The organism is Paenibacillus cremeus, assembly GCF_007786445.1.
Lineage (GTDB): Bacteria > Bacillota > Bacilli > Paenibacillales > NBRC-103111 > Paenibacillus_G > Paenibacillus_G cremeus.
The window spans coordinates 1-57,319 of sequence record NZ_VNJI01000021.1; the positions used below are offsets into that span (position 1 = coordinate 1).

At 54.5% G+C, this 57,319-nt stretch carries 53 protein-coding genes, 1 rRNA gene and 4 pseudogenes (1 of these 58 cut by a window edge); 17 read left to right on the plus strand and 41 right to left on the minus strand.

Translation table 11 applies throughout. From position 1 onward, the window contains the following. Positions 1-121 (minus strand): 16S ribosomal RNA (locus FPZ49_RS17250); the annotation flags it as partial. Between the two features lie 517 nt (positions 122-638). On the opposite strand from FPZ49_RS17250, the gene FPZ49_RS17255 reads away from it, so the two are divergent. The 3 genes from FPZ49_RS17255 to FPZ49_RS17265 all read left to right on the plus strand — a co-directional run bounded on the left by FPZ49_RS17255 (position 639) and on the right by FPZ49_RS17265 (position 3,154). Continuing rightward, the gene (locus FPZ49_RS17255) at positions 639-1,550 is read left to right on the plus strand and encodes an acetamidase/formamidase family protein (protein ID WP_144849147.1); all 912 of its coding nucleotides are present in this window, start codon (positions 639-641) and stop codon (positions 1,548-1,550) included. Positions 1,551-1,646: 96 nt separating this feature from the next. Then, the gene (locus tag FPZ49_RS17260) at positions 1,647-2,321 is read left to right on the plus strand and encodes a futalosine hydrolase (RefSeq protein ID WP_261381460.1); all 675 of its coding nucleotides are present in this window, start codon (positions 1,647-1,649) and stop codon (positions 2,319-2,321) included. Between the two features lie 2 nt (positions 2,322-2,323). Beyond that, positions 2,324-3,154 (plus strand): 1,4-dihydroxy-6-naphthoate synthase, encoded by an 831-nt coding sequence (locus FPZ49_RS17265; RefSeq protein ID WP_144849417.1) that lies wholly within the window; start codon positions 2,324-2,326, stop codon positions 3,152-3,154. Positions 3,155-3,422: 268 nt separating this feature from the next. On the opposite strand, the gene FPZ49_RS17270 is transcribed toward FPZ49_RS17265, so the two are convergent. The 20 genes and pseudogenes from FPZ49_RS17270 to FPZ49_RS17370 form a co-directional block, all read right to left on the minus strand. Further along, a complete protein-coding gene (locus tag FPZ49_RS17270) occupies positions 3,423-4,367 on the minus strand; it encodes a C40 family peptidase (protein ID WP_144849153.1) in 945 nt (314 codons plus the stop codon). Next, positions 4,364-5,467 (minus strand): dipeptide epimerase, encoded by a 1,104-nt coding sequence (locus tag FPZ49_RS17275; protein ID WP_144849156.1) that lies wholly within the window; start codon positions 5,465-5,467, stop codon positions 4,364-4,366. Before FPZ49_RS17275 ends, FPZ49_RS17270 begins: the two co-directional genes overlap by 4 nt. A gap of 50 nt (positions 5,468-5,517) precedes the next feature. Next, a complete protein-coding gene (locus tag FPZ49_RS17280) occupies positions 5,518-6,447 on the minus strand; it encodes a S66 peptidase family protein (protein WP_144849159.1) in 930 nt (309 codons plus the stop codon). An 84-nt stretch (positions 6,448-6,531) separates the two neighbouring features. Further along, on the minus strand, positions 6,532-8,160 hold the full coding sequence (locus FPZ49_RS17285) for a peptide ABC transporter substrate-binding protein (protein ID WP_144849162.1): 1,629 nt from the start codon (positions 8,158-8,160) through the stop codon (positions 6,532-6,534). 32 nt (positions 8,161-8,192) lie between these two features. Then, positions 8,193-9,218, minus strand: coding sequence for an ABC transporter ATP-binding protein (locus tag FPZ49_RS17290; protein WP_144849164.1), 1,026 nt, complete (start codon positions 9,216-9,218; stop codon positions 8,193-8,195). A 5-nt stretch (positions 9,219-9,223) separates the two neighbouring features. Beyond that, a complete protein-coding gene (locus tag FPZ49_RS17295; protein ID WP_144849167.1) occupies positions 9,224-10,141 on the minus strand; it encodes an ABC transporter permease in 918 nt (305 codons plus the stop codon). 2 nt (positions 10,142-10,143) lie between these two features. Then, on the minus strand, positions 10,144-11,076 hold the full coding sequence (locus FPZ49_RS17300) for an ABC transporter permease (RefSeq protein ID WP_144849170.1): 933 nt from the start codon (positions 11,074-11,076) through the stop codon (positions 10,144-10,146). 15 nt (positions 11,077-11,091) lie between these two features. Next, entirely contained in the window at positions 11,092-11,916 is an 825-nt protein-coding gene (locus FPZ49_RS17305; RefSeq protein ID WP_144849173.1) for a M55 family metallopeptidase, read from the minus strand. Positions 11,917-12,048: 132 nt separating this feature from the next. Then, positions 12,049-12,405, minus strand: a complete 357-nt coding sequence (locus tag FPZ49_RS17310) for a DUF3870 domain-containing protein (protein ID WP_144849419.1) — start codon at positions 12,403-12,405, stop codon at positions 12,049-12,051. A 217-nt stretch (positions 12,406-12,622) separates the two neighbouring features. Then, positions 12,623-13,798, minus strand: a complete 1,176-nt coding sequence (locus FPZ49_RS17315) for a serine hydrolase domain-containing protein (RefSeq protein ID WP_186445880.1) — start codon at positions 13,796-13,798, stop codon at positions 12,623-12,625. Between the two features lie 135 nt (positions 13,799-13,933). After that, positions 13,934-14,527 (minus strand): Uma2 family endonuclease, encoded by a 594-nt coding sequence (locus FPZ49_RS17320; RefSeq protein ID WP_144849179.1) that lies wholly within the window; start codon positions 14,525-14,527, stop codon positions 13,934-13,936. Positions 14,528-14,782: 255 nt separating this feature from the next. Beyond that, a pseudogene (locus FPZ49_RS36805) lies at positions 14,783-15,721 on the minus strand (Rpn family recombination-promoting nuclease/putative transposase). A 135-nt stretch (positions 15,722-15,856) separates the two neighbouring features. Then, positions 15,857-16,327 (minus strand): acyl-CoA thioesterase, encoded by a 471-nt coding sequence (locus tag FPZ49_RS17335; RefSeq protein ID WP_144849188.1) that lies wholly within the window; start codon positions 16,325-16,327, stop codon positions 15,857-15,859. A 42-nt stretch (positions 16,328-16,369) separates the two neighbouring features. After that, positions 16,370-17,917 carry an acyl-CoA carboxylase subunit beta gene (locus tag FPZ49_RS17340; RefSeq protein ID WP_144849191.1) on the minus strand — a complete coding sequence of 516 codons (1,548 nt, stop codon included), beginning with the start codon at positions 17,915-17,917 and terminating at the stop codon, positions 16,370-16,372. A gap of 6 nt (positions 17,918-17,923) precedes the next feature. Further along, complete coding sequence (locus FPZ49_RS17345) at positions 17,924-18,706, minus strand: enoyl-CoA hydratase (RefSeq protein ID WP_144849194.1); 783 nt, start codon at positions 18,704-18,706, stop codon at positions 17,924-17,926. A gap of 12 nt (positions 18,707-18,718) precedes the next feature. Beyond that, the gene (locus FPZ49_RS17350) at positions 18,719-19,858 is read right to left on the minus strand and encodes an acyl-CoA dehydrogenase (RefSeq protein ID WP_144849196.1); all 1,140 of its coding nucleotides are present in this window, start codon (positions 19,856-19,858) and stop codon (positions 18,719-18,721) included. Between the two features lie 15 nt (positions 19,859-19,873). Beyond that, positions 19,874-20,230, minus strand: a complete 357-nt coding sequence (locus tag FPZ49_RS17355) for an AtuA-related protein (RefSeq protein ID WP_144849199.1) — start codon at positions 20,228-20,230, stop codon at positions 19,874-19,876. Between the two features lie 3 nt (positions 20,231-20,233). Continuing rightward, the gene (locus tag FPZ49_RS17360) at positions 20,234-21,598 is read right to left on the minus strand and encodes an acyclic terpene utilization AtuA family protein (protein ID WP_144849202.1); all 1,365 of its coding nucleotides are present in this window, start codon (positions 21,596-21,598) and stop codon (positions 20,234-20,236) included. Positions 21,599-21,772: 174 nt separating this feature from the next. Continuing rightward, entirely contained in the window at positions 21,773-22,201 is a 429-nt protein-coding gene (locus tag FPZ49_RS17365) for a HEAT repeat domain-containing protein (protein ID WP_144849204.1), read from the minus strand. A 40-nt stretch (positions 22,202-22,241) separates the two neighbouring features. After that, positions 22,242-22,424, minus strand: coding sequence for a DUF3934 family protein (locus FPZ49_RS17370; protein WP_144849208.1), 183 nt, complete (start codon positions 22,422-22,424; stop codon positions 22,242-22,244). Positions 22,425-22,518: 94 nt separating this feature from the next. Here FPZ49_RS17370 and FPZ49_RS17375 point away from each other — a divergent pair, with 94 nt between their 5' ends. Beyond that, complete coding sequence (locus tag FPZ49_RS17375; protein ID WP_144849211.1) at positions 22,519-23,658, plus strand: MBL fold metallo-hydrolase; 1,140 nt, start codon at positions 22,519-22,521, stop codon at positions 23,656-23,658. 53 nt (positions 23,659-23,711) lie between these two features. On the opposite strand, the gene FPZ49_RS36810 is transcribed toward FPZ49_RS17375, so the two are convergent. From FPZ49_RS36810 to FPZ49_RS17395, 5 genes are all read right to left on the minus strand, one after another. Continuing rightward, positions 23,712-23,846, minus strand: a complete 135-nt coding sequence (locus FPZ49_RS36810) for a hypothetical protein (RefSeq protein WP_261381461.1) — start codon at positions 23,844-23,846, stop codon at positions 23,712-23,714. 98 nt (positions 23,847-23,944) lie between these two features. Then, complete coding sequence (locus tag FPZ49_RS17380) at positions 23,945-24,808, minus strand: patatin-like phospholipase family protein (RefSeq protein ID WP_144849214.1); 864 nt, start codon at positions 24,806-24,808, stop codon at positions 23,945-23,947. A 458-nt stretch (positions 24,809-25,266) separates the two neighbouring features. Then, a complete protein-coding gene (locus tag FPZ49_RS17385) occupies positions 25,267-25,608 on the minus strand; it encodes a retropepsin-like aspartic protease (protein WP_261381462.1) in 342 nt (113 codons plus the stop codon). A gap of 30 nt (positions 25,609-25,638) precedes the next feature. Next, positions 25,639-25,896, minus strand: a complete 258-nt coding sequence (locus FPZ49_RS17390; protein ID WP_144849217.1) for a hypothetical protein — start codon at positions 25,894-25,896, stop codon at positions 25,639-25,641. A gap of 98 nt (positions 25,897-25,994) precedes the next feature. Beyond that, on the minus strand, positions 25,995-27,041 hold the full coding sequence (locus tag FPZ49_RS17395; RefSeq protein ID WP_144849220.1) for a LacI family DNA-binding transcriptional regulator: 1,047 nt from the start codon (positions 27,039-27,041) through the stop codon (positions 25,995-25,997). A 151-nt stretch (positions 27,042-27,192) separates the two neighbouring features. Between FPZ49_RS17395 and FPZ49_RS17400 the strand changes: the two genes are divergently transcribed. Beyond that, positions 27,193-28,590 (plus strand): FAD-dependent oxidoreductase, encoded by a 1,398-nt coding sequence (locus tag FPZ49_RS17400; protein WP_144849223.1) that lies wholly within the window; start codon positions 27,193-27,195, stop codon positions 28,588-28,590. Positions 28,591-28,603: 13 nt separating this feature from the next. Continuing rightward, positions 28,604-29,221 (plus strand): SGNH/GDSL hydrolase family protein, encoded by a 618-nt coding sequence (locus tag FPZ49_RS17405; RefSeq protein WP_186445882.1) that lies wholly within the window; start codon positions 28,604-28,606, stop codon positions 29,219-29,221. A 371-nt stretch (positions 29,222-29,592) separates the two neighbouring features. Here FPZ49_RS17405 and FPZ49_RS17410 read toward each other — a convergent pair whose 3' ends face one another. Further along, entirely contained in the window at positions 29,593-30,075 is a 483-nt protein-coding gene (locus FPZ49_RS17410; protein ID WP_144849229.1) for a hypothetical protein, read from the minus strand. A gap of 27 nt (positions 30,076-30,102) precedes the next feature. Between FPZ49_RS17410 and FPZ49_RS36815 the strand changes: the two genes are divergently transcribed. From FPZ49_RS36815 to FPZ49_RS17445, 8 genes are all read left to right on the plus strand, one after another. Next, on the plus strand, positions 30,103-30,237 hold the full coding sequence (locus tag FPZ49_RS36815; protein WP_261381463.1) for a hypothetical protein: 135 nt from the start codon (positions 30,103-30,105) through the stop codon (positions 30,235-30,237). Positions 30,238-30,329: 92 nt separating this feature from the next. Next, positions 30,330-32,129 (plus strand): cache domain-containing sensor histidine kinase, encoded by a 1,800-nt coding sequence (locus FPZ49_RS17415; protein ID WP_144849232.1) that lies wholly within the window; start codon positions 30,330-30,332, stop codon positions 32,127-32,129. Beyond that, entirely contained in the window at positions 32,122-33,675 is a 1,554-nt protein-coding gene (locus FPZ49_RS17420) for a response regulator (protein WP_144849235.1), read from the plus strand. The genes FPZ49_RS17415 and FPZ49_RS17420 overlap by 8 nt, the downstream gene beginning before the upstream one ends. 132 nt (positions 33,676-33,807) lie before the next feature. Next, on the plus strand, positions 33,808-35,124 hold the full coding sequence (locus tag FPZ49_RS17425; RefSeq protein WP_144849238.1) for an ABC transporter substrate-binding protein: 1,317 nt from the start codon (positions 33,808-33,810) through the stop codon (positions 35,122-35,124). 181 nt (positions 35,125-35,305) lie between these two features. Continuing rightward, entirely contained in the window at positions 35,306-36,211 is a 906-nt protein-coding gene (locus tag FPZ49_RS17430) for a carbohydrate ABC transporter permease (RefSeq protein WP_144849241.1), read from the plus strand. A gap of 1 nt (position 36,212) precedes the next feature. Beyond that, positions 36,213-37,055 carry a carbohydrate ABC transporter permease gene (locus FPZ49_RS17435; RefSeq protein ID WP_391563830.1) on the plus strand — a complete coding sequence of 281 codons (843 nt, stop codon included), beginning with the start codon at positions 36,213-36,215 and terminating at the stop codon, positions 37,053-37,055. A gap of 293 nt (positions 37,056-37,348) precedes the next feature. Next, positions 37,349-38,917: an SWIM zinc finger family protein gene (locus FPZ49_RS17440; protein ID WP_144849244.1), complete on the plus strand. Its 1,569-nt coding sequence runs from the start codon at positions 37,349-37,351 to the stop codon at positions 38,915-38,917. Then, on the plus strand, positions 38,914-41,832 hold the full coding sequence (locus FPZ49_RS17445) for a DEAD/DEAH box helicase (RefSeq protein ID WP_144849247.1): 2,919 nt from the start codon (positions 38,914-38,916) through the stop codon (positions 41,830-41,832). Before FPZ49_RS17440 ends, FPZ49_RS17445 begins: the two co-directional genes overlap by 4 nt. Positions 41,833-41,892: 60 nt before the next feature. On the opposite strand, the gene FPZ49_RS17450 is transcribed toward FPZ49_RS17445, so the two are convergent. The 3 genes and pseudogenes from FPZ49_RS17450 to FPZ49_RS17460 all read right to left on the minus strand — a co-directional run bounded on the left by FPZ49_RS17450 (position 41,893) and on the right by FPZ49_RS17460 (position 44,753). Continuing rightward, positions 41,893-42,492, minus strand: a complete 600-nt coding sequence (locus tag FPZ49_RS17450) for a response regulator transcription factor (protein WP_144849250.1) — start codon at positions 42,490-42,492, stop codon at positions 41,893-41,895. Next, positions 42,489-43,632, minus strand: a pseudogene (locus FPZ49_RS17455) (sensor histidine kinase). The gene FPZ49_RS17450 and the pseudogene FPZ49_RS17455 overlap by 4 nt, the downstream one beginning before the upstream one ends. Before the next feature lie 59 nt (positions 43,633-43,691). After that, positions 43,692-44,753 (minus strand): fatty acid desaturase, encoded by a 1,062-nt coding sequence (locus FPZ49_RS17460; protein ID WP_144849256.1) that lies wholly within the window; start codon positions 44,751-44,753, stop codon positions 43,692-43,694. Positions 44,754-45,016: 263 nt separating this feature from the next. Between FPZ49_RS17460 and FPZ49_RS17465 the strand changes: the two genes are divergently transcribed. Beyond that, on the plus strand, positions 45,017-46,846 hold the full coding sequence (locus FPZ49_RS17465; protein ID WP_261381468.1) for a bifunctional metallophosphatase/5'-nucleotidase: 1,830 nt from the start codon (positions 45,017-45,019) through the stop codon (positions 46,844-46,846). Positions 46,847-46,906: 60 nt separating this feature from the next. Here FPZ49_RS17465 and FPZ49_RS17470 read toward each other — a convergent pair whose 3' ends face one another. The 3 genes and pseudogenes from FPZ49_RS17470 to FPZ49_RS17480 form a co-directional block, all read right to left on the minus strand. Continuing rightward, positions 46,907-47,347, minus strand: coding sequence for an ATP-binding protein (locus FPZ49_RS17470; RefSeq protein ID WP_144849259.1), 441 nt, complete (start codon positions 47,345-47,347; stop codon positions 46,907-46,909). A gap of 2 nt (positions 47,348-47,349) precedes the next feature. Beyond that, positions 47,350-48,087: a tRNA(His) guanylyltransferase Thg1 family protein gene (locus FPZ49_RS17475; protein ID WP_144849262.1), complete on the minus strand. Its 738-nt coding sequence runs from the start codon at positions 48,085-48,087 to the stop codon at positions 47,350-47,352. Between the two features lie 40 nt (positions 48,088-48,127). Next, positions 48,128-48,343: pseudogene (locus FPZ49_RS17480) on the minus strand (RtcB family protein); the annotation flags it as partial. Between FPZ49_RS17480 and FPZ49_RS17485 the strand changes: the two are divergent. Further along, on the plus strand, positions 48,295-48,567 hold the full coding sequence (locus tag FPZ49_RS17485) for a hypothetical protein (RefSeq protein WP_222429922.1): 273 nt from the start codon (positions 48,295-48,297) through the stop codon (positions 48,565-48,567). The pseudogene FPZ49_RS17480 and the gene FPZ49_RS17485 overlap by 49 nt on opposite strands. 304 nt (positions 48,568-48,871) lie before the next feature. On the opposite strand, the gene FPZ49_RS17490 is transcribed toward FPZ49_RS17485, so the two are convergent. From FPZ49_RS17490 to FPZ49_RS17525, 8 genes and pseudogenes are all read right to left on the minus strand, one after another. Continuing rightward, a complete protein-coding gene (locus FPZ49_RS17490; RefSeq protein ID WP_144849265.1) occupies positions 48,872-49,621 on the minus strand; it encodes an HAD family hydrolase in 750 nt (249 codons plus the stop codon). Positions 49,622-49,743: 122 nt separating this feature from the next. Further along, positions 49,744-50,367 carry a class I SAM-dependent methyltransferase gene (locus tag FPZ49_RS17495; protein ID WP_144849268.1) on the minus strand — a complete coding sequence of 208 codons (624 nt, stop codon included), beginning with the start codon at positions 50,365-50,367 and terminating at the stop codon, positions 49,744-49,746. 186 nt (positions 50,368-50,553) lie between these two features. Beyond that, positions 50,554-51,072, minus strand: a pseudogene (locus FPZ49_RS17500) (AAA family ATPase); the annotation flags it as partial. A 21-nt stretch (positions 51,073-51,093) separates the two neighbouring features. Continuing rightward, positions 51,094-52,533, minus strand: a complete 1,440-nt coding sequence (locus FPZ49_RS17505) for a nicotinate phosphoribosyltransferase (RefSeq protein ID WP_186445884.1) — start codon at positions 52,531-52,533, stop codon at positions 51,094-51,096. Between the two features lie 12 nt (positions 52,534-52,545). Next, the gene (locus FPZ49_RS17510; RefSeq protein ID WP_144849273.1) at positions 52,546-53,079 is read right to left on the minus strand and encodes a cysteine hydrolase family protein; all 534 of its coding nucleotides are present in this window, start codon (positions 53,077-53,079) and stop codon (positions 52,546-52,548) included. A 58-nt stretch (positions 53,080-53,137) separates the two neighbouring features. Continuing rightward, the gene (locus tag FPZ49_RS17515) at positions 53,138-53,911 is read right to left on the minus strand and encodes an NUDIX domain-containing protein (protein WP_144849276.1); all 774 of its coding nucleotides are present in this window, start codon (positions 53,909-53,911) and stop codon (positions 53,138-53,140) included. Positions 53,912-54,027: 116 nt separating this feature from the next. Further along, the gene (locus FPZ49_RS17520; protein WP_144849279.1) at positions 54,028-55,260 is read right to left on the minus strand and encodes an MFS transporter; all 1,233 of its coding nucleotides are present in this window, start codon (positions 55,258-55,260) and stop codon (positions 54,028-54,030) included. Between the two features lie 148 nt (positions 55,261-55,408). Further along, the gene (locus FPZ49_RS17525) at positions 55,409-56,809 is read right to left on the minus strand and encodes an MATE family efflux transporter (RefSeq protein WP_391563831.1); all 1,401 of its coding nucleotides are present in this window, start codon (positions 56,807-56,809) and stop codon (positions 55,409-55,411) included. 198 nt (positions 56,810-57,007) lie between these two features. Between FPZ49_RS17525 and FPZ49_RS17530 the strand changes: the two genes are divergently transcribed. Continuing rightward, positions 57,008-57,319: the 5' portion of a CBO0543 family protein gene (locus FPZ49_RS17530; protein WP_144849282.1), read on the plus strand. It continues 147 nt past the right edge of the window; the window shows 312 of its 459 coding nt (coding positions 1-312); it begins with the start codon at positions 57,008-57,010; its stop codon lies off the right edge, out of view.

Genomic DNA, 57,319 nt, shown 5'->3' on the forward strand with positions numbered 1-57,319 from the left:
GGCAGGTTGCCTACGTGTTACTCACCCGTCCGCCGCTAGGGTCCGAAGACCCTCGCTCGACTTGCATGTATTAGGCACGCCGCCAGCGTTCGTCCTGAGCCAGGATCAAACTCTCCATTAAAGAAAAGCTGATTAAAGCTCAAAATTTACTGCTAGCGAGAATTTGCATTCTCTTATTTATTGCACTCACTCGTTGTTCAGTTTTCAAAGGGCAATTGCTTGATTGTTTCTCAGCCGTTTCATGGCCGAGTCACAATGTATCATAACTCGTGATCGTTTTGCAACTGTTTTTTTATTCCAATCTGAGGAACGAATCCTTTAGTCTAGAACGTTTATTTAGTTACTACTAACTTGAGTCACGGCTATTTAATTTAGCATATTGTCTTCTTTTTTGCAAGCCTCATTTTCCCTCGAGTTGAGAGTTGAATCTGCAGTCCAGAAGCACTAGCTAACCCTGCGCAACACCGAAGTGTTAACCGGGAAATGTAATGTACCACATCCAAAATAAAAACGCAAGAGCATCATAGCAATTTTTATTAATAGAGTATGGGTGGAATTTTCTTAAAAAAATCGTATATCATATTGAAGTTTGATACATTTAAGGATGTAGAAGATAAATTGATATAGGAGGCTAGCCGATGACTGTACATCATTTTCAGCCAAACCACTATTATAATACGATAGGCCAGCATGAGCCGGTGCTCAAGATTTGCGATGGGGATACCGTAGTGACGACAACGGTCGATGCTCGGGGCTGGGACCAAACGGGGGAAAGCGCTGCGCAGCGAGGGAACCCGATGACAGGGCCGTTCTATGTGGAAGAGGCAATGCCCGGCGATACGCTGGCTGTACATTTCGACTCGATCACGCCCAACCGGGTGTGGGGGTGGACCTCCAACATCCTGGCTCCAAACGTAGTGGATCCGGATACCGCTGCGAAACTGCCTCCCTCGGAAATAGTGCGCTGGACGGTCGATGTGCCGGAGGGTGTTGCTTTCTTGGAAAAGCCCACGCCTAAGCTGGCGAATTTGAAGCTGCCTTTGCGTCCTTTTTTGGGCTGTTTTGGAGTGGCTCCTTCGAAGGGTCAGGCGATATCAACGGCCACCAGCGGTGAGCATGGCGGAAATATGGACTACAACGGGCTTGTAAGCGGGGTTACGGTGTATTTTCCTGTGTCTGCGGAAGGCGCGCTGTTCCACCTTGGAGACGGGCATGCGCTGCAAGGAGATGGCGAGATTGTCGGCACCGGAATCGAAATCTCGATGGACGTCCGTTTTACCGTGAAGCTGCTGAAAGGAAAAAAAATCGGCTGGCCGAGGGGCGAGTCGGATACGCATGTGTTTTGCATCGGCAATGCACGCCCTCTGGATCAAGCGCTCCAGCATGCCACGACCGAGATGCTTTCGATGCTTCAAGAGGACTACGGGCTGACTGCGTCGGAAGCAAGCCACCTCATGGGACAGGCGGTTAAGTATGACGTGGCCAATGTTTTTAATCCGGCTTATAGCGTAGTCTGTAAAATGCCGAAATCGGTTCTTGCCTCATTATAAGAAAGCATTCGTGGCGGGCGGGCGTTCGAAAAGTTGTTCCCCGGTCGCGCAAAGTACTATAATAAAATAAGTACCCAACATAAGGAGAGTATGACTATGACAACGAACTCTGGCAGCGCGAGCGGGCGAGTCCTCGTCGTGACGGCGGTCGACGCCGAGAAGGACGCCGTGCAGCGCGGGCTGGGCCCTGACAGCCGATTCGACGTGCTAGCGGGAGGCGTCGGCCCGGTCGCTGCGGCGGTCAGCACGGCGACCGCCTTGGCTACGACCAAGAGTGGCTACGACTTGGTCGTGAGCGCGGGCATCGGCGGCGGGTTCGCGGGTCGGGCGGGCATTGGCTCGCTGGTGGTAGCCAGCGAGATCATTGCCGCCGACCTGGGGGCTCTGACGCCGGAGGGGTTCGCCAGCGTGGACGAGCTCGGCTTCGGCTCTGCCCGTGTCCCGGTCGATCTGGACCGGGCGGGGCGGGCCGTAGAAGCGCTGCGAGCTGCCGGGCTGCCGGTTTGTTTGGGCCCGGTGCTCACGCTGTCGACGGTGACAGGCACGGCCGACACCGCCACAGAGCTGGCACAGCGGGTTCCTGGAGCGGCCGCTGAGGCGATGGAGGGCTTTGGCGTAGCCGAGGCCGCCCGTAAGCACGGCCTGCCTGTCCTGGAGCTGCGCGCCATCTCCAACCCCGTCGGACCACGGGACCGGGCTGCCTGGCGCATAGGAGAAGCACTGGCGGCGTTAGAGGCTGCCATCAAGGTTTTGAAGGAGGCTTTACGATGACGATGAGAATTGCGTTTTCACCTTGTCCCAATGATACGTTTGTGTTTCATGCCTGGGTGCATGGCTTGATTCCCGGCGCACCTGAACTTGATGTTACTTACGCGGACATCGACATTACCAATAAGCTAGCAGCAGGAACGGACGGGCCCGATGTGCTCAAAATCTCTTACGCCGCCTTGCCGTGGGTGCTTTCGGAGTACGCGCTGATTCCCTGCGGAGGGGCGCTTGGCCGGGGCTGCGGGCCCCTTGTATTGACCAAGGGCGGAGGCAGTAGTCCGTCGGTGCTCTCCGGCCGGAGAGTCGCCGTACCAAGCGACCGGTCGACCGCGTATTTGCTGTTCCGTTTGTGGGCCGCAGCGAATGTTCCTGGCGGCGTGGGCGAAATCGTGGTTATGCCATTCCATGAGATCATGCCAGCCGTGCGTGATGGACAAATCGACGCCGGCCTGGTTATTCATGAGGCGCGCTTCACTTATCCTTCCTACGGGCTGTCGCTGATGACCGATTTGGGAAGCTGGTGGGAGACAGATACCGGCCTCCCGATTCCTCTGGGAGCCATCATTGCTCGCCGATCGCTGGATCTTCAAGCCATCGCCGCCTGGACCAAGGCATCCGTCGACTACGCATGGGCGCACCCTGAGGCATCCAAGGAATATGTCCAATGCCACGCACAGGAAATGGACCCGAAGGTGACGCAAGCGCACATCGACCTGTACGTGAACCAGTTCACCGCCGATTTAGGCGAGAGCGGGTATGCGGCGGTTGAAACGCTGCTTCGTCGTGCCGCTCAAGAGGGACTCATTCCTGAGTTTGACCTGGCGCTGCTTCGTTAGGTTTAGCAAAGCCCGAATGATGGCACTGCGTGCGATCGTTCGGGCTTTTTGCTGCATTTTTTGAGGAGGGGACGAGCCCATGACCATTTATAATAAGCTGATCCGTGATCGCATTCCGGCCATTTTGGAGCTAAAAGATCTGGCATTCGATGTGCGGACAAGCGTCTGTTTTTGATGGAGGTTCGGGATCACGGCTAACTGTTACTCCGCATAAGAAAAGCCCTCACGGGCAAGCGCTGGAAAGCACTCGCTCGTGAAGGGGTAAATCTTAGCCCCAATAACGTCTCGACACACAATGCTCGTGCGCCAAGCGGTAGCTGCTCAGATCGATCAGCTCGATGTTTTTGATGGACTCCGGAGAGTGAATCATCTGGTTATCCCCTGCATAAATGCCGACATGGTGCACCGAGCCCTTGCCCTCGTCGTGGGCGAAAAACACCAAATCACCCGGCTCCAGCCGGTCTCGTTCGATCAGCTTGCCCTGCTTCGCTTGATCCGAGGCGTCTCTTGGGATCAGGATCCCAAAGTAGCGGTGCATATTGTAAGCAAACCCGGAGCAATCGTAGCCGAAGGAGGACATGCCGCCCCAAAGGTACGGCAAATTCAGGAAGCGCTTGGCCTGCTCCACAATGCCGCGACCAATGTCGCCGCCTTCCATGGCACCGATTGATGCCAGCTCGCCTTCAATTAAGCGAACCTCGCCCGCCTTCATGAAGCCGCTTCCTTCCGGTGTCTGCACCTTTACCCAGCGCCCAGACGTATCCGATTCCAGCACCGGCAGCGAGGTCAAAAAGCTCAGCTCGAGCAGCGGTTCGGACAGCTCCCCATCACGATACAGCCACGCCTTATCCGACACAACTTCCGCTCTGGCAGAACCTGCAGGTGCTATAGAAGCTTCCTCTACCAATTGGCACCGAGGCACCCATCCTGGATAGCCGAGCGCCTCCTTGCGGGTTCCCTGCTGAGGGATCAGCACCTTCACCCATTCCCCCTGCTCCTTCGCTACCAGCACGGTCGTACCGTACAAAACCTGCGTCTGCACCCGGTTCGCTTCGCTTAAATCGAGCCGATCATCCACCGTCATGCGCTTCAGCCATTCCCGAATGCCTACCGGATGCTGCAAGGCCAGTTCATCGAGCGGACGGGGCGATTCCGGCTTTGTCCACACCGTGGCGACGGAGACGGCTACCTGCCTACGCTTCAGGTCGCTCATGCTCCGGCACCTACGCTTTGGCTGTGCTCGACATCGCTAATGCCAAGGCCCGCCTCCTGCGGGAAGGTCATGACTCTGCCGTTATACTGTACGCCGCCGGTTACTATATCGCTCAGCATCATCAGCGGAGCGTCAAAGTCGAATCGGGTGATGTTCTTTTTGCTGGCCGCAAAATGGGCCGCCGCCGTCACAGCGACGCGGGATTCGATCATCGTGCCCATCATGCACTCGACGCCGAATTCCTCTGCGATATGATTAATGATGTTAGCTTTATAAATGCCGCCGGATTTCATCAGCTTGATGTTGATCAGATCGGCTGCGCGGCGCTTCAGCACCTCAAACGCTTGAGCGGGCGAAAACACGCTCTCATCGGCCATAATCGGCGTTTCCACGCTGTCGGTCACCGTCTTTAGTCCTTCGATGTCATACGCTTTGACCGGCTGCTCGACCAGCTCGATGTCCAGTCCCAAATCCTCCATGCGGCGGATCGTGCGGATTGCATCCTTCACCTGCCAGCCCTGGTTGGCATCGACGCGAATGCGGATATCGTTGCCAATACAGCTGCGAATTTCCCGAATTCGTGCGATGTCCTCGGACACGTCGTCTTTGCCGACCTTGATTTTCAGCACATTAAAGCCTTCCTGCACATAACGGATCGCGTCTTCTCCCATTTCCTTAGGCGAATTGACGCTGACGGTGAAATCCGTCTCGATCTGATCCTTATAGCCGCCGAGGAACTGATACAATGGCAGGCCGCAATACTGCGCGACCAGGTCGTAGATGGCCATATCCACCGCCGCCTTCGCACTGCTGCTGCCAATCATCGAATGATGAATCGCCTGCAAAATTTGCTCGTAAGCCAGCAAGCTTTTGCCGACCAGCAGCGGGGTGAATGTATGCACGATGGCCGACTGAATGCTATCCAAGCTGTCACCCGTAATCACAATCGTAGCAGGCGCTTCGCCCCAGCCGACCCGGCCGTCGTCCGCCTGAATGCGAACCAACACGGACTCTGCATTGTAAACGGTGCGCAGGGCGGTTTTGAACGGCTTTTTGAGCGGGGTGGATTGTCTCATTACTTCGACGCATTTAATATTCATGCTGTTAAGCCTCCTCCAAGTTTGGCGCTGCGTTGTTCGCTCGTTGCGACTTACGCCTCTACACCGGGTTCCGTGCAGACCAGCGACTTCTCATACGTGCTCATCGTTGCTTCGATGCCCACCGGCACCGCAATATTCGGGGAGCAGTGGCCGATCTTAAATCCGGACAGCGTCGGCTTCCCGGCGGAAACCACATGATCTTGGATAATTTGCTCCAAGGTGAGCGATTCTTTCCGTGTGTTCGGCACACAGTTGTTAAAATCGCAGAGCAGAATGCCCGCTGCATCGGCGAATTTTCCGGCGAGCCGCAGCTGGTTCAACATCCGGTCTAATCGGTAAGGCTCTTCATCGATATCTTCCATAAACAGGAGCTTGCCCTTCGTATCCAGCTCATACGGCGTCCCTAAGGTGCTGACTAGCAAGGAGATGTTTCCTCCCACCAGCGGTCCGGTCGCTTCGCCTTCCACTACTGTTTGCAGGGGTGAGATTTCCTCCGTATAGCTGAGCACCGCCGGGCGGAGCAGCGTTTCGTAATTTTGCACGGTGAGCGGGTTCGTATCATGAGTCAAATCGATCATCATCGGTCCGTGAAAGGTCACCAGACCCGTCAGCTTCCCAATCGCCGCATGCAAAAAGGTAATGTCGCTGTAGCCCCAAAAAATTTTCGGATTGGCCCTAATGACCTCATAATCGAGCCGGTCTGCGATGCGGCCGGTTCCATAGCCACCGCGCGCGCAAATGATCGCTTGGATCTCCGGATCGGCGAACATAGCGTTCAATTCCCCGGCCCGCTGCTCATCCGTTCCCGATAAGTAGCCGTACCGCTCCGATAAGGTGTCTCCGATCTTGACTCGCAGCCCCAGTCGTTCCAGGCACGAGGCGGCCGCCACCATCTGGCCCCTGTCGCCCCAGCTCGCCGGAGCCGTAATCCCTACCGTATCCCCCGGGCTTAACCGCCGAGGCTTTATCCGCTCACTCATCACCGCAGCTCCCTCCCTGCATTCCCTAAAAAAAGGGGGAGAAGCACCCTTAGCAGGCGCACTCCCTCCGTTGTCCAAGCTAGCTTATTTGAAGCTCGCCCACTTAAAGTCGATGAAGCCAAAGCCGTGTCTGACGACGCCTTCCACTTTGTCGCTTTGCAGATAGGCCGAGTTGTAGTAGTACAGCGGCAGGATCGGAGCTTCATCCATCAAAATCTTTTCCGCGTCATGCATCATTTTGAAGCGCTTTGCATCGTCCGGTTCATTATATGCGTCTTTAATCAATTTATCGTACTGCGGATTAACCCAGCCTGTCCGGCTGAACGGGTTGGTCGATTGGTAGCCGTCCAAGAAGTTGATCGGATCGGCAAAATCCGGCAGGAACGACGAGCGGGACAATTGCAGTTGCAAGCCCTTCTGCTCGGCGGTCAGCACTTTGCCTTCTTTGTTCGCCAGCTTCACATCAACGCCCAGGTTGTCTTTCAGCATCGCTTGGAGCGCTTGGGCGATTTTTTGGCTGACATCGTTCGTGTTGTACGTCAGGGTTACTTCAGGCAGGGTCTTGTAGCCTGCTTCCTGCATGCCTTTTTCCAGCAGCTTCTTCGCATCAGCCGCGTCAAACTTGATCAAGCTGCCGCCCACGGTGCGGAAATCGCCGCCGGCAGGATCTTTCAGGCCAGGGGAAACGTACGCGTCCGCCGGTTTATGCTTTTGCTTCAGCACCAGGTCCACCAGCTTCTGTCTGTCAACCGCTTCTACAAACGCCTTACGAATGTTGACGTTGTTGAACGGCGCCATTTTTACATTAAAGCGATAAAAAGCAGTACCGGCTGCATCTTCCACCTTCACCTTGTTCTCGGCAAACAGCTTGTCGCTCATATCCGCCGGAATCGACGAGGTCGTATCGAGCTCGCCAGTAGTGAAGAGCTGGTACGCGGTATTGGTGTCGTTGATCATCTTGAAGTTGACGCCGGCTAGCTTCACGTTCGCCGCATCCCAGTATTGATCGTTCTTCACCATTTTGAGCTCGGCGTCATGCTTCCACTCGGTAATTTTAAACGGCCCGTTGCTGACGATGGTCGCAGCTTCGCCAGCCCACTTAGGATTGGCCTCAACAGACGCTTTGTTTAACGGGAAGAACGCCGGGCTGGATACCATGCCGATCAGCCAAGCCGATGGCTGGGCCAAGGTCACTTCCAGCGTTTTGTCGTCCAGCGCTTTGACCTTCACACCGTCCGCCGTTCCTTTGCCGGAGTTGAATGCTTCCGCGCCTTCAATCGGGAAGGCCAGGAAGGCCGCATCGGATGCGGTCTTCGGATCGAGCAGACGCTTCCAAGCGTACTCAAAGTCACCTGCTTTTACTGGATCGCCATTGGTCCACTTAATTCCGTCGCGCAGCGTGAACGTATACTTTTTGCCGTCGGGTGACACCTTCCACTCCTTCGCCATCGCCGGCTCCGGCTGCTGGTTTTTACCCAAGCGGGTCAAGCCTTCAAACGCGTTATTCAGCACGTCGTAGGACACTTGGTCAAAGCCCTTCGGAGGATCGAGGGATGTTGGTTCCTTCAGGTTGTTGTACTGGAGAATCTTGGCCTTGGTATCCTTCGCCGCTTCCGTCTGGGACGGGCTGTTCGCGGAATCTTTGCTGCATCCGGCTAAGGCAGTGCCGAAAATCAGGGCGCAGCTGATGAGTAGTGCTGAAGCTTTTTTCATGTGCACGGTTCCCCTTCTCATGTGAAAATAATTTAGATTGCTTGGCGAGCTCTCGGATCTTGCAGCCAGCAGGCGACCGCATGCTTGTCGGATAGCGGCGTAGGCTCCGGATCGTACGCTCCGCAGACGTCCATCGCATACTCACAGCGGGCGGCAAATGCACAGCCCTTCGGAGGCGAGAACAAATCCGGAGGCGTGCCCGGTATCGGCGTCAGCGGCAGGGTGGTATCGGTGTCCAGACGCGGCACGGAAGCCAGCAGGCCCTTGGTGTACGGATGCTGCGGGCTGTAGAACAGCTCCTGCACCGTCCCGGTTTCCACCACTTTGCCGGCATACATGACGTTGACGCGATCGGCAATCTTGGCCACCACGCCCAGGTCATGGGTAATGATGATGATGGAGACGCCGGTTTTCTTCTGCAGCATGCGGAACAGTTCAATGATTTGCGCTTGGATGGTGACATCGAGCGCCGTGGTCGGCTCGTCCGCGATGAGAATTGAAGGGCTGCATACGGCGGCGATGGCAATCATCATCCGCTGGCGCATGCCTCCGCTAAACTCATGCAAATACTGCTTCATTCGCAGCTCCGGCTGGGAAATTCCGACTAAACCCAGCATTTCGATCGCTTGCTTGCGGGCTTTTTCCCGCGATATTTTCTGATGACGGATGATGCCCTCCATAATCTGCTCCCCAATGGAGATGGTAGGATTCAAGGCGGTCATCGCATCTTGGAAAATCATAGAAATCTCCGATCCTCGCAGCTCTCGGAGCTGCTTCTCGGTCAGCTGGGTCAGCTCCTTGCCCTTAAAGCGAATGCTGCCCCTCGGGATCTTTGAGGTGCGTTCAGGTAAGAGACGCATAATGCTGCGTGCCGTCACGCTCTTGCCGCAGCCGGATTCGCCGACGATCGCCAGTGTCTCGCCCTTGTTCAGTTGGAAGCTGACACCCCGAACGGCTTGAACCACTCCGCCATGGGTCTTAAAGGAGACGTGGAGATCCTCCACCTCTAGAAGCACGTCGGAAGCGTTCGCTGGTTGCCCCGTTGCTTTTGCTGTCATCGCTGCTACCTCCTCTGCCTCGGATTAAAAGCGTCCTGCAGCCCATCACCTACCAAATTGAAGGCAAGCATCGTCAGGGAAATGAAGAACGCCGGATAAAACAGCCGCCACCATTGACCGGATAGAATAGTCGACAGCGCGTCATTAGCCATCACGCCCCAGCTCGCCATCGGCGGTTGAATGCCGAGTCCGAGGAAGCTGAGAAACGCTTCGGCGAAGATCGCCGACGGGACGGAAAACGTCACTTGAACGATAATGATGCCGACCGCATTCGGCAGCAGGTGCTTGCGAATGATGTAGCCTGCGCCTGCTCCGAGCGTGCGTGCCGCCAGCACATACTCGGAGGTTTTAAGCGTCAGCACCTGACCGCGGACGATCCGGGCCATGCCGAGCCAGCCAGTTGCGCTAAGCGCAACGATAATCGTCATCAGCCCCGGGCCCATGACCACCATCAGCAGGATGACGACGAGCAGATGAGGCACACCGTACAAAATATCGACGAAGCGCATCATAATGTTGTCGACTCTGCCGCCAAAATAGCCGGCGATGCCGCCGAACACAATCCCAATCAGAAAATCAATCAGCGCCGCCATCAGCCCGATAAATAGTGAGATGCGGGCTCCGTACAAAATGCGGGCATACACGTCGCGCCCAAGATCATCCGTGCCGAACCAATGCGCCGCCGACGGCTTTTGATTGGCATCCAGCAGCACCTGCTTGGAGTAGCTTTGATCGGTGAGCAGCGGTCCGAATATCGCGAGCAGCGCGAGGACGATAATAATGATCAAGCCGAGCATAGCTAGCTTGTTTTTCAGCAGCCTCAGCCACGCTTCCTGCCAGAACGACAGACGCGGACGGACAATCGCTTCCTGCGCCTTGTTGTTCTTGGACATCGGGACGAATAAAGAATCCGGTACATTCATCGTTAGGCCCCCTTCCCGTGCAGCTTGATTCGAGGGTCAATAAGGCCATAAGCGATATCCACCAAAAACATCATAAAAATCAAGAGTGCGCTGTAAAATACGGTCGTTCCCATAATGAGCGAGTAATCGCGGTTGTTAATGCCGTCAACGAAATATTTGCCCATGCCCGGGATCGCGAAAATCTTTTCAATAACAAAGCTCCCCGTCAGCACGTTCGCCACTAAAGCTCCGAGCAGCGTAATGACCGGCAGCAGCGCATTGCGAAGCGCATGCTTGATCACGATCGTAGCCGGCGAGAGGCCTTTGGCCCGGGCGGTCTCGATGTAGTCTGCCGTCAGCACTTCCAGCATATTGGCCCGCGTCATCCGCGCAATAATCGCCAGAGGCCCGGTCGAAAGCGCCAGCGCCGGTAAAATAACATGCTTCCAGCTGCCCCAGGTTGCTACCGGAAGCAGCTTCCATTCGACGGCCACATACTTGATCAGCAGTGTCGCTACGATAAAGTTAGGCACTGCAATGCCGATGACGGCAAAGATCATGGCAAAATAATCGATTATTCCGTTTTGGCGGAGCGCCGCAACCGTCCCTAGCGCAATCCCTGCGATGACGGCAAATCCGATGGCTACCATCCCAAGCTGGAAGGACACCGGAAATCCGCGTTCGATCATGGAGTTGACGCTATCCGGGAAATGCCCGATGGACGGACCCAGGTCAAGCGTGAGCAGCGATTTCAAATACATCACATACTGCACGGACAGCGGTTTATCCAAGTTGTAAAACTCCATCATATTTTGCACGGCTGTCCGGTTGGAGGAGCGGCCGTCTTTTTCAAAGGGCGACCCCGGCACCGTATGCATCAGAAAAAACGTTACTGTAATGATGAGCCACAGCGTGACAATCATGGAGGCGAATCTGCGAAGTATATATTGTGCCATGCTATCACCCGTTTCTTAACAAAATTGAGCTTTCATCGCCAGCTCCGTCATTACGATCATGGCTTGATACGCTTCCACGATTGATTGGGCCTGGAATGAAACCGTAGGGCTGTGCTCGTCGATCGTCGTTCCCGGCATCAAATGCGCCCATTCGGCTTGTCCGTAATTGGCGAATTCGATGGTGAGCAGCGGACGGTCCGGAGGCACGAGCGGCTTCACTTTTTCGCGGTTCGCCAGCGCTTCCCTCGTCTTCTCGCGCAGCAGCTGCCCGCTTTTCTCCGGTGTCAGGCTGAGCGCGGCGGTGCGGGAAACCCGCTTTTTGACAATGGCGGTCGTCACCCCCGGGATCAGCTCCTCCGCTTCGAGCGCGGTCTCGTCGTCGCCCGCCACTAGGAGGACCGGCACGCCGTAATAGCCGGCTACATAAGCGTTAAATCCCAGCTCACCGATGGGCTTTTCATTGATGTACATATTGCGCACGCCGAAAATCATCGTATGGCTCAGCACGCCTTTTCGCGCCGCCCGGGTATGGTAGCCCAGGAACGCCGCGCCCGCGAACGAGCTGTCCAGCCCCTGCACCATCGAAAACGGTTTCACGTCCCCTGAGATGAGTTGTGCCTCCGGATGAAGCCTCTCAATGAGCAGGTTGTTCATTTTCGAATGGCTGTCGTTGACGATGACTTCGCTGCAGCCTTCGGCCAACGCGGTGCCAATCACGTGATTGGCTTCATCGGTCATGATCTGCTGCCCGCGCGCGTAGTTATACTCTTTGGAATCGACAAACGTTTTATCCACCAGCCCCGTAATCCCTTCCATGTCCACGGAGATATACAGTTTCAAGCGATCGCCCCCTTCCTGGGTATAATAGAAACAGAAAAAAGCCCAGCAAACAGCCTCAGGATGTCCTTATCCCGATTACCGTCTGCTGGGTTTTATTTACGTGTATGTTGCCATACGGATAAATAAAGCAGCTTACACCACTGTGCCGGAAGCCTGCAATCCTGGCTCGTCCCGGCTGCTCAGTGCTAGTTTATATTTTTTCAGCGCGTCCTTGTAGGCCACGATCAGTGCTTTCTGCGAGGACCCGTGGTATCTGCGCCGGACTTCCTCTGCGATCGCCTCGAAGGCATACATGTTATGGCCGATAAAAATGGATCGAACGAACTCCGATGTGATTGGGATCGTTGAAGAGCACCCGGCATCGACAATCTTGTGATTCGTCGTGTCCACCACCAGTCCGATAAAAAACGCGTTATACTGCTGTGTGATCGGATTGTTCACGGAAGCTTGCGCGTCGCCGATGACATAAATCGTATCTTTGTCGTACAGCATGCTATTGCATCCTCCTTGCTGCAACTTTTACGGGAGCGTATATCGACCATAAAAGTTGTCAACTGTAGTATTCTGTTCCCATTCCGTACGGGATGTAGAAAGGATCGCTTCCTACGACCGCCAGATGCCAGTACACTAAAGATGTAATGTAATCTAGTCTAACATCGCTATTATAAGGTTGTAAAGGCTATGTAAGGGCAATCGAATGAGAGAGTTAACTGCGATTGTCCTTGAGGAAGGTGTCGTGCAGGAGCCGCGCCAGGTCTTCCTCCGCCTTAAAGTACACGCCTTGCTGCGATTTGGTTTGGTGAAGCCCGTTCATGAACAGAATGATGCCCCACCGCTGCTGCTTATGAAAAAACATGTCGCTCAGTAATCCATACGCATCGCCCGAATGACCGATCAGCCGCTGCCCTGGGATCAGATCCTCGGTAATCAGAAACTGAAGACCGCTGTTCCGAAAAAATCCCTCTCTACGATACCCTGACCAATGCGCTGCATGCATGAGATCGACGGTTTCCGGCTTCAAGATTCGTGCTCCGTTACGCTCCCCCCTATTCGCATGGGCTTCGAGGAACCGGGCCAAATCCTGCACAGTCGTGCGAAGTCCGCCTTGCGGACTGAACAGCGCGCCGTTCACACCCGGCACATAATCGCTGTAATCGATCGGCTCGGACCTTTGGCCTTGAAAATCATCTAGTTGAGCGATATAGCGATTTTCCTTCTCGTTGAATTGGTACAGGGTGGCGACGTCGTCGAGATCCTTAATGTCGTTGATATTAAAGCTGGTATCTTTCATGCCGAGCGGTTCGAAAATATGTCTGCGGCAGTACAGGTCAAAGCGTTCGCCCGTTAGTTTCTCCACGATCGTTGCCAAAATGACGGCACCCAGATTCGTGTATTCAAAGCCTCCCGGATCCCCCGGCTGTCCATCGCCCCAGAGCTTGTCGGTGTAATAGGCCCCATTGGGCAACAAAATATCGGTCAGCCGCAGCCTAGGCGGATTTTCGTTGCGAGAGTCGACCACAAACCGGACATATTCGTCTTGAAGGCTCGAGGTATGTGTCATGAGATGCTTGAGTGTGATCGGCAGCTGCGGATGCTTCGGATTACGAACCGGAAAGCCTAGGTATTGACCGATGTCTGATTCTAATGCGCATAGCCCCTGCTCTACAAGCCGCATAATCGCTGTGGCGACGACGGTTTTGGAAATGGATGCGATCCGAAACACCGTCCGCTCCGTCACAGGTATGCGTCTATCCAGGTTCGCCCAGCCATAGCCGCCGCTCCAGATCTGGCGCCCATCTCGCATGACGGAGGCCGCGAGTCCGACGATCCGGTGCTTGTCCAGCAGCTCTTGGATGCGTTCATCTAGCTGATGTAAGGTCAAGATGAGCCCTCTTTTACATTCTTTTAATATTGCTTTAATTATAATAGAGTCTGTCCGCACTGGGTAGCATTTTTTTGCCGTAAAACGGTCCATTTTATGGAAAACAAATAAAGCCCTCTCCATGTTTTGGAAGGGCTATGGGTTAGTCGTTGGTAGGGGATGACGGGATATTAGCCTAGTATCCCCTGTAATCCGATCCGAAGCTCTGGGAAAACGAAAATGCAGTTCACTCTCTTTTCCGAACACCTCTCGTTTGGCGTACACGCCTTTCTCCAGCCCATACACCTCAATCGTTTGATTCACCGGGTCAACAATCCAGTACTCCTCTACACCGTATCGCTGATAGATTTTAAACTTTTCGTTTCGATCCTTGATCGCTGTTGATGGGGACAGGACCTCAATTACCAGTTTGGGTGCGCCCTTGCAGCCTTTCTCATCAAGCTGGGAGGGATTACAAATGACCGAAATATCTGGCTGGCAGACCGTATCGGGGTTATCATACTCTTCGCTTTCACTGAGTCGAAGCTCAAAAGGCGCCACGAAGGCTTCACATGAGCTGCCTTTTAGGTAAGTATGTAACTCCACTAGCAGATTAACTACAGCACGCTGATGTCCGGTCGATGGAGCAGCTGTCATGTTGAAGGCAAGTCCATCAATAAGCTCCAATCGTCCCTCCCAATCCAGCGTATCACGGTACTTGTATCGCTTGGCCGGTTCCGGCATACACATGGCTTCGTTCCCCCACTCTCATGGAAAAATTCTACTATTTATATCAGACCATAAATTAGTTTTACCCACAGTTAAACGGAATCCATAGCTTCTAGAGCAAAAACGCCTTGGCCATTGCTGTCGTGGCCGCCGCTACTTCCTCTGCCGATAGACGACATCGTCCATGGCTGTACGTGTAAAATTACGACAGTGGAATTTTTGGGGGAGGAGGGAAAACAAAACAGGCCACCGGATCCGGCAGCCTGTCGTCTAAGTCTATTCCATAAGCTTCTCAATTTCCTCTACAGAGCGGCCATAAAACTCGGCAATGAAGGAAATGTCCATTTTTTTCTCAAGCATCATTTTGATGGTCCTCACCATTGCTCTCTTCTCGCCTTTCTCTATACCTAGCTCAATACCTTTCTCAATACCTCTAGCCTCACTATCCGCGATCAGACTATTACGTTCCAGTAACGAATGCTCGCGCGCTTCGTACAACCGGTACGTCTCTTCGTCACTGCTCAGCTTCAGCAGCAGGTCCTCGGTTTTCTTGATTTGCGGGTCCATCTTCATCAGCTCCTTCAATAGAGCATCCGGTAGCTTTTCATCCAGATACATCAGCCACCGGTGCAGCGAATTGTTCAGATCCTTCTCCATCCGCTCAAACTTGGGCATCTCCAGAAAATGCACTTCAAAAGCGTCAGTGAGCAGTAAGCTCTTATCTCTATCATCATACAAATGGAAGGTCGTTTAAAACGGCTCACGATCCTTAAACAGGAGAAAATCAAGCAAATTGATCGTGACCGTTCGCTTCAGCTTGCTGTAGTCGTCCCCTTGTGTGATCGACCCGATATACATTTTACTCATATAAAAAAGCGAGCGCCTGGCCATATTACGGTAATCCGTCAGCTGCATCTCGATATCGTATAGCACATGATCGTCCGTTTCCGCCGAAATATCGAGTCGTCCGGTCTTGTCGTCGATCATCTTTTTGGTTAACTGCTTGCTTTCTTTCACCTTCAGTTGTCGGATGCGCTTCTCGCCCTCCAGCCCCAGAATCGCATTCAGCAAGCTGATTAAGCTTTCCTTCGATTGTTCCTCCCCGAACAGCTTCTGAAAAATGAAGTCGTTCTTCGGCTTCATCCTCCGCTTCATCGGGCTTCCCTTCACAGATCGTACTTCTTCCAGTATACCCTCTCCTTTACAGGTTTGCATGTAGAAGCAGCTCTTTTCCGTCCCGGATCAAGCGCAAAAAAGCACACCTTCCGCGGGTACGGAAAGGATGTGCTTCATCCATTGGCAACATGATATCAAATGGAATCGGGTGATTCAATAAGTACGGGCCGGCCACTATCCGCCTAAGCTTGCGCCCTCATATTTGGCGATAGCCTCTCTTACCACATCAGGCAGGGGGATGCTCTTTTCGCTCGCTTTGTCGATATAAACCATCGCACCGCGGCCTACCGCTTTGAGCTGGCCGGTGGAGCTTTCCGTGAGGGCATACTCCAAGTCAAACGAGGAGCGGCCTAGCTTGGCTACGCGAACGTATAGCATCAGCGGCTCCTTTTTTAGCACCTGCGCTAAAAACTGGCACTCGAGATCCGCGGTGACGGAAACGGTTCGGGCGTTGAACAGGACATCCGACAGCCCGAGCTGCTCGAGATAGTCGACGCGGCCCTGCTCGTAATAGATGAAGTAGCTCACGTTGTTGAGGTGCCCCGCCATGTCTGTTTCACAATAGCGAACCTTGATGGGGATGGAAAAATGAAACTTCGCCAGCCACCCCTGCGCATCCGGCTGAATGTACGGTATTGCTCGCATCGTTGGTTGGCCTCCTTTGGTTGGCTGCTGCTACCACCCGCCTCACACCGGATACACCGGATGCTTGCGCTCGGAGAAGACGACGCGCTTGGAGGCGTAGGCCTCAAAGCGCCGGATCAATTCGCTCCGCAGGGCATTCGGCGCTACGATGCCGTCGATGACCATATCGGAGGCGAGATGGTACAGGTCAATGTCCTTGCGATACTCCTCGCGCTTACTCGCGATGAACCCGGCCCGATCTGACTCGGGCAGCTCGGCGATTTTGCCCGCGTACACCGCGTTGATCGCCGCTTCCGGGCCCATCACGGCGATTTGCGCCGAGGGCAGCGCCAGGCAGCAGTCCGGCTCGAACGCCGGTCCGGCCATCGCGTACAAGCCCGCACCGTACGCCTTGCGGACGATGACGGAGATCTTCGGCACGGTCGCTTCGGACACGGCCGAGATCATTTTGGCGCCGTGGCGGATGATGCCCGCCTGCTCGACCCGGGTGCCGACCATGAAGCCCGGCACATCGGCCAAAAACAGCAGCGGGATGTGAAACGCATCGCACAAGCAAATGAACTTGGCGGCCTTGTCCGCCGAATCGTGGAACAGGATGCCGCCCTTCACCCGCGGCTGGTTTGCGATGATGCCCACCGGCTTGCCGTCCAATCGCGCCAATCCGGTGATGAGCTCACGGGCGAACAGCTGCTTCACGTCAAACCACGAGTCCTCGTCCACAATCCGCTCGATGAGGTCGTACATATCAAACGAGGTGTACTGGTCCGCAGGAATAATCTCCTCCAGCGTCTGTTCCAGCGCTACAGGCGGCCTCGACTTTCGCACGGGCGGTTTTTCGGTATAGTTGGCCGGAAAATAAGCCAAGTAATCCCTCGCCTGCTCAATCGCGGCTTCCTCACTGGAAGCGAGCACATCGCCGCAGCCGGAGACGGAGCAGTGCATTTTGGCGCCGCCGAGCTGCTCCAGGGTCGCTTTTTCCCCGGTCACGATCTCGACAATCCGCGGGGAGCCGAGATACATCGACCCGTTCCCCTCCACCATGATCACCAAATCGCAAAAAGCCGGAATATACGCGCCCCCAGCGGCCGACGGACCGAACAAAATGCACACCTGCGGCACCTTCCCCGACAGCTTCACTTGGTTGTAAAAAATACGTCCCGCTCCGCGGCGTCCCGGATACATCTCGACCTGATCGGTAATCCGCGCACCGGCGGAATCGACAAGATAAAGAAGCGGCACCTGCAGCTTGTCGGCGGTTTCCTGCATGCGAAGCATTTTTTCGACCGTCCGGGCGCCCCAGGAGCCGGCTTTGACCGTGGAGTCGTTCGCGATGACACACACGGTTTGGCCGTGGATTCGACCGATGGCGGTGACGACGCCGTCCGCGGGCAGGTCCGGCTCGGCGCAGTTGGCGAACAGCGCGTCCTCCAGCGCGAAGCCCGGATCGAACAGCAGCTCCAGCCGGTCGCGGACGAACAGCTTACCTTGCTCGGCATTTTTCTCGTGGTATTTGGCGGCGCCGCCCTTCTTGATCCGCTCGATCCGCTCCTCCAGCCGGTTCTCCTGCGATTCGCCAAATTCGCTAGTCATGTTTAGCTACTCCCCCTTGAAGTTCGGGTCGCGTTTCTCTCGAAAGGCTTGCAGCCCCTCCAGTCGATCCTTCGTTGGGATGGTGACTTTATAGGCCTGCCGCTCGATTCCAAGTCCAGCGCTTAGACGCTCGCTCAAGCCTTGATTGATCGCCAGCTTGGCCTGAGCGACCGCAATCGGAGCATTGCGGGCGATGCGCCCCGCCACCTCGAGCGCTTGATCCAGCACAGAACGACCGGCCGGGGCCACCTGCTCCACGAGTCCGATCTGCAGCGCCTCCTCTGCCTCCACTCGCCTGGCGGTAAAAATCAGCTCCTTCGCCCGCCCTACACCAATCAACCTCGGCAAACGTTGCGTCCCGCCAGCCCCCGGGATGATGCCTAGGGCCGTCTCTGTCAGGCCCACCTTCGCCGTCTCGGCCATGATGCGAAGATCGCAGGCCAGCGCCAGCTCCAGCCCACCGCCGAAGGCTGCGCCGTTGATCGCAGCGATGACCGGCATCGGGAGCGCCTCCACGGCATTCACCGTCGCGCGAATAAGCGCTACAGCCTCGCGCACCTCCGACTCGTTCATCGTAAAGCGCTCCTTCAAATCCGCCCCCGCGCAGAACGACGACCCCGCTCCCGTGATCACCACACAACGCACCGACGCATCGGCACGGCACTCGGCAAGCGACGCTTGAAGCTCCGACAGCAGCTGCATGCTGAGCGCATTGGCTGCCTGCGGCCGGTTCAAGGCGATCACCGCCACTCCTTGCTCGTTCACGGAGCGCAAAACCAGCTGATCCATCTTTTTCACCTTTTACCCTAGGATTTGACTTGCGATGACCATACGCTGCACCTCCGAGGTGCCTTCCCCGATCTCCAGCAGCTTGGCGTCCCGCATGAAGCGCTCCACCTCGTACTCCCGCATATAGCCGTACCCGCCGTGAATTTGCACCGCCTGATCGCACACCCGCACGCACATTTCCGAAGCGAACAATTTGGCCATCGCCGCTTCTTTTTTGAACGAGCGACCCTGATCCTTGAGCCATGCCGCCTTATACACCATGGTTCGGGCCACTTCAATATTCATCGCCATATCCGCCAGCTTGAACTGAATGGCCTGAAAAGCGGACAGCGCACGCCCAAACTGCTTGCGCTGCTTGGCGTAGCGGAGCGATTTTTCATAGGCGCCCTGCGCAATCCCGACCGCCATTGCACCGATGCCGATGCGGCCTCCGTCCAGCACCGCCAAAAACTGCTTATACCCTTGACCCTCGGTTCCCAGAAGGTTTTCTTGGGGCACGCGCACTTGATCCATCACCAGCTCGGTCGTGTTGGAGGCGTGGAGTCCCATTTTTTCATAATGGTCGAGCACGCTAAAACCAGGCGCCGCCGTCGGCACGATAAACGCGCTGATGCCGTTCGTCCCTTTGGACCGGTCGGTGACGGCCGTGAGCACCAGATTATGCGCGTAGCTGGCGTTGGTAATAAAGCATTTGGAGCCGGTGATGACCCACTCCTCCCCGTCCAGCACTGCCGTCGTGCGGGTCCCTCCCGCGTCCGAACCGGCCTCCGGCTCGGTCAGCCCGAAGGCGCCCAAATACTCGCCACGGCACAACGGAGCTAGGTAGCTGATCTTCTGCGCCTCCGTCCCGAAGAGATGCAGAGGCGCGCCGCCCAGCGAAATATGCGCGGAGTACGTAATGCCGGTGGATGCGCAGACGCGGCTCAGCTCCTCCACCACGATCGCGAAGCTGACGGTATCCGCACCGCCACCTCCGTAGGCCTCCGGGAACGGCAGCCCCATAAGCTCCAGCTTGGCCAGCTGGTCGAAAATATCCCTCGGAAACGCCCCCGTCCGATCCCGCTCGATCGCGCCAGGCGCCACCTCATGCACGGCAAAATCACGAATTAAGTCGCGGATCATCGACTGCTCTTGCGTATAATCGAACTGCATCGCTCCACCGCCTTTCTACGTGGCACTTGGTGATTTAGAGGCAGGCATCAACTCATCCTCCAATTCGATTTCAAGCCGCATCAGCGCGGATGCATAGCATTTGCCTAAGTTATCCAGCCTCAGGGTGGCTGAACCGCCGCCGCCGAGCGCCCCACGGCACACCAAATTCATCGCCAAGAGCCCCGGCACCTCATACCGCGTCACTTCCCCCAGCACCATCCCGGCAAAATGAGCCTTCACCCGCTCCACCGTCACTTCCTGAAGCAGCACCTGGTACAGCGCCTCGCTAGGGGCAAAAACCGCGATGTTGACCGTGTTCCCCTTGTCGCCTGAGCGCGCCTGCACAATATGCCGAAGCTGAACCCGACCCATAGGCTACACCTCCAAAACGCTCACTTGAACCCCGCTTTCCACGATCTCGCGCGGCACGAGAGTCGACCACATGCCCAGCAGCTCGCGCGGCTTCAGCATGCCTAAGAATCCGCCCAACGCCGGAGGGCCACTTAGCATTAAGGGCGGGAACAAGCGTCCAAGCTTCGCAGCCTCCTGCTGGCTCTCCGTCCGTACCGCGATCCGCAAAAACACCTCATTCAGCTCTTCCCCCGGCGGCTCTGCGAGCGGCCCATGCAGTGAATTATAGCCGAGGAAATCCGTCTGAATGTCCTGCACCTGCAGTCCCGCCCTTGCAATCTGCTTCCGAATAATGCGGTCGGCCGTCTGCGCCTTGGCCAAGGCGTCGGGCCAGGCGTAGCCGCAGATGGCCTGCCCGAGCCAGCCGTCGGCATAGCCCATGACCACCTTGAGCTGGTCAGGACGCTTCATCCCGCGTGCGCCGGTTACGCGCACGCGGTTCTCGCCGGCGTCCTCCAGGCGCACGGCCGTCACGTCCAGCACGACATCCGGCGTCCGATACGCCGACGGATCATGGATCTCGTACAGCAGCTGCTCCTTGACCGTGTTAACGGAAACAAGACCGCCGGTGCCTTCCGTTTTTGTCAGGAAAAATTCGCCGTCGGCTCGCATTTCCGCCACCGGAAAGCCGATCCGGTCCAGCTCCTCTACAGACTGCCAATCCCCGCTAAAGTTGCCGCCGGTCACCTGCCCGGAGCACTCCATCAGATGCCCCATCAGAATGCCTTGCGCCAGCTCATCCCAATCCTCTTGACCCCACCCGAATTCATACACCAGCGGAGCCAGGAACAGCGCGGAATCCGTTGTCCTCCCGGTGACGATTACATCGGCCCCTTGCCTCAGCGCCTCGACTACGGGAGCGCTTCCGAGATACGCGTTAGCGAACACCATGCGATCCATGACCGTTTCCACGTCTCTGCCGTCTTCCATATGCTGAAGGGTGACCCCTTGCTGCTTCCACGCTTCCAATTGGCTTCGAACGTCATCGCCCGTGACCACCGCTACCTTTAAGCCTTCGATACCAAGCTGCCGGGCAACCCGCAGTACCTCTTGCTGGGCCCCCAGCGGGTTCATGCCTCCGGCATTCGTTAAAATTTTCATGCCCTTGGCCTTCACGATCGGAAGCAGCTCTCTCATCGTACGTGTGATGTCCGCTGTATATCCCTTGGCGGGGTCCCGCTGCCGGTCCTTTTGCAAAATCGCCAGCGTCAATTCCGCCAAACAGTCAAAGACGAGATACTGGACGTTGCCGTGCTTCGCCGTTTCGATGGCAGGCTCCAGGGCGTCCCCATAAAATCCTTGTCCTGCTCCTATGCGAATCGTCTTCATGCCATCCCCCTCCCGCTGCTGAGGCTATCTGTATTAACATATGAGTTTGGCTCACGGGTTTATTACTTGGCTGAAGGAGGAAGCGTGTTCCAGCCTCTGAAACGGCATGGCAAAAAAGCCCGCCTGAGGACTTTACTGATCCTCAAGCGGGCTAATCTGCTAACGATGAACTTTCTACTTCCTAGTCAAAGAAGCCCATGTGCTTTCGAGCCACGACTCAAACTGGTCACCCTTGTCGCCTTCGTACGCGTCATAAATATCTAGTCGCATCTTCTGCAGCTTCTCTTTGAACTCGGCAAACGTATGTTCATCGGGCAAGCTTTTTTTGATCCGCACCAGCACTTTGTTAACGCCCTTAATTAACTCGCCTTTTTTTCTCGCCGGCAGCTGAATATCCTCGCCCAAAGCTCGGAGCTTGCGAAACGCCGCCTCTTGAATCGGATACACTGTATCGTTCATCAGACGATGCTTAAGCACATCAATCGTTTGCGGGGTGTTCCACTTCCCCAGCTCCTCAACCGCGGTCAAGCGCTCTCTCCAGCTCGACGTCCGGTTGGCGGCCGTTTTTAGCTGCTCATAATTATCAGGCAGTTCATGATTCATTTACTTGATCCCATCCCTTGTTTAAAATAATCCATGGCATTTATCCCTCGGACTTATTGCTTTTCGCACTGCTGGCAGTCGACGCCGCATCTGTTTGTTTGGTTCCTTTGCTTTTATACGGCTTGGGGGCGTTCTTAGCCCGGTTGGCACTGGCTTGCCAGCGGTTCCACCCCTTTTTGTCGGTTCCTCTGCCTGTCCCGCCTTTGCCCTTGGCCTTGCTCATCCCAATCACTCCATTTACTCCACCGAGCTTAAACTTTCTGTAACGTTATCATAAATCGGCACCGATTTCCACTTCAGGGGCGGTTAAGGGTATAATGACTGCAATAAAAACTTTGCGACAAAAAGGACTGAAGCTCGTGACCCTACTCCTGATTCTCATTCTACTGGCCGCGTTCGCGGTCCTGTTTACGGCGAGCTATCGCCCCTTCGGAAAAGCGCCCTCCGCAGAGCAGCGTGAGAAGTACCGGCAGTACGCCAACTATGAGGGAGGAAAATTTCAGAATCAGATCCCTACCAAGAGAGGCTTGAAGCCGGCAGAGACGGTGAAAGTGATGTTTGAATATGCGAAAAGCGATCCGAAGCGCAAGCCGCCGGGGCCCCTCGTCATGGATCGCTATGTGCCCGGGCAAACCGGGGAATCGCACGTCGTCTGGTTTGGCCACTCCGCTCTGCTGGTGAAGATCGCAGGCCTGACGCTGCTGCTGGATCCGATGCTGGGCAAGGTGCCTTCTCCCTTCCCGATGATCGGCGGGGCCCGCTACAGCAAGCAGCCCCCGATCGACCTGGATCAGCTGCCGGAGATCGACGCGGTCATCTACTCGCATGATCATTACGATCATCTCGATTACGGTTCCGTTCAGAAGCTTAAAGACCGGGTTCGGCGCTTTATTGTCCCGCTGGGCGTCGGGCCGCATTTGGAGCGCTGGGGCGTACCGAAGTCGTCCATCGAAGAGCACGGCTGGGGCGACGAGTTCGAATACGCAGGCTTGAAGCTGGCGTGTACGCCGGCCAGACATTTTTCGGGACGCGGCACGACGGGGTCCAACTCTACGTTGTGGTGCTCCTGGGTGATCGACGGCGGGAATGAGAAGCTGTTTTTCAGCGGGGACAGCGGGTATGGGCCGCATTTTCGCGAGATTGGCGAGACGTATGGTCCCTTCGACCTGACCTTAATGGAGTGCGGCCAGTATGACGAGCGCTGGTCGGGCATTCATATGCTGCCTGAAGAGACGGTTCAGGCTCATCTGGACGTAAAAGGCGAGCGCATGATCCCGATTCACTGGGCCGCCTTCACATTGTCGCTCCACGAGTGGGACGATCCTGTGGAACGAGCCAGCCGAGCGGCCAAAGAACGCGGAGTGACCATCGTCACGCCGCGCCTCGGCGAGCCCGTCCCGATCCGCTCGACCGATGCCGCCACTTCCTCCTCTGCCTGGTGGAGAGACCCGCAGTGAGCAAAAAAACGCCGGAGATGTCATGTCCGGCGTTTTTTGCTGCTTTTTCTCGCTTAACGGGTCTCTAGCAGCTTCGTCAGATGGCTCGGATTCCCCGTTTTGGCCCACATGAGAAAATGATAACGGTTGTGAATGATGGCAGGATTTTGGGTGGAGAGGAGCGGCTTCTTGGCGCTGGCTTTTTTCATCGCAAGATCACCTCGGCTTATCGATTGGATTGGGATAATATTCTTATTGTTACCAATCTAGCAATCTATTAAACCTCTCTCTATTAAAAAATCCCAGCTTATTCGGGTGTCTTACGCCCTACCCATTCCAGCAAAGCCGGATAGGCTGCCCGGGCATCGGCGTAGCCCTGCTTGTACAAGGCGTCCAGCTTGTCCTTGTTGCGCTCGATCCGGCCGACGGAGAGCGGCACCTGCGGCTGAATGACGAACACCGCCCCGTCACGGGCCTGCTGTTCAATATATGCCGAGGTCTCATTATAGAGCTCATGGCGCTGCTGCATGACCCGAATCAGCTGCGGATAGGCATGATACGCACGCCTCAGCATCCAGGTGAATCGATTTGGCTTTTTGCGGTAGCCTGCATTTCGCGTTAGGATGGCGACATTACGCTTGAACCCGTCCCGCTCTGCCTGGCGAACCGGAATCGGATCGGAAATGCCGCCATCGAGCAGCTCCTTCCCCCCGTACTCCACAATCGGCGCGATAAACGGCAGCGAACTGGAGGCGCGCATGACCGTCAGTGCATCAAAGTCCGGGTCCTGCTTGGAAAAATAAACCGGCTGCCCTGTAGCGCAATCCGTCGTTCCGATCACGAACCTCTCTTTTGCCTGCCGGAACGCTTCAAAGTCAAAGGGCACCAGCCGGTTCGGAACTTCATCGAACAAAAAGTCCATGCCGAACAGCTGCCGCTTCTCCCACCAATTCCGCAAGGAAACGTAGCGCGGATCTACGGTGTACTCGACATTCACGATATGGTTGCGCCCCCGCTGCCTGGAGACGTAGCTCGCCGCATTGCACGCTCCGGCCGAAACGCCGATGATATATGGAAAATAGAGCTCCTGCTCGGCAAAAAACTCCAACACGCCCGCCGTATATACGCCCCGCATGCCTCCGCCTTCCAGCACGAGTCCAATGGAATCCATCTGCCCTCACTCCTTGATAATTCGTTATATTGCTTTAGTATAGCACACGGAGCTGCGCGCAATCGAAAGCCCATGCTTTAATGTCGGATGACAAGAACATTGTCCGAATGTCGACACATAAAAACTAGCTGCTGAACGAAAGGGCAGGATAGTTGAGCAATACTAACAAAATAATTAGGGCTGCGTTATAGGCGTTCGATCCTTATCCCCCGGGTGGTGGGGAGAGGGTGAAGATGTTAGTTCATCTACAAATATAGTTCTCCGCGCTGTCTGTTCCGGCAAGTTTTCGATCACAGCAAAAAAAGGCCCACTGTTCAAGGTTGGCCAAGTCGTCTTTTTCAAACTAGTATGGGCACGTCCGCAAACCGGATAGGGGTTCATGTAAGTGAAGCGTGGCTGTGCAAAATCACAATTCGACGGAGTGCGATGCTCAGGTTGTTTGGCAAGGTGGCGTAGCTCTAGTCCCTCGCCCTCACAGTCAATTCTTTAGAATCAATCACCAAACCGGCTGATTGAATATAGTCAAAACCAATAATGCCGTCAATCTCTATTCCATAGTTCATTTCTCCAATTTCCACTTCAAAGCCTTCCAGGGTTGCTTCCCCTGCCTGCACAAAGTCAAACTGCTTGGAGTACACGACCTCGACTCCGCCCACGCCTCTGATTTTATTCAAAAAGTCCCCCGGCTCAATTTTAACACCGATGGCATCCACTACATCTGCGCTGAAAATAGTCCCTGCCGAACCTGTATCAAGCAACACATTTCTCAAATTCACCACGATAACAAATGACCACTTCAATAAAAGGTAATCCGTACTTCATATCCATTTTCATCTCGGGCCCCGTACCCCCGCCCATTTCTCTCGAAGCCTGAGCGTTTCGCGAGATGTGTGAAAAAAGCCGTATTCCCGGTAAGGCTGTGCCCGATGCAGCTCATAGTATCGTTTCATGGCAACAGACGAATCTTCAAAGCGATCAAGGACTGCCACCTCGTCGATAAGCCAGTATCCATCCTCTGAATGAGACTTTAATGCCTCACATACAATCCACTCTTCAGGAAATTGTTCACGAACCTCTTCCCAGCGCATCCTGGTCACCTCCAGAAACCTTACTTGTAACTACTCTCAGTATAGCATAAGCCTGAACAAGGATGTACATGTCCGAGTGGACAAGGGTCATCCGACAGTTAACGCCTATCGGCGGATGGCACGGCCGTCGTGCTGCCGACGAACAAATCGCTCTGGATGCGGATATGCTCGAACGGCAGCGTCGGATTGGCAATGCGCCAGAGCATGCGGTCGGCGGCGCGGTACCCGGTCTCGCAGATTGGAAGCAGCGGCCTTGTGAACAACGGCAGCGACTCCGGCTGCTCGTTCAAGAAGCCAATCAGGGACACGTCCTCCGGCACGCGCCAGCCGAGCTCCTGGCACAAGCGATAAACGATCGGCACCTCATCGTTGATGCCGCAAATCATCGCACTTGGCTTATAGCACTCCAGCTGCTGCATCAGCTGCTCCTGCCACGGTCGATTCCTCCGCTGTCCGATCGAATGTATGCCGGGGTCTACCTCGGCGCCGAACCGGTCCATCGCATAGCCAAATGCCTGCCAGCGCAAAATAAAGCCCCGCTGCTGATGAATATCCCCCACATACATGATTCGTCGATGTCCCAGACTGAACAAATAAGCGACCGCCTGATACGCCGCTTCGTACACGTCCCAGATGACGCTGTCTATTTTGACCCCGGGGGGTGGAAAATTAAGCAAAATCCGCGGCTGCTGAAGCCGAAACAGATGTGGCTCCCACGTCTCAGGCACGATGCTCGGCGCAATGAAGATGCCGTCGGCGTACGCAAGCCCGCTGTCCTCGAGCCACGCCTCCATGTGCTGCTCCTTGATCTCCCTCGGCAGCATAAGCAGCTCGATCTGGTGGCCGAAGGCGATGAACCGGTCCTGAAGCCCTTGCAGCAGGAGCCGGTGAAAGGCGAGCCCCTCCTGTGTTTGCACCAGCACAAAGCGCAGCCGCTTGGTCGGATATGGCGCAATGTAGTCGAGCTTCAAGCTGCGGATCTGATCGGAGGTGTAGTAGCCCAGCTCCTCCGCTGTTTGGACGATCCGCTGGCGGGTCGCTTCGGACATGCCAGGCTTGCCTTTTAGCGCCTTCGATACCGTTTGTACCGTTACCCCCAGCGTTTTGGCAATCGTTTTGAGCGTCACTTCTTTTCGTATCGGCATCTTCCTTCGGCTCCCCCCGTCTTTGCAGCTGTCTGTTCATCGTACCACGCGCGGTTTTTTAGTTAAACAAAAATTAAACTAGTTCCTCTCAGGCCGGATTCTATAATAAAAGGTAAAGGTATTCCTACATCATTCTCGGGAGGAATTTAACATGGTTAAGCAAACGATTACAATCCCGTCTCAAGCGCTTCCTGTCAGCTATACGCCGGACGTTGTCGTCGTTGGAGGCGGCGCCTCCGGCGTAGCGGCGGCGATGGCTGCAGCCCGCAATGGAGCGAGCACCCTGCTCATCGAGCAGCGAGGCTACCTGGGAGGCATGGGAACCGCTGCCCTTGTCCCCGCCTTCTGTCCGTATACCGACGGGGAAAAGCCCGTCATTCGGGGGATTGGGCTGGATTTGCTGGAAAAGATGAAGCAGGCGGCTGGGGAAGGCTTTTTGAAGCAGTATAAGGAGCAGCTTGATTGGGTGCCGATTGACGTGGAGACGCTGAAGCGCGTCTATGATGAGGCCGTGCTGGCCAGCGGCGCTCAAGTGCTGTTCCATACGGTGGCTGATCAAGTGCTGCTGGAAGGCGACCGCATCAGCGGGCTGATCATTAGCAACAAGTCGGGCCGCTCCGTCGTACAGGCGAAGCTGTACATCGACGCCTCGGGTGATGCCGATCTGGCGGCGCTCGCCGGTGTTCCGTTCCAGGTGGGCGGAGAGCAAGGCGAACTGCAGCCGGGGACGATGTGCTATGTGGTGACCGGTGCGGACAAAGCCCGGTTCTACCAGTTCCTCGAAGAAACGGGCGAGCACAAGCAACTGGAGCAAACGGTCGTAAAGGCGCAGCAAAACGGCGACCTTCCAGAGGGCCGCAAGCGCATTTCGGGCATGGCGTGGATCTCTGACTCCGTGGTCGGCTTTAACTTCGGCCATATTTTCGGCATCGACGGGACGAAGGCGGAGGACTTGACCCGCGCCGCCATCGAGGGCCGCAAGCTGATTGATACGCAGATCCGGTTCTTGCGCAAGTATGTACCGGGCTTTGAACACATTCATCTCGTGCATTCCGGCGACCAGATCGGCATTCGCGAAACGCGCCGTATTCAAGGGGACTACACGCTTGTCGTGGAGGACTTCCTCTCGATGCGCACGTTCGAGGACGATATCGCCCGCAATTCGTATTTCATCGACATTCATTTGGCGAACGCGACCAGCACGATGACGATTAAGCACCTGCCAAAAGGACAGTCGCACGGCGTCCCTTATCGCTGCATGCTGCCGGTGGGCAAATCGAACCTGATCGTCGCCGGACGCTCCGTCTCGTCCGACCGCCCGGTGCAGGGGTCGCTGCGCGTCATGCCGAACTGCTTCGCCATGGGCGAGGCGGCCGGCGTAGCCGCTGCCATGGCTAGCGCCGCTGGCCTGGCGGGCTTCCGCGAGGTGCCGATTGCTGAGCTGCAGCGCAATCTGATCGCGCAGGGCGCATGGCTTGGCGAGCAGCCGGGCAAAGCCTATGTCGCCGCAGCGGTGGGCAGCGTCACTTTTGAGGATGAATGCAAGTAAGGGGGCATCGCCTTTGGAAAGCCGAAGCAGATGGGAAGGAAAAGGCTGGGGCACGCTCGGGGACAGCATTACGGCGGCGGGTGGCTATCAGCCGCTCGTCCAGGCCGCTCTGGGCTTCTCCGAGGTGATCAACTATGCGGTGAGCGGCTGCCCGATGACAGCCGGAGGGGATCGGGATTATGGAGCCACGACACATGTCGGCCGAACGATTGCCGAGTACTTGGACTGCGTGACCGTGTTTGCGGGGGTGAACGATTTTCGCCTCGATAAGCCGATTGGCGACATTGGTATGACGGACATTCACACGTTCTATGGCGCCTATCGCGGGATGATTGAGCATATTCTAACGCGCAACCCGCGCTGCCGCCTCAGTCTATGGACCCCGCTTCACCGGGATAAGGACGGCTACGATATTTTTTATACGAATGCCGCTGGACATCGGTTAAGCGATTATGTCGAGGCGATTATCGGCTTAGGCCGCATGTATGCGCTGCCTGTGCTGGATCTGTACGCGCTCAGCGGGCTGAACAAGCTCACACTGCCGCATTTTACTTCCGATGGCCTGCATCCGAACGAGGCCGGACATCGGCGAATCGCGGATGTAGCGATTCCGTTTTTGGCTGGGCTGTAGGCTTGTTACAAAAAAAGGTGGCGCAGGGAATCTCCCCGCTCCACCTTCTTTGCCTTACTCAAACTTCCTCAGCCGCATAAATTGTTAATGGATTTAAGGAAGTGAACCATAACAACCTGATGAAAATTAGGGCAATAATTTTGGTACGCATGACACCCTCTCCTGCTCCTTGTTATTTCCCTCTGCAATTCCGGTTTCCATTATAGTAAAATGCTCCCTCTGCGTATACTAGTTTATTAGTTCAGCGGGCGATAGGCTATAATGCGCGCGAAAAAATGACCTCCGAATCCATGATTCGGGGGTCATTTTATTTGGCCCGCTATAGGCTCAGCGCCACCTTACCTCCACCCTGCTAAACAGCTTGACCTGTCCTAGCAAGCCATAAGGCTACGCGTGCGAATCGACCAGGGCACCGAATCAGGATACAGCGCTTTCAATTGTGAGAGCACCGTCAGCAGTTCATCGAATGTGCGGGGCACCGGAAGGTGATGCTTTTCCGGCAAATCCATCCGGATGACGGGACCAAAGCCATTCTTTGCTTCATTCCGGGCGATTGCAGGAAATCCATACAGCTCCCCGTCTACCGTGAGCCGCCTCAAGTTGGGAATCGCATCCCACTGCTTCTTGAAGTTCGGCATCAGTCCCCGATTCATATAGCCCATGAGCGGCAGCAAAGCTCCCGTAGAAGCAAAATCGTTCACATCCTGCTTCTCGATCTGGAGAATGTCCGGCAGATGGTTCGTCGCCAGCAGTGTCTTCTTCTCCGCATAGTTGATTGCCGGGATCGGCTCATAGTCCAGCTTCACATTCAGCTGTCGTTCAATTTCCTGTTGAATGGGCGAGCCGTTAGTCACCTTCTGGCTTGGGGCTTCAAAGCGAACATGACCTTCACCGTGCGCTTCTTGCCCGCTGCAGCGGTGGACCCTGCCGTTACCCCGCTGTCACAGCCGGAGACCGGCAGCACAAGCAGAGCCGTGATTGCATATAGGAACAGCGAATGGGTTCAATTAGTTTAGTCTTGTATGAGCTGACTTCGACTCGCATTCATTTTCCAGATCATGTACCATAGATAGCGCTAGGCACTACGACAGGCACGGGGGTACGAGGGATGAAACCGCGCGTATTTTTATTCAAGCAGGCCATCGGCAATTTAAAAATCAAGCATAAGGTGTTCGCCCTGATCTCGATTGTGACGGCCGTCTGCTTCCTGATTACCTATTTTTCGCTGCAATACGCTTATTCCATCTACGACAACCAGCTGTACTCGAGGTCGTCCCAGCTGCTGAACCTGTCGGCCAGCGGTATCGAAAATGAGCTGAAACGGCTGGACAAGCTGAGCTTTCAAATTGCGACCGATCAGCAGATTCAAGATTTGCTGGTTTCTCTGACAGCGGAGACGCCGGAATTCGAGAAGTACAAGATCCGCTCCTACATTACCGATAAGCTGGTAACGTACACGGGCTACGAAAAAAATATATATTCCATTGAAATTTCCGACCAGCTGGACGGCCTGTCCATGTCGGGAAATTCGCTGAAGACCTCCACCGCCAGGAGGCAGCAAATATTGACGGAGTCGGCCCCAGGGCAGGGTGAAACGAGATGGATTTATCCGGATACGGAGGACCCGTACCTCATCGCGGCCCGTGAGATCCGCTCGTACACCAACTTGAATTTGAACCGACTTGGCACGTTGACCGTCCGGATCCGGATCGATAAAATCGTCGAGGACGTCGTCGCGGGAACCGAGCTGAAGAACGGCGAGATGCGCATCGTCTCCGGCACGCATATGATTTATCCCGCTCATCTCGGGTCAACTCCTGGACAAGATCCGAAGCAAAACCAGAATATGCGTCTCCCTGCCGCGGAAGAATTAAAGAATGGCTATCTGGTCAAACAGGTCGGGAATCAGCAATATTTTATCACGCGCATTCAATCGGGCTATTTGGGGTGGAGCTACGATAGTCTCATCCCGTACGATCAAATTTTCCACCGCATCATTTGGATGAAAAATATATTGCTCATCGGCTTTATTTTCAGCGTGCTGGTGCTGATGGCCGTCGCCATCCAATTCGCCCGGAGCATCACGCGGCCCATCGAGGATTTGATCGGACTCATGAGGCAAGTGCAGAAAGGGGATTTCCGCCAGGCGGAGACGGAAACGGCCGACTTGCCCTCCCTCCCAATGGATGAGATCGGTCTGCTCAATCGCACCTTCCGGCACATGCTCCGGCGGATCAACGAGCTCATCACCGAGAACTATGCCAAGCAATTGACGATCAAAGAGACGCAATTCAAGGCGCTGCAGGCGCAGATTAACCCGCACTTTTTATATAACACACTGGATTCCATCAACTGGCTAGCCAAAACAAATCGGCAGCCGCAAATCTCTAGCATGGTGGAGGCGCTCGGCTTTTTGCTGAGGAGCTCGATCAGTCTGAAGGAGACGCTCATCACCGTGGGCGAGGAGCTCGACATCGTCTCGAACTACCTGACGATTCAAAAGTACCGGTTCGACGACCGGCTGGTCTTTGAGCTCGATGTCCCCGAGGACGTGAAAAGGCTGCGGATGCCGAAGCTGATGCTCCAGCCGCTGCTCGAAAATTCGATTCATTACGGGCTGGAGTCGATGCTCGGGACTTGCATCATTGCCATTCGAACGAAACGGGAGCCCGGACGTGTCTTAATCACGGTGGAGGATAACGGGCCGGGGATGGATGCCCAGCTGCTTGATCAAGTACGCAAAGGGACGGCGCCGACCCGCGGAAGCGGCATTGGCCTCAAAAATATCGAAGAACGACTCATGCTCGCCTTCGGCAGCGCTTACGGGCTGCACGTGGACAGCATCGCCGGACAAGGCACCCGTGTCACCCTCATCATACCGGACGAAACGGAGAATTCTTATGTATAAAGTACTGCTTGTAGACGATGAACGCATTATTTTGGACGGCATATCGGCCATAGTCGATTGGGAGTCGGCAGGCACCGTCCTGCACGGAACGGCCAGGAATGGGATTGAAGCCTATGAGCTGGTTATGCAGGACCCGCCGGATATTATCATCAGCGATATTAAAATGCCGGGCATGGACGGCCTGGAGCTGGCGGCCAAAGTCTCCCAGAGCCACCCGAATTTGAAGCTCGTGCTCCTCTCCGGCTTCAGCGAATTTGAATACGCACAGAGGGCCATGCACTATGGCGTCCGGCATTACCTGCTCAAGCCGAGCAACGAGAATAAAATCGCCGAAGTGCTGCAGGAGCTCGTGGCCGAGCTGGACGCCGAGCAGGAACGGCAGAAGTTCGTGCAAGGCATGCGCTACGGGCTGGAGAAAGTGCTGCCCCATGTCAAAGAACAGTTCCTGAAGGAATTCGTCACTAACAAAACCTACGGCAACCACGATTGGGAATATTACAGCAGCCTGTTTAAGCTGGATCTGGAAAACCGGAAGGTGCGGCTTTTGCTCTTTCGTTTGGAGCCGCCGTTTGAATTCGAGCATATGTTTGCGGTCAAAAATATTGCCGAGGAGCTCTTGGGCGCCACGGTGCTTAGTGCTACGGTCGGGGAAAATGTGCTGATCGTGGCAGAGGATGCGGAGGAAAGCACGCTGGTGGAGCGCATTGACCAGATCCGCACCACGTTTATGCGCTACTACCGGATTGATCTGACCATCGCCATGAGTGAGGCGGATGAGTTTCTTCGTGCCCGCCATCTGTATAAGCAAACCCTGGAATGCTTGAACCACCGGTTTTACCTCGAGGAGGGCGGGCTCATTACTGTACAGGACCTTGCGGTAACGGAGAGTCATGAGGAAGCCGAGGAGTTTCAATTCGACCACGAAAACATGCTGCTGCAGATTAAGGCCGGAGATCACGAAGAGGCCTGTCTGGATATCGACCGCTTCTTCGAACGCATGGCCGATCTGCGGCTGGACCTCCCGACGGCCAAGTCGTATGTCATCGAGCTCTTCATGGCCATCATCCGGTTGGAGGATAAAGATGAAGTCGGGCGCAGCATGGATAAGCTGGTGGCGCTCACGGCCATGGATACGAGGCAGGCGCTGCAGTCGTTTTGTAAGGAAACAGCCATCCGTATCGCGCTCAGCTGCTATGAGGAAACGAAGAGCAAGCATTCGGCTATCGTTCAGAAGATGAAGGACATCGTACGCGAGCACTTGAGCAATCCGGAGCTGTCGTTGAACTGGGTCGCTCACCAAATGCTGTACATGAACTCCGATTATTTGGGAAAGTTGTTTAAGAAGGAGACCGAGGAAAAATTTTCAGGCTATGTGATGAAAGAGCGGATCTCCAAGGCCACGGAGCTGATTGAGCAGCGCGGCGATATTAAAATTTTCGAGCTTGCAGAGCAGCTAGGTTTTGGCGATAATCCCCAGTATTTCAGCCAAGTGTTCAAAAAATATACCGGCCTCACCCCCTCGGAATTTATGAAGTCCAACAGTTAATCGGTTTTTTAAACAAAGAGCACTGTTTTTTTGATTTTCTTTCTTCTTCAAAAAATGAATAATTACATTTTGTAAGCACGTTGAAATCGGTTACAGCGTAGAGCTCATTTTACTACAAAAGGGGGATTTACAATGAAGAAAGCATTAACAACCATCTTGTCGCTCTCGCTTCTGCTGACGGCAGCAGGCTGCGGAAGCGCGAAGGACAACACCAAGCAGCCGGAAGCCACGGGAGGAGCTAAAACGGGAAGTAACGAACCCGTAACACTCCGCATCGCCTGGTGGGGCGGACAAGCAAGACATGATTACACGCTGAAAGTCATCGATATGTACCAGAAGGCACATCCGAATGTGAAAATCGAAGCGGAATACGCCGCTTTTGACGACTATTGGAAGAAGCTCGCTCCTCAGGCAGCAGCGAACAGCCTTCCGGATGTCATCCAAATGGATATGTCCTACATCAGCCAATTCGGTGGCCGAGGCCAGCTGGAAGACCTGCGCCCTTACACTAAAAACGGCGTAATCGATGTCAGCTCCGTCAACCCGAATACACTCGCTAGCGGCGAAGTGGGTGGCAACCTGTATCAAATCACGCTGGGCGTCAATGCGCTTGGTGTAACGGCGGATCCGGAAGTGCTGAAGAAAGCAGGAGCTTCCATGCCGTCCAAAGACTGGACATGGGACGATCTTGATGCCCTTGGCGCGAAGCTGAAAGCCAATGGCAAGCTGCTGGCGGATTATTTGCGTTACGAAGTATTCTTTAACTACTATCTGCGCACTGTAGATCAAAAGTTGTACAATGCAGAAGGTACTGCACTCGGGTACAACGACGACAAACCGTTCATCGACTACTTCAAGCGCTACCAAAAGATGTATGACGCCGGCTACTTGCTCAGCTTGGACAAGCTGGCTCAGAAGAAGCTGACACCGGAAGATGATGAGATGGTGCTTGGCAACTCGTTCGGCTCATTCCAATGGTCTAACCAATATGTCGCTTGGACTGCAGCAGCGAAGCGTCCTACTGAGCTGATTCCTCCTCCAGGACCGAACAGCAAAAAAGGTTTGTTCCTGAAGCCAAGTATGGGCTTCTCCATCACGAAGAATTCGAAGCAAAAAGAAGAAGCGGCGAAGTTCATTAACTTCTTCGTGAATGACATCGAAGCCAACAAGCTGATCAAAGGCGAACGCGGCGTGCCGATTTCGTCCAAAATGAAGGATGCGCTGAAGCCGACCTTGTCGCCGGAAGATGCGAAGGTATTCGATTATATCGCATGGGCGGAAGCCAACAGCAGCCCGATCGACCCGCCGAACCCAATCGGTTCGACTGAAGTGGAGAAGCTTCTGAAGGACCTCAGCGAGCAAATACTGTATAAGAAAATTAGCGTAGAGGATGCTGCGGCGAAATTCCGTAAGGATGCCAATGCGATTCTGGCTAAAAATAGGAAATAAATGTAAATAAAAAGAAGCATTAACAGAACCTAGGTTCTGTTGATGCTTCTTTATTTACAGCAGGTTCTGCGGCAGTAATCGGTATTTTGAACAAAATGAACGGTTTTTTAAATTCCGAAGATTGTCGAAAAATAATACTATAGAGACAACGGCAAACCATAAGGCAAAGGAGTTGGAATGGATGAAAGAAAAGTTTTGGGACAAAGACAATGTGGTAGGATATATATTCAGCGCTCCGTTTATTATCGGATTTTTGATCTTCACCCTGTTTCCAATCTTGTCCTCCCTGTACTATTCGTTCACGGAATACAACCTGATGGAGGCTCCGCGCTTCATCGGAACGGACAACTACGTGAAGCTGTTTACGGATGATGATAAGTTTTGGAAATCGTTGCAGGTCACCTTCACTTATGTTATCGCCAGCGTACCGCTAAGACTAGCCTTCGCGCTGATCGTAGCGATGCTGCTGAACAAAGCGATCCGCGGGGTCGGGATCTACAGATCTGCTTATTACTTGCCATCCTTGCTGGGCGGGAGCGTAGCGGTCTCGATCATGTGGACACAAATTTTCGGAGATCAGGGGCTTCTGAACTCCGCGCTGGGACTGATCGGCATCCATAGCACAACGTCATGGATCGGCAGCCCGGGAACCGCATTATGGACACTTATTGCACTTTCCGTATGGCAGTTCGGCTCCTCGATGCTGATCTTCCTAGCGGGGCTTAAGAACATCCCTGCGTCGCTTTACGAAGCGGCAAGTGTGGACGGAGCCAGCGGCTGGCGCCAATTTTTCCAGATCACGCTGCCTCTGCTTAGCCCGATCATTCTGTTCAACATGATCATGCAGACGATTAGTGCGTTTATGACCTTCACCCCGGCTTACATTATTTCCAGAGGCGAAGGCGGACCGCTCGATAACACCTTGCTGTATTCACTTTACTTGTACCGCAGAGCGTTCGTATTCTTCGAAATGGGTTATGCTTCGGCAATGGCCTGGGTTATGCTGATTTTAATCGGAATCATCACCTTGATCCTGTTTAAATCTTCTAATCTGTGGGTTCATTACGAAACGAAGGGAGAGAAATAACATGTCGACCATGTCCAGAGGTAAAGCCGGGCTGTACCATCTTATCGTCGGAGTGCTGGCGCTTCTTATGATTTATCCGATCCTATGGCTGGCGGCCAGCTCCCTGAAGCAAAACAATGAAATTTTCTCCACCGCCTACAGTCTCATCCCGAGCAAGCTCGAGTTCTCAAACTATGTCAGCGGCTGGAAGGGCTTTGCGAATAACTCCTTCTCGACGTTTTTCAAAAACTCGTTCATTATCGTTATTATCTCGACCATCGGGTCGGTTGTCTCGTCAGCGCTTGTGGCTTACGGTCTGGCACGCATTCCGTTTAAAGGCGCGAGCTTCTGGTTCGGCTGTGTCATGCTGACCATGATGCTGCCTACGGACGTCACGATTATTCCGCAGTACGTTATGTTTGCGAAGCTCGAATGGCTGTCTTCCTTTAAGCCGATCATCGTTCCTAGCTTCTTCGGGATGCCGTTCTTCATCTTCCTGATGATGCAGTTCATCCGTACGGTACCTGTAGAATTGGACGAAGCGGCTAAGATGGACGGCTGCAATAAATATATGATTTTCTTCCGTATCATGATTCCACTCATCGTTCCGTCCTTGGTGACTTCGGCGATCTTCTCCTTCTACTGGAAATGGGATGATTTCATGGGGCCGCTGCTGTACTTGAACAAGCCTTCGCTGTATCCAGTGTCGCTTGCGTTGAAGCTGTTCCTGGACGGGGAGTCCATCAACAACTGGGGCGGGATGTTCGCCATGTCGACCCTGTCGCTGGTTCCGATTGTCGTCGTATTCTTCTTGTTCCAAAAGTATATCGTGGAAGGCATCAGCACTAGCGGCTTGAAGGGTTAAGCGTTAGGCTGAAGCTGAGGCTGGAGTGGTAAAAAATAGGGGTCGGAGAGCAAGCTTTAGGGCGAGCGATCCGACCTTTTGTCGCGCTGTAAGGCGGGTTTTCCGCTCTGGTGCTCCCTGTTAGAAAATCATTCTGCTAAAAAACAAGCTGGCGCCGCGGCCAGCTTGTTGCGTTCCCCCGCGTTTAAATAATAGTTTCAAACCGTAATTTTAACCGCCTAATCTCGTATTTATCCCCGGTTCATTCTATAATAGATTAGATCGAAACTTATTATTTACTTAGGAGCTTAGCAATGAGTTCGAATCCGGTGTTAAACGATGAGCTATGGCCGAAGCTGCTGCAGCAAGTAGCCGCGGCCTTCAATGAAGTAACGCTGAATCGCGGATATAACTATTTTAAACAACAATATGTTACCCGCATGGTCCGCACCGAGGATCGCGTGATCGAAGCCGAAGTAACCGGTTCAGACGAGTACCTGGTGAAGCTGAAGCTGGACAAGGTGAGCTCGAGCAGCTGTACCTGCCCGGTCCAAGACTGCTGCAAGCACATGGCCGCTGTCCTAATGGAGCTTGCCGATCGGCACGGATACCCCGCTTCCCAGCTGGTGAATGCCAAGCATCATCTGAAGCGAGCGGCTGAAACCGCTGCCTCCTCAAAATCCCAACTGGGCCAGTTGCCCGAAAAGGACGTGTCCGGCTGGCATGCGTTTTTGGAGGAGTATACCTCGCACATCAAACCCACCTCCTACGATCAGCGCATGTATGCGGATGTGCTGCGCAGTCAGCTGCAGGGGATTCGGAACGTTCCTTATTCCGCGGCGGACGGGGTTTATTTTGAGCTGCATCAAGAGCTGTTTAGGGTGCGAAAGGTCAAAGAGCTGACCGCACAGGCTACGGTGCATTACTACTCTTCCTATGCGTTTTTCCGCGTGTACGATGAACTCCATACCTGGTTGCAGTATAAGTCCTCCCTCTTCGACTTTACCGTCGCAGAGGATCGGCTGAGCCAAACGTTAAGCTATGTTCGACAGCAGATGGCGGAGGACAACGGAAAATTGTACCTGGACTATGGCCTGTACACGGCGATGTGGAAGCTGTGGATCGCCCCCAAAGGCAAGGCAGTCTCTGACCATTGGGCTACGCAGGAGCTTCAGGCGATGGAGACGCAGGCAGGCTCGAATGCAATGTCCTTATCACTTTCGGCGGCTAAGGCGTTCCTGTACCTTTGTCAATCCCGAGGCACAGAGGCGTGGGAGACCCTGGAGTCCAGCGGCATGCTGAAACAAGCGACAGGGAGCTTGCTGCTGCCTTTTCTGGAGCAAATGGCAGCAGCGGGCGACTGGGGTACGTTAGTGGACTGGCTGATCCGGACGGCCTCCTCCTTCTATGGTCCTCGGACCAAGGAGCTGGATGGGTATATCGACTATTGGAAGCAAGCAGTGGGCCATGTGCCGGACGCCGAAAAGGCGCTATGGGACGTGATGGAGGACATGCTGCCTCATTCGGCCTCGATCATCGAGCATTTGCTGTATGAACGACGCCAGTGGAAGCCCTGGATCGAGCTGCAAATCGTCCAGGAGCATGATCCGCTGTACCATCGGGTCAGCGTGCTGCAGCCGATCGAGAAGGACAATCCGTCGCTGCTTTTGCCATATTATCATCAAGCGATTGACCGGTATGTCGCCCTGAAAAACCGTCAGGATTACAAGTCTGCCGTCAAGCTGCTGAAGCGATTGGAGAAGCTATATAAAAAATTGAAGCAGCCCGAGCGCTGGGATCGTTTTCTCACAGGGTTTACGGATCGGTACAACCGGCTGCGCGCGCTGCAAGAGGAAATGAAGAAAGGAAAGCTGCTGCAATGAGCACAAAATTGTACGACATGTCCTTGCATGTGCTGCTGACAGACAGCGGGGATGCTTTGCTCTGGGGGCAGCAGGACGGACGCGACCTGTCCGGCGATAAATTTCGCAGGCTGCTGTTTGCTTGGCACGAGCCGTCCTTTTTCGGCACGGTGCTGGAGCTTCAGCAGGCCGGAGAACTGACCGTGACCGTGCTTCCCGCCGACATGGTGCTCCCCTTCTTCGCCGAGCCGGCGTTCATGGATACGCTGCGCTGGACAAGCGGCAACGACGCCGCTAAGGTCTTGCTCGAGGCCGCGCCGCTCCTCTACCAGGAAGCGCAAGCGGGGCGCTATGTCCCCAGCTACCGCGATTTCCGGGAGGGGACGCTGCGCTGGAGCTGGGATACGGCCTCCGAAGCCTTGCAAGCCGTCGATTGGGAGGCGCTGAACGGCATCGGCTTCTTAGGCGAGGAGCTGTCCGGGCTGCGCGCCGCCTTCTCCGCTGCCGTGGCTGCTGAGCATTTCGCGAACGAAGCCGCTATGGCCGACCTGCGGCGGGAGTATCCCGCGCTGTTTCAAGGATCCCCAGCCGCCGCTGGGTTCACGGAGGAGGAGTGGCTCGGCACGCTCGGCTGGAGGCCGGACACGGCGCCGTTCCGCCCGGCCCTGCAGCTGCTGGAACCGGACGACGAGCGCTTCGACTGGCAGCTCCGCTTCGTGCTGCAGGATAAGAGCGACGGCTCGCTCCTCGTGCCTGTGCGCCTAAGCGAAGGCGGTCAGGCGGCCGGGGTTTGGGCGAGCGAGTGGAGCCCCTTCATCCGGGAGCGCGCTCCCGGATGGGCGGCCAGGCTCGCCGCGGCGCTCCCGCACGAGCTGAGCGACGGCGGCGAGCTGTTCGCCGAGCCGCTCAGCGACGAAGCTGCTTGGCGCTTCTTGACCACGGATAGCCGCGAGCTGCTGAGCGAGGGCTGGAACGTCATGCTGCCCGGCTGGTGGGAGGCGGCCTCGAAGCGCAAGCCCCGCTTGCGTGCTCAGGTGGCGGCGGAAGCCGGCGGCCGGACCCAGTCGCTGTTCGGGCTGAACGCGCTGGTCGACTTCGACTGGCGGGTCGCCATCGGCAGCGCCGATCTGAACGAGGCGGAATTCGCCGAGCTGCTGAGCCGCAAGCAGCGGCTGATCCGCTTCCGCGGCGAATGGGTGTACCTCGACCCGGCGCTGCTGGAGCAGATTCGACGGCTCATGGAGAGCATCACTCCAGACGAAGGATTATCCTTGCAGGATGTGCTGCAGCTTCATATGCTCACGGAATTGGAGAAAGAAAAGTCCAACGATCGCAGTCGAGCCTCTGCCTCTGAAGAAGAAGAGGAGAACCGCGTCCACCTCGAGGTGGAGCTCAACTCCCACCTGCTCGCGCTGCTGCGCCAGCTTGGGCAGCCGTCGGAGCTGCAGGCGCTGCCTGTGCCTTCCGGACTCCGCGCCGAGCTGCGCAGCTACCAGCGGGAAGGCTTCACGTGGCTGAGCTTCCTGCGCAAGTTCGGGCTCGGCGCTTGTCTGGCCGACGATATGGGGCTTGGCAAAACGGTCCAGTTCATCACTTATTTGCTGCACCATCAAAGCGAGTCCGAAACCCCCGCCCTGCTCATCTGCCCCACCTCGGTGCTCGGCAACTGGCAGAAGGAGCTGGCTCGCTTTGCACCGGAGCTTAAGGTGGTGCTCCATTACGGGAAAGGCCGCCTCTCCGGACACGCGTTTCAGTCGATGCTGCAAGACACCGACGTGGTCATCACCTCGTACGCGACGGCGCTGCTCGATCAAGAGACGCTGCAGGAGATCCGGTGGAGCTCCCTCTGTCTGGACGAAGCGCAGAACATCAAGAACGCGCAAAACAAGCAGTCCGCTGCTGTCCGTTCACTCGACGCGCTGCATCGCGTTGCCTTGACCGGGACGCCGATTGAGAATCGGCTGTCGGAGCTGTGGTCAATCTACGATTTCCTGAATCCCGGCTATCTGGGGAACCAACGAGGGTTTCAGCAGCGGTTCGCGAATCCGATCGAGAAGCATCAGGACGAGGAACGCACTGCCCAGCTTCAAAAGCTCGTCAAGCCGTTCATGCTGCGCCGGAAAAAGAAGGATCCGAGCATACAGCTCGACCTGCCGGATAAGCTGGAGATGAAGGTCTACATCAACCTAACCCCGGAGCAGGGCGCTCTCTACGAGCAAGCCGTGCAGGCGCTGATGGAAAAAATGCAAAAGCTCGAAGGCATCGAGCGCAAGGGCGCCATCCTCGCCGCCCTCACCCAGCTGAAGCAGCTTTGCGACCATCCCGTGCTGCTCACGAAGGAGGAAGGCGCGCTGTCCGCTGGCACACTGGCCTCCGAGGAACAGCTCGACGCGTTCATTACGCGGTCTGCCAAGCTGGAGCGGCTCACGGCCATGGTCGGCGAGCTGCGGGATGAGGGCGATTCGTGCCTCATCTTCACGCAGTATGTCGGCATGGGCCGCATGCTGGCCGACATCCTCTCGACGCAGCGGGGCGAGCCGGTGCTCTACCTCAACGGCAGCACGCCTAAGACCGAGCGCGACAAAATGATCGACACCTTCCAGTCGGCGGACGGTCCCGGTATCTTCGTTCTGTCGCTGAAGGCCGGCGGCGTCGGCCTCAACCTGACAGCGGCCAACCACGTGTTCCACTTCGACCGCTGGTGGAATCCCGCCGTCGAGAACCAAGCGACCGACCGTGCCTACCGCATGGGCCAGAAGCGCAACGTGCAGGTGCACAAGTTCATCTCCCTCGGCACGCTGGAGGAGAAAATCGACGAGATGCTCGAGAGTAAAATGAGCCTGAGCGAGAACGTCATCTCCAGCTCCGAAGGCTGGATCACGGAGCTGTCGAACGACGAGCTACGCGATTTGTTCGCACTTCGGCAGAGCTGGTGACGCGATGCTAGAGCGACAAAAACCCCGGGAAGCCTCAAAGGGCCTCCCGGGGTTATTTTTTTACTTAAACCAACCCTTCTCCTTAAATCGTACGATCGCTTCGATCCGGTTGCTCACCTGAAGCTTATCGAGGATGACGGAGATGTAATTACGGACGGTGCCCGTGGTCAGGTAGAGCGCGCTGGCGATCTCCTTCGTGTTCTTCCCGTCGGCGATCAGCACGAGCACTTCCTTCTCCCGCTCGGTGAGCGGGTTTTCCTCGCCGTAGGCCTCGTCCATCAGCTCGGAAGCATAGATCCGCTTACCGGCCATAATGCTGCGGATGGAGCTGGCCAGCTCCTCGCTGGGACTGTCCTTGAGCAAATATCCGTGCGCCCCGGCCTTCACCGCGCGTTCAAAATACCCCGACCGCGCGAAGGTCGTCAAGATGATCACCTTGCAGCCGCTGCCCTTCAATTCCTCTGCGGCATCGAGGCCGCTTTTGCCTGGCATCTCGATATCCATGATGCAAATATCCGGCTTATGCTGGTGCACCAGCTTCACGGCGTCCTCGCCGTTGCTGGCTTTGCCGACCACGGTCATGTCCTCTTCCAGATCGAGCAGGGAGGCGAGTGCGCCCAGCAGCATCCGTTGGTCCTCGGCAATGACAATTCGAATCATATCCCCGCCTCCTTATCCGGTAGTTTGAACGGCGTTCGGCACCCTCATAATGACCAGCATGCCTTGGTTGGATAAAATCTCCATCGTTCCGTTCACGAATTCCAGCCGTTCCTTCATGCCCCGCAGCCCGTTGCCGCGAAAACAAACCGATTCATCCGCAATGCCGATCCCGTTATCCTTGACCTTAACCACCAGCTCCGTTCGGGACGGCTCGATAGCGACCGAGCAGGCCGAGGCGCTGCTGTGCTTCACAACGTTCGTGATCGCTTCCTTCAGGCACATGCTGAGCACCGTTTCGGCAATCAAGGAGGTGTTTGGCAGCTGGGGGTCCCCTTCTACATGCAGCTCGATCTCCGCCGCCATTAAAATCTGCTTCACACGAAGCAGCTCCTCTTCCACCCGCGTCCCGCGCATTTGGGTGACGAGCTCCCGCACTTCTTGTAACGCGATCCGGGCGGTCTGACGAATTTCCTTGATTTCGACCAGCACTTGCGCATGATTCGCATTTTTGCTCAGCAGCTTGCCAGCCAGATCGCTCTTGAGGCCTATTAGGGACAGCTTCTGACCGAGTGTATCGTGCAGATCGCGGGCAATGCGCTGCCGCTCCTCCAGCTTGACCAGCTCCGAGATGCGCTTGTTCGCATCCTCCAGCTGACCCTCCAGCTTATCCCGCTTGTTCCAGTTGTAGGTCGTCACCGGAAGCACCACGACAGCGATCAGGCTGATCAGGACAAACGGCAGCTGGGACAGGAACACGGCATTTTGCGAAACGAAGCCCACATTAACCGCCACGACGGTGGTAATCAGATGAATGCTGTACAGCACATAAAATCCGACCTTATGCTGCATGTTACCGATAAAGAACGCCAGAAACAGGGAAAAATAAGCAAACCCGAACATCAGCGTCATCGTGATGGAGATGGCGATCTGCACGCTCGTCCAGAGGTACATTTTCCACCCTTTGGACCGGAAGGCCATCACGTAGCAAAGAAAAAAAGCTAGAATCATAATAATTCCGCTCGCCACCTCGTACGGAGAGGACGAGCGGAAGATGAAGTAAAACGGCGATATATAAAAGACAACCCATATATACGGGCTCAAACCCGTGCTTTTGTGAAAAATATGATACCACTTCTGCACGACTGCCCACCCTTTTCGTTTCGCATGACTGCGCTTAGTACTCTTATTGTAGGTCAGCGCTATTCGCCTTGCAAGCTCGGGCTATGGACATGCAGATGATCCGCCACGGAATCCTTCTTCGCACGCAAGCGGCGAGTAACCTCCCGGAAGCTAACGAACGTTTTCTTGCCCTCATCCCAGAGGTGCAATCGCAGTGTACTGATGCTGGTACCCAGCGTGATGGTTGTGACGTGCTGCAGCGGCGGAGCAGCCTCGTGCGCCTTCTCCAGGTTGTAGTTTGGCACCTTTGGACTCAAATGATGAACGTGGTGGAACCCAATGTTGCCCGTGATCCACTGCAGCAGCTTCGGAAGCTTATAGTACGAGCTGCCCTCTACGGCCGCTTGGACATAGCTCCAGTCCGCTTCATTTTCAAAATAGGAGTCCTCAAACGTATGCTGCACATAAAACAGCCAAATCCCCAGCATCCCGGACACCATAGTAATCGGTCCTTGTACGAGCAGGAACGCCTGCCAGCCGATCGCCCAGATCAGCAGCGCATAGAGAGCCACCAGCAGCACATTCGTTAAGTAATTCCCCAAGCGCTCCTTGCGTCTAGCACCTTTGCGGTTAAACCGGTACTGCAGCAGGAACACAAAAATCGGTCCGAGGCCGAACATGACCAGCGGGTTCCGGTAGAAGCGATAAGCGACTCGATGCCACAGCGGGGCAGCCAAATATTCATCGACAGTAAGCATCCACAGGTCGCCGATGCCTCTTTTGTCGAGGTTGCTGCTGGTTGCGTGATGGATGGAGTGGCTGTTTTTCCACTGTTCATATGGACAAAGGGTCATAACCCCTGTAATTGTTCCGAGGATATCGTTGGCTAACCGGTTCTTGAAGAAGGATTGATGACAGCAGTCATGAAAAATGATAAACGTCCGCACTACGAACCCCGAAGCGACAATGCACAAAGGAAGCGTGAGCCAGTACGAAACGGACAGGCTAAAATAGGCTCCATACCACAGCAGCAATAAAGGGCCTACGGTGTTCAAGAGCTGTAGGAGGCTCGATCGGGTATTAGATTTTTCATATGGAGCAACGTGCTTTTTTAAGCTGGCAATACCAGGTTGGTGGGACATGGTGCTTCCTCCTCAAGATGACGTGCGAGTTCAATCTACCCTGATTATAGAAAATGCAGCCCGCCGGCGTTAGTCATAAACGTCAACTCGAGGATATGACAAATGTCATGTCCTGTCGGTGGTCTTTCTTTACGTTTTCTTCAATTCGCGTTAACATCCGTTTGATTCTTCTCCGTTCTGTTCGTCCTATAATTGAGATGGAAATCGATTCCAAGGGGAGTGTGATTCGTGTGAGGATCAAACGGGCCGTTCTGGCCGGCATTATGGCAAGCTCTTTAGCGGCAGGCTCGGCGTTCGCGGCACCGCTGAAGCCGGTTAACCATGCAGATTGGATGCTGAAAAAAATGGTTCTGGAAGGCGACGGAAGCGGACTGGCTCTGGCTCGTCCCGTTACCCTTGCGGAGGTTGTCACGCTGCTCGCGCGCTTGAAGGGCGAAACGAGCTTAAAGCCAGAGCCGGGATCGGCCTACTGGGCTTCCGCGGCGCTGACCTGGGCGAGCAAGCAGGGCCTGATCACCTCGGAGGAAGTCAAGCAGCCGGGTCAAGCCATCTCCGCGGCGCGCATCAACCAACTAGCCGGCAAGCTGGGCTACAGCCTGGCGCTTCCGGATCAGGAGCAAGTGACGCGGGGCAGCTTGTTCAACGCGGTGGGTGACGCCCTTACGCTGCATATTACCGTTGGTCATACGAACGATATCCACGGCCATATTGAGGAAAATAAGAACGGCAAGGAATTCGGCTACGCCAAAATCGCCACGCTCGTGAAGCAGTGGAGACAAGAAAATCCGAATTTCTTGCTGATGGATGCCGGCGATACGTTCCAAGGTACGGTATTCGTTAACCAATTTAAGGGCGAGTCGGTGGTGCCGATTCTTAACAGCCTTAACTACGATACGATGACCGCGGGCAACCACGAGTTCGACTACGGCTATGAGCAGCTGCTGAAGCTGAAGGATATGCTGGGGTATCCGGTCATTAACGCCAACGTGTTCAAATCGGACGATACGAACCTGCTCACTCCGGTCTACTATGCCACGGTGGGCGGCCAAAGGTTTTCTTTTATCGGCTTCGTAACCGATGAAACGCCGATTCTGACACATCCGGACAATGTCAAAGGCCTGACCTTCAAAAGCCCGGTGGAGGTGGCGAAGAAGCTCGTACCCGAGCTGAAGAAAAAAGTCGACCACGTCGTCGTCGTTTCTCATGTTGGAATCGATGTGGATCGGGAGATCGCTAAGCAGGTCCCTGGCATCGACTTCATCATCGGCGGGCATTCCCATACACCGATCCAAACGCCAGAGAACGTGAACGGTACCTACATCGTACAGGACTGGGAGTATGGCAAATCGCTCGGACGGGCGGACCTGTATTACTATAAAAACGAGCTGGTTAACTTTACTGGTGGGCTGGCGGAATATGATGAAACGGTAGCCGACGATCCGCAAGTGGCCGAGATGGTGAAAAAAATCGTCAGCAGCATCGACAGCGCGCTCAATGTGGTTATTGCCCATGCCGATGTGCCGCTGGAAGGCGACCGTACGATCGTGCGTAAGCGCGAAAGCAATCTGGGGAATTTCATTACGGACGCGATGCTGGAAAAATCCAAGACGTTCAAAGGCTACGAGGCGGATATTGCGCTCACGAACGGCGGGGGCATCCGGACCCAGATTAATGCGGGTGATATTACGAAAAAAGCGCTCTACGACGTGCTGCCATTCCCCAACACGCTGGTCGTGCTGGAAGCCAAAGGCTCGGAAATCGCAGCCGCGATGGAAAATGGCGTGAGCCAGGTGGAGCTCGGTGCCGGACGTTTTCCGCAAATCAGCGGCATGAGCTTTTCGTATAACCCAAGCAAGCCTGCGGGCCAGCGGGTTGTGGAGGTGAAGGTCGGCGGCAACCCGATCGATCCGAACAAAACCTACAAGCTGGTGACCAACGATTTTATCTCCAGCGGCGGCGACGGGTACGCGATGTTTATCGACAAGAAAGCGATGAACTCCGGAATCACGCTGTATGAGCTGGTGGAGGAAGCGATGACAACACAGAAAAACGTAAATCCTGCGGTAGATGGGCGAATCGTCGAGGTTCAGTAGGTTTTGGATAATGCAAAAGGGGGGCCGCTGGAGTTGGAGAGCGGCCCCCTCTTACTGCTGCTATGGCTGAAACGCTGTGACCTGGAACGTACCCTTTACGCTCGTTACTCGGTACAATACATCGAAGCCTTCGCTGTACTCGGGCTCCTGTAACTGCTTCATGACGCTTCGGATACCGATCTCGGGCACGTGCTCCTTCCCCGTTCGGACCGCATTGCGTTTCATCGATTCGGCAAAATCCGGCTCGAAGTAATAGCCCACGACTTGGAACTTGTGCTCTTTCGCAAGTGTGATGTACCTGCTCCTCGCCTCGGCCGTCGGGTTCGTATTGTCCACCACAAACGGCTGCTTCGCCTCGAACGAGGCCATCAAGTAAATGGTTTCCCGATGCCTGGTCCTCAGCATATCCATGTTGATCCGCATGTGCGAGCCAAAAAACCGCTCCTTAAAAAAGGTCGACTTCCCCGAAGCCTGAATCCCGATCAAAATTACACACTCCACCGTTACTCATCCCTATCCAGATAGACGAATTGATTGATGTAGTCTCTATTTTGCGAAAACATCGGAATATCTAAATCCACTTTCCATTGGTACCTCTGCGCGTCCCCTTTGAAATAAGACTGTTTGGTGATGCACACGCCTCGTTTTTGCCAGACGGGCAGATCATTCCAGTTGATTCCCTTATCCAGGAATAGCTTGTCCTGAAGCTGCTTCCCATTCAGCCCCTGCAATACCTCTTGTGAAAAATGAGCCTGGCTGACCATCGAAATGCTGTTCTTCGTCGCATCCTGCTGGCGCCACAGAAAGTAGTTTGTCACCTCATCGTGAGGCAATACCCACGCCCGGCTGTCAAAGGTCGCTAGTTCCTTATCGGGGTAAACCTTCCGAATTTCTTCATTAAACTTGGCCGTCGCTATGGAGGCGGATACGGACACCATTTTTTGGATGTTATTATTAAACCACGACTGGGTGGTGAGCTTATCGTAATTCGTGAGCAGGATGGAGATCTCATCACTCTGATGGTACACCAGCTTGCAGCCCATCAGATTCTCCGCTAGGTATTTGCAGGTTTCCCAAAATGCTTGCGTCAGCCGCTCATCGAATGGCTTATCCAAGCCTCGAGTAAAGCTGTGAAAGTGGCAGCCGTCAATCCGCAGGATGACAGGCAGCCGCCGCGGCAAGGTGTGCCGGAAGGCGTTCTCGTACTCTTTCATGCGATTGCCGAAATCGTCTTTTTGCATGGTTGGGGTCTCCTTTCTTGAGTAGTGTTACTAAACCCCATTAATCTTTATACGGATCAAACTCGTCAGCCCCCGCCATGCAAACTCCGATTGGCTTCAGCACGTGAAGCACCTCAACCGTTTCTGCATGCGCATCGAGCACCTCCTGCAGCTTTCGATACACGAACGGACTCTCGTCGGTACCCGCACCGCGCAGTTCTACGCCATATGCCCGAACGGCCTCCTGCATTGGCTTGGGAGAAATTTGCCCGCCGGTGCTATGAGCGAGAGCAAGCTCGACTGAACCGGACCCGACCGATGACGGATGCGGAAGAATTCGCTGAACTGGTCAACGCGGTCGTTCATTTCGAGAAAAAATATGACGGCACATATGAGGAAACGCTTGGCGCAAATCCGGAGCTTTCGTCTGACGAAGCCCGCGATGCCCAGCAGTGGAGGGGCTTGCTGCGATCGATAGAAAGGCGGGGAGCCGACGCTTGAGCAAATCACAATGCACGGCTAGACCGCCGTCAAGTATAACGCAATTAGAACGGGATTACGCACATATCCTAATGGACCCCGAGACGGGGATGGATCTGGATTGATCTCTTCCCGCAAATTTACACGCCATACGTTCGTCTTCGTCGATGGGTCTCGTTTGCTTGTGTTCATCCGCCCGAAGATACCAAGTTGACTAATATCACACGCTACCCCAACTTTTATCATCAGGAACTACATACGATTATGGAGCATATTTTCTTCTCGCTTGTGGCGGCGAAAAAGATTTAAGGTGACTAACACTTTTTTAATCACATTCTGGTATCTCCTTTAATATGCTGGTGAGTTCAGGCAGTGCTCTAATAATTCGATACGGCTGATCCTCTGCCTTCGATGGAATTCCCTGTCCCTTATGATCAATCCAAATGCCTTTTATGCCAATTCGCTGTGGAGCTACAATCTCCCATTGATAATTATCTCCGACCATCCAAGTATCTTCAGGACGGACATCCAATGCTTTTACTGCATGGAAATAAATACGCTCATCCGGTTTTCCGATACCGAATTCACCTTCAACAAGGATGCAGTCAAAAAAGGGAGCCAGACCAAATTTGCGAATTTTTTCCCATTGCGGCTTAGCATTTCCGTTCGTTAATAAGGCTAACTTTAGACCACGACTTCGGAGATCGCGGATCGTCTCGATGGCATTAGGAAATAACGAAACTGCCTTATCACGTTCCTCCCCGTAAGTCCTCGCAATATTACCAGCTAATGCTTGGTCATCTATATTGAATTTCATTAACGCTGCGCCGATAATCTCCTGCCTTGCCTTGTAAAGGTCCAGCCTTCCTACGCGATGACGCTCCGGATCACTCCAATGCCATGAAGCTCTTTCCTTAATTCGCAATAGCAAATCTTCTGGATTAACATTGTTTTCTCCTGCTAGATGGTCCTGAATAGACTTCCTCCAGCACCCATCCGTATCTACACCTTGATCGTAAGCAAGGATGGTATCATCCATATCAAGCAGTATGGCTTTCGGTAATTGATCGTTCATTTTTCCACACTCCGAATAAAAGATTTCTGTATTAAGGTTGGTAACTCGTGGAGACCACGAACAGTTAAGACATTATGATCTATTTCGTTGTATAAGGTTTTCAATATTAATGAAATTTAAGCTTACTCACATGTTGAATTTCTTAATATTAGGGATTGGAAGTGGAGATCGCCCTTTTCCTGTGGCACTACATTAAAGTAAACCAGTTCAAAAATGGAACTAACAAGCTCTCTTAGCCTTGCATCACTAAAAAAGGAAAAAAAGCGTTTTGGTTCACACGAATCTTCCTCCCAGACTCCTTCGGAATCCCTTCCGCCATAAACCCCCATATAAAACAGTCCATTCGGTTTTAGTACTCTCTTGATCTCCATTAACACACTGGAAATGTTTGCTTTGGGAACATGTAGCAGGCAGTTTAGTGCATATACGGCATCAAATGATTGGTCCGAATAGTCTAAGTGATAAAAATCCATGACAGATGCATTTAAGCCTTTTTCCTTACATGCTTTTATCATTTCATCCGATATGTCTATACTTGTTGTGTCCAAGCCCCTGTCAAAAAAATAGAGGCTATCTTGCCCTGTTCCTGCTCCAATTTCAAGCAAAGATTTCTTTTCTTCATCCAGGAGAAGTTTTAAAAACTGTTCTCTTTCATCTACTTTCCACGATGATTTGTCATGTTGATTACGGCGATGTGCATCGAAATTATACGCTTGTACTAGGTTACGTTTAAAAGCTGCATCCATGAATATAACCTCCTCATGCATAATGTATATGGGACAATCGCTCCAAACAACGCAAAGCCAATCCAAACTACAAGAAGATCGTTACCCCCATTATTTTCCTTACCATTGTTATTGTATCACCTTACATATTTTGATATATCGGATTATTTATTGTTCGATGCGCCCCTGTACTACAGTTCGTTACTTCTACATTCCCTCCACCAAACTACAATACCTCCGAAACCGTGCCAGCACGCGGCTCACCTGCGAAGCCCGCTCCTCGAGCGTTCCTCTCAACAGGAAATACGGGATCCTCCGCATCGCGAGGTCCGCTAGAATCTGCTTCTGAAACACCTGCCGCTGGACATCGCCGGAGCGATCCCAAGTATCTGCATACGGAATGTCCGTGTTGCAAACAAACACCAAATCATACCGCGACGCCGCCTCTACAGCCAATTCCGTTAGCCGAGGTGTAGCTTTGCCATGATAATAACGCGAAAACATGTACGTGGTGATCGCATTGGTATCGACATCCCGTGCGATCTGCACGAGCCGCTCTTCCCGCTCCAGATGCCCCTCGGCGATCTCCTCCAGCTGAACCAAAGTTAATCTTCGCGCCACTTGGTGCGTTTCCCAATATTCCCTGCCGTACTCCGGCGTCCACACCGTCTGATGTTGCTCCGCCAGATGGGCGGCTAGCGTCGTTTTACCCGTGGAAGGCGCGCCGAGAAGATAGCAATTGTCAACTTACTTTCTATGCTGTTCGATCAGGCTCATTTTTAGCTCCCAGGCCGCCGTGCTCAAATCCACCGGATATGACTCCGGGTTCAGCTTGCGCAAATATTCCGGCCAAAATAACGCCAGCTGCTCGCGATGGTACTCCCGAATTTGCGCCAACGTAGGAAGCTTATACACCAAGGCGCCACCTTGAAAAATCGGCTGCAGCAGCGGTAGTGCCTCGTAATCCTCCACATACTTATGAATGTATGGGTGCACCGGGTCAAACAGCTTAATTCGCTCCCCTTGCGATACATCCGTCTCGCCTTTCAAAGCGATGTAATCGGCTTCTGCTTTCCCCGTCTGCTGGTTCACGATCCGGTACACGTCCTTCACGCCAGGCGTCGTGACCTTCTCGGGGTTGCCCGAGATTTTGATCACCGGAACGAAATCCCCGTCCTTCTCCCGCGCCACCAGCTTATACACCCCGCCCAAGGCCGGTTGGTCTCCCGCCGTAATGAGCTGGGTCCCTACGCCCCAGGCGTCGATGCGCGCCCCTTGCGCCTTCAGGTTGAAAATAATATGCTCATCCAGATCATTCGACGCGACGATTTTTACATACGGCAGCCCTGCAGCATCCAGCATCTCCCGAGCCTTGATGGACAAGTACGCCAAATCTCCGCTGTCCAGCCGGATCGCCTGCATTCGTTTGCCGCGCGCTTCTAGCCACCGGGCTGTTCGAATGGCGTTCGGGAGGCCGCTTTTTAGCGTGTCATAAGTGTCCACCAGGAGTGTCACTTGGTCCGGCAGCGCCGCTGCATACCGCTCGAACGCGTTCGCCTCCGAGTCGTGGCTTTGCACCCAAGCATGCGCATGCGTGCCTTTGGTCGGAATGCCGAACAGCATCCCGGCCCGGAGATTCGAGGTAGCGTCGAAGCCGGCCAAATACGCTGCCCGCGCTCCCCAGATCGCCGCATCTGCCTCCTGAGCGCGCCTTGTGCCGAATTCCAGCAGCATGTCGTTCGGGGCGACTTGCTTGGTGCGCGCCGCTTTGGTTGCGATGAGCGTCTGGTAGTTCAAGAAATTCAGCACCGCCGTCTCGATCAGCTGCGCCTCCATCACTGCCGCTTCCACCCGAATCAGAGGCTCCCCGGGAAACACCACCGTCCCTTCCGGCACCGCATAGATGTCCCCGGTAAACTTAAACTGCCGCAGAGCCTCCAAAAAATCCGGAGCATAAGCCTCCTCCTGCTCAGCCAAATACGCAAGCTCCTCTTCCCCAAAGCGCAAATTGCGCACATAGTCAACGATCCGCTCCAGCCCGGCACACACCGCAAACCCGTTGCCAAACGGCAGCTTGCGAAAATACACATCGAATACCGCGCGATGCAGGTGCGTCCCGTGCCCCCAATGGGCGTACATCATATTAATCTGGTATTTATCCGTATGAAGCGTCAAATTGGCGTCCATCGATATCCCTCCTCAAACTACAGTCGCTCCCAGCGTATGCTGAAAATGCCCCAACGCCCACTCATGCCCAGCCGGATTAAAGCTCGCCACCGCATCAGCATGCACCACCAGCGAAAAGCCTTTATTATACGCGTCGACCGCTGTGTGCAGCACACAAATATCCGTGCATACCCCGACCAGATGCAGCTCTTGGATGCCTCTCGCCCGCAGCCGAAGCTCCAGATCCGTCCCGCAAAAAGCGCTGTACCGCGTTTTATCCATCCAGTGCATACGTTCCTGGTACTGCGTATACACCTCATTCAGCCTGCCGTACAGCGCCCGGCCTTCCGTTCCCCGGATATTATGCGGCGGAAACAAGCGATGCTCGGGATGGTAGCGATCGTCTTCGTCATGAAGATCGACCGCCATGACCACATAATCCCCCGCTTCGGCAAACTCTGCCGCCAGCTCCGCGATCCGCTCTTCTATATCTATCGCCGGCTGCCCGCAAGGCAGCTTCCCCACCACAAAATCCACCGTATAATCGATCACAATCAGTGCTTTCATCTAGCCCAGCTCCTCATAATGTCATTTCGACAATATCAATAGTTAAAAAGAGACCCGCCTAGCTATAGATCGACAGCTGAGGCGAAAAATCCGTAAAACGATAGAGCTGCGCAGCCCTTTGCGAATAGCGGTTAGACAGCTTCGGCTCTCCGTGGCGGTCCTTTGCTTCCTCTATAATGCCTTTGCGGCTCTGCGTGGAGGTGATTTTGCGGATAAAATTACGCTCCTCAAAGTCCGGCACCACCGTTTGGATCACTTGATACAGCTCGCTTATCGTGAACTCCTCGGGCAAAAACTCCCTAGCGATCGTCGTAGTGAGCATTTTTTCCCTCACCTTACTCAGCGCATCCGTTAGAATCTCCCGATGGTCAAAAGCCAGCTCCATCCGCAGCGCCTCCTCCACCGGAACCAACCGCACATCCGCCGCATCATCATCGGCACGCCGCTTCAGAAGCCACTGCTCATGCACCAACGCAAAAAACGCATGGGAGAGAATCCACCCTCTCGGATCGCGGCCCGGCTTGCTGTACACGTTGAAGTACTCCATATGGACGTCGGTCACCCCGGCTTCCTCCCGCAGCTCCCGCTGGGCGCATTCGTACATGCTTTCTGTCTCCCGGCAAAAGCCTCCGGGCAAGGCCCACTGGCCTTCGAACGGCCATTTTTTCCGCTGAATGAGCAGCACCTGCAGCTCGCGGATCGGCAGCGCCTTCTTCGCCGTACTCTTCTCTGTGGAGGTAATGGTAAAAATGACGATGTCGCTCGGAGCCCCGTCCGGTGTCCGGTATTTGCTTGGGTTGTAGTTGGATTCGTTTTCGATGTTCGGATCCATGGCATATCACCTTGTCGTTTTGATATTATCATTATGACATAATTAAAATCAGTGTCAAGGGGCACACAAGAAAAAAAGCGCCGGCCCGTCTATCTATCTCAGGCCAACGCTCCATATTATGCGCTTCCCTCTTCCACTGTAAACGTGCGTAGCCGCCGCAGCGACGGGAATAAATACATCCACAAGCCTGCGACCACAATCGTGCCGATCCCACCGATGAACGTAGCCGGAACCGCGCCGAGGAACCCGGCCAGTGTGCCGGATTCGAATTCGCCGAGCTGGTTCGAGGTGCCCACGAACAGCGAATTGACCGCACTTACCCGGCCCCGCATCTCATTGGGCGTGTTCATCTGGACGAGGGTGGACCGGATCACCACACTGATGACATCCGAAGCGCCGGTCAGAAACAAGGCGATAAAGGATAAAACCAAGCTTGTAGATAGGGCAAACACCATCGTAGCCAAGCCAAAAATCCCCAACGCACTGAATAGCATCGGCCCTAGCGTATGCTTCAGCGGATAACGGGCCAGCACCAGCGACGTCAGTAACGCACCGATGGCCGGGGACGACCGTAGAAGCCCTAGCCCCCATGGCCCTGTGTGAAGAATATCCCGGGCAAAAATCGGCAGCAGCGCCGTCGCGCCACCCAACAAGACCGCGAACAGATCCAATGAGATCGTACCCAAGATCACCTTGCGGCGAAATACAAACTCAAGACCCGAGAAAATCGAGCGTACCGCCACCGGCTCCACCTTCCGTTCGCTTCGTTCCATCCGGATCGAGAAAACAAGCAACGAGGCCAGCAGCAGCGCCACCGTCGAGGTGATGTACACAAAGTCCGGCCCAATTGCGAACAGCACGCCCCCTAGGGACGGCCCCAGAATTTGGGCCGTTTGCCCCGCCGAAGCGGACCAGGCCGACGCCTGTGGAAGCATCGCCCTTGGGATCAGCTCCGGCACGAGCGCCTGCATACTGGGCCCTTCAAAGGCACGGCAAGCGCCAATCACAGCGGCCGCCAGCAAAATCTGCTCGCGCCCCACCCAGCCGGCGTGATTGCCGAAGACCAGAAAGGCTGCGACTATCGCTTCGAGGAACTGGCAGAAAGCCACGATTTTACGGCGGTCAAAGCGATCGGCGACTTGCCCGACGACCAGTGTCAGCAGCAGCATCGGCACGAACTGAGCCAGACCGACCAGCCCCAGACTGAACGCATCGTCAGTTATATTGTACATCTGCCACCCGATCGCCACGGAGAGCATTTGAAAAGACGTCGTCGACAAGATCCGGGCTACCCAGGACTTGGCATACGACGGCTGTCGCATCACAGAATCACTTTGCAGCAGCGCCATGCAGTTCACGACCTTTCGATAATTAGCGTGATTAATGCTCATAACTTTACCATAAAAAAATATTTCTTACCCTGCAAAATTTGCTAGAGAACATAGAAAAAAACCTCCGCCGGTGTGGGTGGAGGCTGCCTATTAATATTTTATCCCCTTAAGTACCGGGCTCAATCAACCGATGCTTATACCACTGCTCCCCGCGGAAACGCCACAAGAACACCGCGCCGCGCACACCCCATTCCAGCTCCATCGCGAGCCACACGCCAATCACTCCCCAGTGCAGCAGGATGCCAAACACATACCCCATCACCACGCGAAACAACCACATGGTCAGCATCGCCGTCACCGAGACGAACTTGGAATCCCCCGCCGCTCGAAGCGCTGCAGGCAGCAGAAAGCTGATCGACCACAGCGGAATCAATGCGATCGCGTTAATCAGCACCAGCCAATAGATATCATCTACAATCTCAGTCGGCGGATGAAAGAGACCGAGCAGCGGATGGAACAAAGGCATCATAATGATCGCCATCACGATGAACGAACAAGACGAAAGCCACAGAAACGACTTCGTCAGCTTCCTCGCATCTTGGATGTTCCTTCGACCAATGCACTGCCCGATCACCGTGACCGTGGTCGTAGATAAGGCGATCGGAGCAATTTGGTACACGACAGCTATGGACGAGCCAATCGCGTTCACCGCAATCGCATACGTGCCCAGGCTAACAACGAACGTTTGCGTTAAAATTTTTCCCCCGTTAAAAAACAGCTGCTCCGCCGCAAACGGGAGACCGATGAACAGAATCCTTTTGAACATGGAAAAGTTAATCATGACCGCATCGCGGATGCGATAGTGCAGGCTCGTATCCATCCGAACCAAGTAAAAAATCGCACAGGCCGCCGCCAAATAGCGGGAAATATTCACGGAAAAGACCATGCCGTGCACACCCATGTGCATCCAATTAATGAAAACCACGTTCAGAAGCAGGTAAGATAAGTTCATGACCAAGGAAAGCATCAGGGTCACCCGGGTTTTCCCGATCCCCCGAAGTGCGCCGCAAACCGCCTCCTTGATCGCAATCCCGACAAAAGATACCCCGCTGCCGATCAAGTAAATGCCGGCATTGTCAAGGACATCCGCTTCCGCTGCTCCGAACAGCAAGCTCAAGAGCGGCCTGGAAAACAGCACCACCAGCAAGCTGACACACACCGAAAACAAGGTAACCGCAGAGACCGAGCTGGCGGCCGCTTTGTCCACCATCTCGGTGTTGCCGCTGCCTTTATACTGAGCTACAACCACCGTTCCCCCCGTCGCAATCGCCACAAAGACGCTGATCAAGAACATATTGATGGAATCGACGGTACTCACCGCACTGACCGCCGCCACCCCGGACGAGCTGATCATCGCCGTGTTCACTAAGCTCAAACAAACCAGAAACGCCTGATCAATCAAGATCGGGAAAAACAATCCAAAAATTTGCCGGTAATCGATCGACTCGCCACTGAAATACTTTTCCAAAAACGCCTGCATTCGAAGCTTTGCATTGTTAGAATCCACGTTGTCACATTCTTTTTGTTAGATTTGGAAAGCCCTGAATCTCCACACCCATGCGCCCGACCGTCTTTAATATTTTATTTATTCCACAAGGAAGCCCGATATCCTGCCCGAAGGTGGTATTTCGAAGAATCGCCTAAAAGTGGAATAAGTTCTCCATTATTGACGGAACATAAAACAAATGATGCTAGGAGTATGATTATGTGGCTTTTAATATTGACTGTGATCGTATTTAACGCCCTATTTTTATTTATGCCTAAAAAGCTGAGTTCCATTGAGCTATTCTCTACATGCATGTTTGCCATGGTTTTACAGCAGATTGTTGATAACGTTTTTGACTTATTGCTCGACTGGTACGGATATTTTGCCCCAGGCATACAGTGGCCGTACTTGATCGTCAGCATTGGTATTTATCCTGCGGTCAACGCTATATTTCTCAATTACTATCAGTTCACGAGGAGCTTTGCACAGAGGTTTTGGTACATCGTGGGTTGGTGCGTATTTGCGGTGGTT

Coding starts and splice junctions, on each gene's coding strand:
- FPZ49_RS17465 (WP_261381468.1), top strand. CDS start 45,017: ATGGCAAGCTCTTTAGCGGCAGGCTCGGCGTTCGCGGCACCGCTGAAG.
- FPZ49_RS17515 (WP_144849276.1), bottom strand. CDS start 53,911: ATGGATCCGAACATCGAAAACGAATCCAACTACAACCCAAGCAAATAC.
- FPZ49_RS17290 (WP_144849164.1), bottom strand. CDS start 9,218: ATGACAGCAAAAGCAACGGGGCAACCAGCGAACGCTTCCGACGTGCTT.
- FPZ49_RS36815 (WP_261381463.1), top strand. CDS start 30,103: ATGACCTTCACCGTGCGCTTCTTGCCCGCTGCAGCGGTGGACCCTGCC.
- FPZ49_RS17255 (WP_144849147.1), top strand. CDS start 639: ATGACTGTACATCATTTTCAGCCAAACCACTATTATAATACGATAGGC.
- FPZ49_RS17425 (WP_144849238.1), top strand. CDS start 33,808: ATGAAGAAAGCATTAACAACCATCTTGTCGCTCTCGCTTCTGCTGACG.
- FPZ49_RS17365 (WP_144849204.1), bottom strand. CDS start 22,201: ATGAATCATGAACTGCCTGATAATTATGAGCAGCTAAAAACGGCCGCC.
- FPZ49_RS17300 (WP_144849170.1), bottom strand. CDS start 11,076: ATGGCACAATATATACTTCGCAGATTCGCCTCCATGATTGTCACGCTG.
- FPZ49_RS17285 (WP_144849162.1), bottom strand. CDS start 8,160: ATGAAAAAAGCTTCAGCACTACTCATCAGCTGCGCCCTGATTTTCGGC.
- FPZ49_RS17270 (WP_144849153.1), bottom strand. CDS start 4,367: ATGAGCGACCTGAAGCGTAGGCAGGTAGCCGTCTCCGTCGCCACGGTG.
- FPZ49_RS17415 (WP_144849232.1), top strand. CDS start 30,330: ATGAAACCGCGCGTATTTTTATTCAAGCAGGCCATCGGCAATTTAAAA.
- FPZ49_RS17340 (WP_144849191.1), bottom strand. CDS start 17,917: ATGACTAGCGAATTTGGCGAATCGCAGGAGAACCGGCTGGAGGAGCGG.
- FPZ49_RS17520 (WP_144849279.1), bottom strand. CDS start 55,260: ATGGCGCTGCTGCAAAGTGATTCTGTGATGCGACAGCCGTCGTATGCC.
- FPZ49_RS17395 (WP_144849220.1), bottom strand. CDS start 27,041: ATGCCGATACGAAAAGAAGTGACGCTCAAAACGATTGCCAAAACGCTG.
- FPZ49_RS17460 (WP_144849256.1), bottom strand. CDS start 44,753: ATGTCCCACCAACCTGGTATTGCCAGCTTAAAAAAGCACGTTGCTCCA.
- FPZ49_RS17435 (WP_391563830.1), top strand. CDS start 36,213: ATGTCGACCATGTCCAGAGGTAAAGCCGGGCTGTACCATCTTATCGTC.
- FPZ49_RS17400 (WP_144849223.1), top strand. CDS start 27,193: ATGGTTAAGCAAACGATTACAATCCCGTCTCAAGCGCTTCCTGTCAGC.
- FPZ49_RS17420 (WP_144849235.1), top strand. CDS start 32,122: ATGTATAAAGTACTGCTTGTAGACGATGAACGCATTATTTTGGACGGC.
- FPZ49_RS17280 (WP_144849159.1), bottom strand. CDS start 6,447: ATGAGTGAGCGGATAAAGCCTCGGCGGTTAAGCCCGGGGGATACGGTA.
- FPZ49_RS17495 (WP_144849268.1), bottom strand. CDS start 50,367: ATGGATGCAGCTTTTAAACGTAACCTAGTACAAGCGTATAATTTCGAT.
- FPZ49_RS17295 (WP_144849167.1), bottom strand. CDS start 10,141: ATGAATGTACCGGATTCTTTATTCGTCCCGATGTCCAAGAACAACAAG.
- FPZ49_RS17510 (WP_144849273.1), bottom strand. CDS start 53,079: ATGAAAGCACTGATTGTGATCGATTATACGGTGGATTTTGTGGTGGGG.
- FPZ49_RS17275 (WP_144849156.1), bottom strand. CDS start 5,467: ATGAATATTAAATGCGTCGAAGTAATGAGACAATCCACCCCGCTCAAA.
- FPZ49_RS17450 (WP_144849250.1), bottom strand. CDS start 42,492: ATGATTCGAATTGTCATTGCCGAGGACCAACGGATGCTGCTGGGCGCA.
- FPZ49_RS17345 (WP_144849194.1), bottom strand. CDS start 18,706: ATGGATCAGCTGGTTTTGCGCTCCGTGAACGAGCAAGGAGTGGCGGTG.
- FPZ49_RS17335 (WP_144849188.1), bottom strand. CDS start 16,327: ATGCGAGCAATACCGTACATTCAGCCGGATGCGCAGGGGTGGCTGGCG.
- FPZ49_RS17445 (WP_144849247.1), top strand. CDS start 38,914: ATGAGCACAAAATTGTACGACATGTCCTTGCATGTGCTGCTGACAGAC.
- FPZ49_RS17485 (WP_222429922.1), top strand. CDS start 48,295: ATGCCCGAACGGCCTCCTGCATTGGCTTGGGAGAAATTTGCCCGCCGG.
- FPZ49_RS17505 (WP_186445884.1), bottom strand. CDS start 52,533: ATGGACGCCAATTTGACGCTTCATACGGATAAATACCAGATTAATATG.
- FPZ49_RS17475 (WP_144849262.1), bottom strand. CDS start 48,087: ATGCAAAAAGACGATTTCGGCAATCGCATGAAAGAGTACGAGAACGCC.
- FPZ49_RS17320 (WP_144849179.1), bottom strand. CDS start 14,527: ATGTGTATGCCGGAACCGGCCAAGCGATACAAGTACCGTGATACGCTG.
- FPZ49_RS17490 (WP_144849265.1), bottom strand. CDS start 49,621: ATGAACGATCAATTACCGAAAGCCATACTGCTTGATATGGATGATACC.
- FPZ49_RS17370 (WP_144849208.1), bottom strand. CDS start 22,424: ATGAGCAAGGCCAAGGGCAAAGGCGGGACAGGCAGAGGAACCGACAAA.
- FPZ49_RS36810 (WP_261381461.1), bottom strand. CDS start 23,846: ATGAAAAAAGCCAGCGCCAAGAAGCCGCTCCTCTCCACCCAAAATCCT.
- FPZ49_RS17380 (WP_144849214.1), bottom strand. CDS start 24,808: ATGGATTCCATTGGACTCGTGCTGGAAGGCGGAGGCATGCGGGGCGTA.
- FPZ49_RS17430 (WP_144849241.1), top strand. CDS start 35,306: ATGAAAGAAAAGTTTTGGGACAAAGACAATGTGGTAGGATATATATTC.
- FPZ49_RS17390 (WP_144849217.1), bottom strand. CDS start 25,896: ATGCGCTGGGAAGAGGTTCGTGAACAATTTCCTGAAGAGTGGATTGTA.
- FPZ49_RS17350 (WP_144849196.1), bottom strand. CDS start 19,858: ATGCAGTTCGATTATACGCAAGAGCAGTCGATGATCCGCGACTTAATT.
- FPZ49_RS17355 (WP_144849199.1), bottom strand. CDS start 20,230: ATGGGTCGGGTTCAGCTTCGGCATATTGTGCAGGCGCGCTCAGGCGAC.
- FPZ49_RS17375 (WP_144849211.1), top strand. CDS start 22,519: ATGACTGCAATAAAAACTTTGCGACAAAAAGGACTGAAGCTCGTGACC.
- FPZ49_RS17265 (WP_144849417.1), top strand. CDS start 2,324: ATGAGAATTGCGTTTTCACCTTGTCCCAATGATACGTTTGTGTTTCAT.
- FPZ49_RS17260 (WP_261381460.1), top strand. CDS start 1,647: ATGACAACGAACTCTGGCAGCGCGAGCGGGCGAGTCCTCGTCGTGACG.
- FPZ49_RS17440 (WP_144849244.1), top strand. CDS start 37,349: ATGAGTTCGAATCCGGTGTTAAACGATGAGCTATGGCCGAAGCTGCTG.
- FPZ49_RS17360 (WP_144849202.1), bottom strand. CDS start 21,598: ATGAAGACGATTCGCATAGGAGCAGGACAAGGATTTTATGGGGACGCC.